General features: G+C 70.5%; 50 protein-coding genes, 1 tRNA gene and 1 pseudogene. 27 read left to right on the top strand and 25 right to left on the bottom strand.

What is annotated here, in order from left to right; all coding sequences use genetic code 11:
• Positions 1 to 248: 248 nt before the first annotated feature.
• Positions 249 to 914: a tyrosine-protein phosphatase gene (locus J2X41_RS22170; RefSeq protein ID WP_310086013.1), complete on the bottom strand. Its 666-nt coding sequence runs from the start codon at positions 912 to 914 to the stop codon at positions 249 to 251.
• Positions 915 to 1,052: 138 nt separating this feature from the next.
• On the opposite strand from J2X41_RS22170, the gene J2X41_RS22175 reads away from it, so the two are divergent.
• From J2X41_RS22175 to lpxK, 5 genes are all read left to right on the top strand, one after another.
• A complete protein-coding gene (locus tag J2X41_RS22175) occupies positions 1,053 to 2,858 on the top strand; it encodes an ABC transporter ATP-binding protein (protein ID WP_310086016.1) in 1,806 nt (601 codons plus the stop codon).
• Positions 2,855 to 3,568, top strand: a complete 714-nt coding sequence (locus J2X41_RS22180; RefSeq protein ID WP_310086020.1) for a lysophospholipid acyltransferase family protein — start codon at positions 2,855 to 2,857, stop codon at positions 3,566 to 3,568. Before J2X41_RS22175 ends, J2X41_RS22180 begins: the two co-directional genes overlap by 4 nt.
• 169 nt (positions 3,569 to 3,737) lie before the next feature.
• Complete coding sequence (locus tag J2X41_RS22185; RefSeq protein ID WP_310086024.1) at positions 3,738 to 4,742, top strand: cation diffusion facilitator family transporter; 1,005 nt, start codon at positions 3,738 to 3,740, stop codon at positions 4,740 to 4,742.
• Positions 4,739 to 6,022, top strand: a complete 1,284-nt coding sequence (locus J2X41_RS22190; protein ID WP_310086026.1) for a 3-deoxy-D-manno-octulosonic acid transferase — start codon at positions 4,739 to 4,741, stop codon at positions 6,020 to 6,022. The genes J2X41_RS22185 and J2X41_RS22190 overlap by 4 nt, the downstream gene beginning before the upstream one ends.
• Complete coding sequence (gene lpxK / locus J2X41_RS22195) at positions 6,019 to 7,026, top strand: tetraacyldisaccharide 4'-kinase (protein WP_310086028.1); 1,008 nt, start codon at positions 6,019 to 6,021, stop codon at positions 7,024 to 7,026. The genes J2X41_RS22190 and lpxK overlap by 4 nt, the downstream gene beginning before the upstream one ends.
• A gap of 143 nt (positions 7,027 to 7,169) precedes the next feature.
• On the opposite strand, the gene J2X41_RS22200 is transcribed toward lpxK, so the two are convergent.
• Complete coding sequence (locus J2X41_RS22200) at positions 7,170 to 8,249, bottom strand: phosphotransferase (RefSeq protein ID WP_310086031.1); 1,080 nt, start codon at positions 8,247 to 8,249, stop codon at positions 7,170 to 7,172.
• A gap of 313 nt (positions 8,250 to 8,562) precedes the next feature.
• Between J2X41_RS22200 and J2X41_RS22205 the strand changes: the two genes are divergently transcribed.
• A complete protein-coding gene (locus tag J2X41_RS22205) occupies positions 8,563 to 8,922 on the top strand; it encodes a VOC family protein (protein WP_310086032.1) in 360 nt (119 codons plus the stop codon).
• A gap of 141 nt (positions 8,923 to 9,063) precedes the next feature.
• Here the strand turns inward: J2X41_RS22205 and purD are convergent, their stop codons facing one another.
• Complete coding sequence (gene purD, locus J2X41_RS22210; protein WP_310086033.1) at positions 9,064 to 10,350, bottom strand: phosphoribosylamine--glycine ligase; 1,287 nt, start codon at positions 10,348 to 10,350, stop codon at positions 9,064 to 9,066.
• A gap of 400 nt (positions 10,351 to 10,750) precedes the next feature.
• On the opposite strand from purD, the gene J2X41_RS22215 reads away from it, so the two are divergent.
• Positions 10,751 to 11,128 carry a hypothetical protein gene (locus J2X41_RS22215; RefSeq protein WP_310086036.1) on the top strand — a complete coding sequence of 126 codons (378 nt, stop codon included), beginning with the start codon at positions 10,751 to 10,753 and terminating at the stop codon, positions 11,126 to 11,128.
• Between the two features lie 39 nt (positions 11,129 to 11,167).
• Here J2X41_RS22215 and J2X41_RS22220 read toward each other — a convergent pair whose 3' ends face one another.
• Together J2X41_RS22220 and J2X41_RS22225 are read right to left on the bottom strand one after the other, a co-directional pair.
• The gene (locus tag J2X41_RS22220; RefSeq protein WP_310086038.1) at positions 11,168 to 11,626 is read right to left on the bottom strand and encodes a GNAT family N-acetyltransferase; all 459 of its coding nucleotides are present in this window, start codon (positions 11,624 to 11,626) and stop codon (positions 11,168 to 11,170) included.
• Between the two features lie 45 nt (positions 11,627 to 11,671).
• Positions 11,672 to 12,424 carry a MauE/DoxX family redox-associated membrane protein gene (locus J2X41_RS22225; protein ID WP_310086041.1) on the bottom strand — a complete coding sequence of 251 codons (753 nt, stop codon included), beginning with the start codon at positions 12,422 to 12,424 and terminating at the stop codon, positions 11,672 to 11,674.
• An 84-nt stretch (positions 12,425 to 12,508) separates the two neighbouring features.
• Between J2X41_RS22225 and J2X41_RS22230 the strand changes: the two genes are divergently transcribed.
• Positions 12,509 to 12,916 (top strand): MerR family transcriptional regulator, encoded by a 408-nt coding sequence (locus tag J2X41_RS22230; protein WP_310086044.1) that lies wholly within the window; start codon positions 12,509 to 12,511, stop codon positions 12,914 to 12,916.
• A 159-nt stretch (positions 12,917 to 13,075) separates the two neighbouring features.
• Here the strand turns inward: J2X41_RS22230 and J2X41_RS22235 are convergent, their stop codons facing one another.
• The 6 genes from J2X41_RS22235 to J2X41_RS22260 all read right to left on the bottom strand — a co-directional run bounded on the left by J2X41_RS22235 (position 13,076) and on the right by J2X41_RS22260 (position 16,008).
• The gene (locus J2X41_RS22235) at positions 13,076 to 13,543 is read right to left on the bottom strand and encodes an SRPBCC domain-containing protein (protein WP_310086046.1); all 468 of its coding nucleotides are present in this window, start codon (positions 13,541 to 13,543) and stop codon (positions 13,076 to 13,078) included.
• A complete protein-coding gene (locus J2X41_RS22240; protein WP_310086048.1) occupies positions 13,533 to 13,886 on the bottom strand; it encodes a metalloregulator ArsR/SmtB family transcription factor in 354 nt (117 codons plus the stop codon). Before J2X41_RS22240 ends, J2X41_RS22235 begins: the two co-directional genes overlap by 11 nt.
• A 206-nt stretch (positions 13,887 to 14,092) precedes the next feature.
• Entirely contained in the window at positions 14,093 to 14,650 is a 558-nt protein-coding gene (gene nusG, locus J2X41_RS22245; protein WP_028038086.1) for a transcription termination/antitermination protein NusG, read from the bottom strand.
• Between the two features lie 8 nt (positions 14,651 to 14,658).
• Positions 14,659 to 14,979, bottom strand: coding sequence for a preprotein translocase subunit SecE (secE, locus tag J2X41_RS22250; RefSeq protein ID WP_310086051.1), 321 nt, complete (start codon positions 14,977 to 14,979; stop codon positions 14,659 to 14,661).
• A 63-nt stretch (positions 14,980 to 15,042) separates the two neighbouring features.
• Positions 15,043 to 15,118, bottom strand: a tRNA-Trp gene (locus tag J2X41_RS22255).
• A 500-nt stretch (positions 15,119 to 15,618) separates the two neighbouring features.
• Positions 15,619 to 16,008, bottom strand: coding sequence for a hypothetical protein (locus tag J2X41_RS22260; protein WP_310086054.1), 390 nt, complete (start codon positions 16,006 to 16,008; stop codon positions 15,619 to 15,621).
• A 283-nt stretch (positions 16,009 to 16,291) separates the two neighbouring features.
• Here J2X41_RS22260 and J2X41_RS22265 point away from each other — a divergent pair, with 283 nt between their 5' ends.
• Entirely contained in the window at positions 16,292 to 17,122 is an 831-nt protein-coding gene (locus J2X41_RS22265; protein ID WP_310086057.1) for a ferredoxin--NADP reductase, read from the top strand.
• A gap of 44 nt (positions 17,123 to 17,166) precedes the next feature.
• On the opposite strand, the gene lepB is transcribed toward J2X41_RS22265, so the two are convergent.
• Positions 17,167 to 17,991 carry a signal peptidase I gene (gene lepB, locus J2X41_RS22270; RefSeq protein ID WP_310086059.1) on the bottom strand — a complete coding sequence of 275 codons (825 nt, stop codon included), beginning with the start codon at positions 17,989 to 17,991 and terminating at the stop codon, positions 17,167 to 17,169.
• 118 nt (positions 17,992 to 18,109) lie between these two features.
• Here lepB and glp point away from each other — a divergent pair, with 118 nt between their 5' ends.
• The 3 genes from glp to J2X41_RS22285 all read left to right on the top strand — a co-directional run bounded on the left by glp (position 18,110) and on the right by J2X41_RS22285 (position 23,320).
• Positions 18,110 to 19,348, top strand: coding sequence for a gephyrin-like molybdotransferase Glp (gene glp / locus J2X41_RS22275; protein ID WP_310086062.1), 1,239 nt, complete (start codon positions 18,110 to 18,112; stop codon positions 19,346 to 19,348).
• 86 nt (positions 19,349 to 19,434) lie between these two features.
• The gene (locus tag J2X41_RS22280; protein WP_310086065.1) at positions 19,435 to 21,369 is read left to right on the top strand and encodes a nucleoside-diphosphate sugar epimerase/dehydratase; all 1,935 of its coding nucleotides are present in this window, start codon (positions 19,435 to 19,437) and stop codon (positions 21,367 to 21,369) included.
• Between the two features lie 136 nt (positions 21,370 to 21,505).
• Positions 21,506 to 23,320 carry a response regulator gene (locus J2X41_RS22285; RefSeq protein WP_310086068.1) on the top strand — a complete coding sequence of 605 codons (1,815 nt, stop codon included), beginning with the start codon at positions 21,506 to 21,508 and terminating at the stop codon, positions 23,318 to 23,320.
• A 108-nt stretch (positions 23,321 to 23,428) separates the two neighbouring features.
• Here J2X41_RS22285 and phoB read toward each other — a convergent pair whose 3' ends face one another.
• The 6 genes from phoB to J2X41_RS22315 all read right to left on the bottom strand — a co-directional run bounded on the left by phoB (position 23,429) and on the right by J2X41_RS22315 (position 30,055).
• A complete protein-coding gene (gene phoB, locus J2X41_RS22290) occupies positions 23,429 to 24,121 on the bottom strand; it encodes a phosphate regulon transcriptional regulator PhoB (RefSeq protein WP_012288542.1) in 693 nt (230 codons plus the stop codon).
• Between the two features lie 18 nt (positions 24,122 to 24,139).
• Complete coding sequence (gene phoU / locus J2X41_RS22295) at positions 24,140 to 24,829, bottom strand: phosphate signaling complex protein PhoU (protein WP_310086070.1); 690 nt, start codon at positions 24,827 to 24,829, stop codon at positions 24,140 to 24,142.
• 18 nt (positions 24,830 to 24,847) lie between these two features.
• Positions 24,848 to 25,711 (bottom strand): phosphate ABC transporter ATP-binding protein PstB, encoded by an 864-nt coding sequence (gene pstB, locus J2X41_RS22300; RefSeq protein ID WP_404979974.1) that lies wholly within the window; start codon positions 25,709 to 25,711, stop codon positions 24,848 to 24,850.
• A gap of 53 nt (positions 25,712 to 25,764) precedes the next feature.
• Entirely contained in the window at positions 25,765 to 27,075 is a 1,311-nt protein-coding gene (gene pstA / locus J2X41_RS22305; RefSeq protein WP_310086077.1) for a phosphate ABC transporter permease PstA, read from the bottom strand.
• Positions 27,068 to 28,510 (bottom strand): phosphate ABC transporter permease subunit PstC, encoded by a 1,443-nt coding sequence (gene pstC, locus J2X41_RS22310; protein WP_310086080.1) that lies wholly within the window; start codon positions 28,508 to 28,510, stop codon positions 27,068 to 27,070. The genes pstA and pstC overlap by 8 nt, the downstream gene beginning before the upstream one ends.
• Positions 28,511 to 28,660: 150 nt before the next feature.
• A complete protein-coding gene (locus J2X41_RS22315) occupies positions 28,661 to 30,055 on the bottom strand; it encodes an ATP-binding protein (protein WP_310086082.1) in 1,395 nt (464 codons plus the stop codon).
• Positions 30,056 to 30,231: 176 nt separating this feature from the next.
• On the opposite strand from J2X41_RS22315, the gene J2X41_RS22320 reads away from it, so the two are divergent.
• The 10 genes from J2X41_RS22320 to J2X41_RS22365 all read left to right on the top strand — a co-directional run bounded on the left by J2X41_RS22320 (position 30,232) and on the right by J2X41_RS22365 (position 42,731).
• Complete coding sequence (locus J2X41_RS22320; protein ID WP_310086085.1) at positions 30,232 to 33,501, top strand: autotransporter outer membrane beta-barrel domain-containing protein; 3,270 nt, start codon at positions 30,232 to 30,234, stop codon at positions 33,499 to 33,501.
• Positions 33,502 to 33,746: 245 nt separating this feature from the next.
• Positions 33,747 to 35,204, top strand: coding sequence for a porin (locus J2X41_RS22325; RefSeq protein ID WP_310086086.1), 1,458 nt, complete (start codon positions 33,747 to 33,749; stop codon positions 35,202 to 35,204).
• 133 nt (positions 35,205 to 35,337) lie between these two features.
• The gene (locus tag J2X41_RS22330) at positions 35,338 to 36,390 is read left to right on the top strand and encodes a sulfate ABC transporter substrate-binding protein (RefSeq protein WP_310086089.1); all 1,053 of its coding nucleotides are present in this window, start codon (positions 35,338 to 35,340) and stop codon (positions 36,388 to 36,390) included.
• Between the two features lie 156 nt (positions 36,391 to 36,546).
• Positions 36,547 to 37,668: a histidine kinase dimerization/phosphoacceptor domain -containing protein gene (locus J2X41_RS22335; RefSeq protein ID WP_310086091.1), complete on the top strand. Its 1,122-nt coding sequence runs from the start codon at positions 36,547 to 36,549 to the stop codon at positions 37,666 to 37,668.
• A 17-nt stretch (positions 37,669 to 37,685) separates the two neighbouring features.
• The gene (locus tag J2X41_RS22340) at positions 37,686 to 38,153 is read left to right on the top strand and encodes a response regulator (RefSeq protein ID WP_310086094.1); all 468 of its coding nucleotides are present in this window, start codon (positions 37,686 to 37,688) and stop codon (positions 38,151 to 38,153) included.
• 2 nt (positions 38,154 to 38,155) lie between these two features.
• Positions 38,156 to 38,440, top strand: a complete 285-nt coding sequence (locus J2X41_RS22345; RefSeq protein WP_310086096.1) for a SemiSWEET transporter — start codon at positions 38,156 to 38,158, stop codon at positions 38,438 to 38,440.
• A 250-nt stretch (positions 38,441 to 38,690) separates the two neighbouring features.
• Positions 38,691 to 39,605: an acetylglutamate kinase gene (gene argB, locus J2X41_RS22350; RefSeq protein ID WP_310086098.1), complete on the top strand. Its 915-nt coding sequence runs from the start codon at positions 38,691 to 38,693 to the stop codon at positions 39,603 to 39,605.
• Positions 39,606 to 39,792: 187 nt separating this feature from the next.
• Positions 39,793 to 40,452, top strand: a complete 660-nt coding sequence (locus J2X41_RS22355; RefSeq protein WP_310086102.1) for a pyrimidine 5'-nucleotidase — start codon at positions 39,793 to 39,795, stop codon at positions 40,450 to 40,452.
• Position 40,453: 1 nt separating this feature from the next.
• Positions 40,454 to 41,299: a 2,3,4,5-tetrahydropyridine-2,6-dicarboxylate N-succinyltransferase gene (gene dapD / locus J2X41_RS22360; protein ID WP_310086106.1), complete on the top strand. Its 846-nt coding sequence runs from the start codon at positions 40,454 to 40,456 to the stop codon at positions 41,297 to 41,299.
• A 130-nt stretch (positions 41,300 to 41,429) separates the two neighbouring features.
• Positions 41,430 to 42,731, top strand: a complete 1,302-nt coding sequence (locus tag J2X41_RS22365) for a leucine-rich repeat-containing protein kinase family protein (RefSeq protein WP_310086110.1) — start codon at positions 41,430 to 41,432, stop codon at positions 42,729 to 42,731.
• Between the two features lie 32 nt (positions 42,732 to 42,763).
• Here J2X41_RS22365 and pseG read toward each other — a convergent pair whose 3' ends face one another.
• The 3 genes from pseG to J2X41_RS22380 form a co-directional block, all read right to left on the bottom strand.
• The gene (gene pseG, locus J2X41_RS22370; RefSeq protein ID WP_404979975.1) at positions 42,764 to 43,750 is read right to left on the bottom strand and encodes a UDP-2,4-diacetamido-2,4,6-trideoxy-beta-L-altropyranose hydrolase; all 987 of its coding nucleotides are present in this window, start codon (positions 43,748 to 43,750) and stop codon (positions 42,764 to 42,766) included.
• Between the two features lie 259 nt (positions 43,751 to 44,009).
• Positions 44,010 to 44,726 (bottom strand): cytidylyltransferase domain-containing protein, encoded by a 717-nt coding sequence (locus tag J2X41_RS22375; RefSeq protein ID WP_310086277.1) that lies wholly within the window; start codon positions 44,724 to 44,726, stop codon positions 44,010 to 44,012.
• Between the two features lie 175 nt (positions 44,727 to 44,901).
• Positions 44,902 to 45,369 carry a cupin domain-containing protein gene (locus J2X41_RS22380; protein ID WP_310086117.1) on the bottom strand — a complete coding sequence of 156 codons (468 nt, stop codon included), beginning with the start codon at positions 45,367 to 45,369 and terminating at the stop codon, positions 44,902 to 44,904.
• Between the two features lie 52 nt (positions 45,370 to 45,421).
• Here J2X41_RS22380 and dapE point away from each other — a divergent pair, with 52 nt between their 5' ends.
• Positions 45,422 to 46,576, top strand: coding sequence for a succinyl-diaminopimelate desuccinylase (gene dapE / locus J2X41_RS22385; RefSeq protein ID WP_310086119.1), 1,155 nt, complete (start codon positions 45,422 to 45,424; stop codon positions 46,574 to 46,576).
• The gene (locus J2X41_RS22390; protein WP_057185516.1) at positions 46,576 to 47,016 is read left to right on the top strand and encodes an EamA family transporter; all 441 of its coding nucleotides are present in this window, start codon (positions 46,576 to 46,578) and stop codon (positions 47,014 to 47,016) included. Before dapE ends, J2X41_RS22390 begins: the two co-directional genes overlap by 1 nt.
• Before the next feature lie 167 nt (positions 47,017 to 47,183).
• Here the strand turns inward: J2X41_RS22390 and J2X41_RS22395 are convergent, their stop codons facing one another.
• The 3 genes from J2X41_RS22395 to ybaL form a co-directional block, all read right to left on the bottom strand.
• Positions 47,184 to 49,310: a M13 family metallopeptidase gene (locus tag J2X41_RS22395; RefSeq protein WP_310086124.1), complete on the bottom strand. Its 2,127-nt coding sequence runs from the start codon at positions 49,308 to 49,310 to the stop codon at positions 47,184 to 47,186.
• A gap of 80 nt (positions 49,311 to 49,390) precedes the next feature.
• A complete protein-coding gene (locus J2X41_RS22400) occupies positions 49,391 to 49,891 on the bottom strand; it encodes a copper chaperone PCu(A)C (protein ID WP_310086127.1) in 501 nt (166 codons plus the stop codon).
• 276 nt (positions 49,892 to 50,167) lie between these two features.
• Positions 50,168 to 51,820, bottom strand: coding sequence for a YbaL family putative K(+) efflux transporter (gene ybaL / locus J2X41_RS22405; RefSeq protein ID WP_310086130.1), 1,653 nt, complete (start codon positions 51,818 to 51,820; stop codon positions 50,168 to 50,170).
• Positions 51,821 to 51,891: 71 nt separating this feature from the next.
• Here ybaL and J2X41_RS22410 point away from each other — a divergent pair, with 71 nt between their 5' ends.
• From J2X41_RS22410 to J2X41_RS25375, 3 genes and pseudogenes are all read left to right on the top strand, one after another.
• Positions 51,892 to 52,155, top strand: a complete 264-nt coding sequence (locus J2X41_RS22410; protein WP_310086133.1) for a helix-turn-helix transcriptional regulator — start codon at positions 51,892 to 51,894, stop codon at positions 52,153 to 52,155.
• A 39-nt stretch (positions 52,156 to 52,194) separates the two neighbouring features.
• Positions 52,195 to 53,967: a cation:proton antiporter gene (locus tag J2X41_RS22415; protein ID WP_404979976.1), complete on the top strand. Its 1,773-nt coding sequence runs from the start codon at positions 52,195 to 52,197 to the stop codon at positions 53,965 to 53,967.
• Positions 53,968 to 53,991: 24 nt separating this feature from the next.
• Positions 53,992 to 54,081, top strand: a pseudogene (locus J2X41_RS25375) (hypothetical protein); the annotation flags it as partial.
• A gap of 11 nt (positions 54,082 to 54,092) precedes the next feature.
• On the opposite strand, the gene J2X41_RS22420 reads toward J2X41_RS25375, so the two are convergent.
• Positions 54,093 to 55,592 carry a serine hydrolase domain-containing protein gene (locus J2X41_RS22420; protein WP_310086139.1) on the bottom strand — a complete coding sequence of 500 codons (1,500 nt, stop codon included), beginning with the start codon at positions 55,590 to 55,592 and terminating at the stop codon, positions 54,093 to 54,095.
• Positions 55,593 to 55,740 lie beyond the last annotated feature (148 nt).

Raw genomic sequence — 55,740 nt, forward strand, 5'->3', positions numbered from 1 at the left:
CTCGCCCTCAACACCCTGCGACAGCATCCCGACAAGGGCTCCATCAAGACCAAGATCAAGCGCGCCGGCTGGGACGAAACCTTCCTCCTCTCACTTCTGAGTCATATGCGATAGCCCTGCCCTGTGGGGGAGGCGGCCGAAGGCCGGTGGGGGGAGTTATAGGATCGTCGATCCCGCGGCCGAGGTCGTATGACTCCCCCCACCGCCGGCTTCGCCGACACCTCCCCCACAGGGGGAGGACCTGAAAACTACTCCCGCCGCAGCAATCCCTCGGTCACGATCCCGCCGATCATCCCGGCCCGGAAGTCGGCCTTGATCTTCACCGGGTCGTAGTCGGGGCTCTCCACCCACTGGGTGAAGGTCAGGCCCTTGGGAGCGGCGTCGGTCAGGTAGCGTTCGAAGGTGTAGTCCAGCACGCCGGTCTTGCCCTGCTTGATGTGCAGGTACTTGAACGACAGCTGCTCCATCGCCGCCTCGATCGGCAGGCCCAGGCGGTAGTGGGCGTAGAGCACGCTCATGATCCCCGCCCGGTCCGCGCCCGACTTGCAGTGCATCAGGGCCGGATATTCGATGGTCTCGAACAGGTCGCGGGCCCCCAGCACCCGCTCCTTGATCGGGACCTCGCGCGAGGTGATCACGAAGTCGACCATCTTCAGGCCCAGCTTGTCGCAGGCGTATTTTTCCAGGGCGTAGAAGCTGCCGTCGAACCCGCCGCGCAGGTTGATGACGGTCTTGATTCCCTGCTTCTTCCACGCCGCCAACTGGTGCGGCCACGGCTGGTTGGTGCGCACCAACTCGGGGCTGATCCAGTGGTCGTTCTTGAAGCCCAGGCGCAGATAGGCGTGATCGTTCCACAGATAGGAAAGATAGGTGCGAAACCGTCCCCAGCGGGTGGTCGTGTCGTGGCCGGGCAAGCAGGCGATCCTTCGTGAACGAGACCTAATTAGGCGCCACAGCCCTGTAATGCAAAAGCCACAGCGCCGCACCCCCGCCGCATTGGCGAGCCATGGTCCAGCTTGACAGTCCCGCCCCGACATCCGACCCCTGCCGCCATGACCGATCCCACCGCGCCGCAAGCCACCAACCGCGCCCTCGCCGCGCGGATCTGGCGCGAGTATCTGAGGCCCCGCCGCAACCGGCTGGCGCTGGCGCTGTTCAGCGCCGCCGTCGTCGCCGGCCTGAGCAGCGGCCTGGCCCTGGTCACCCAACTGGCCGTCGATCGGCTGATCAGCCATCCCGAGCCGGGCGCCCTGATGTGGCTTCCGCCGCTCATCGTCGCGGTCGCCCTGGTCCGCGGCCTGTTCCAGGTGCTGCAGACGACCTCGATCAATCGCATGGGCAACGGCGTGGTCGGCGACATGCAGGTGCGGCTGTTCGGCAAGCTGGTGCGCTCGGACCTGGCCCGGCTGCGCGGCGCCCATTCGGGCTCGTACGTCTCGTCGATGCTCTATGACGCCACCCTGATCCGCGAGGCGGCGACCAACGGCGTGGTCAACTACACCCGTGAATTCCTGACCGTAATCGGCACGCTGGTGGTGATGTTCCGGCTGGACTGGATCCTGGCGACCGGCGTGCTGGTCATCGCCCCCGTCGCCAGCCTGTTCATCCGGCGGTTCTCGAAGAAGACCACCAAGGCCGCCAAGGGGGCCATGGGCGAGACCTCCAACCTGTCGACGGCGATCATGGAGAGCCTGGACGGCGTCAAGATCGTCAAGATGGAGAACCGCGAGGCCTATGAGGAAGGCCGCGTGGCCGCCGTGATCGAGCGCCGCCAGCGCCACCTGATCAAGGGCTCCAACGCCAAGGCCATGGCCGCGCCGGCCACCGAGACCTTCGGCGCCCTGATCATCGCCGGGGTCTTCGCCTATGCCGGCTGGCGGGCCAGCACGGGCGGCATCACCGCCGGCGCCTTCACGGCCTTCCTGTTGGCTCTCGGCATGGCCCTGCAATCCCTGCGGCAGGTCGCCAACCTGCAGACGGTGTTCAGCGAAGGCTTCACCGGCGCCCGCCGCCTGTTCGAGCAGTTGGACGTCGAGCCGGCCATCGTCGACCCCGCCGACGCCAAGCGCCTGCCCCCCGGCGAGGCGACCATCGCCTTCGACCAGGTCAGCTTCGCCTATGGCGACAACGCCCCGGCCCTGCACGACGTGTCGCTCCAGGCCCGGCGCGGCGAGACCGTCGCCCTGGTCGGCCCGTCGGGCGGCGGCAAGAGCTCGCTGCTGAACCTGATCCCGCGCTTCTACGACGTCACCGCCGGCGCGGTGACCATCGACGGCCACGACGTGCGCGGCGTGACCCTGGCCTCCCTGCGCGACCGCATCGCCCTGGTCACCCAGGAGCCGTTCCTGTTCGACGACACCATCCGCGCCAACATCGCCTACGCCCGCCCCGGCGCCGCCGAGGACGAGATCGAGGCCGCGGCCCGCCAGGCGGCGGCCCACGACTTCATCTCGGAGCTGCCGCTGGGCTACGACACCCTGGTCGGCGAGGCCGGGGCGCGGCTGTCGGGCGGCCAGCGCCAGCGCATCGCCATCGCCCGCGCCTTCCTGAAGGACGCCCCGATCCTGCTGCTGGACGAGGCGACCAGCGCGCTGGACACCGAGAGCGAGGCCCAGGTCCAGGCGGCGCTGGAGCGGCTGATGGCCGGCCGCACCACCATCGTCATCGCCCACCGCCTGTCGACCGTGAAGGACGCCGACCGCATCTATGTGATCGACCGCGGCCGGGTGGTCGAGACCGGGACCCACGCGGCCCTGGTGCGCCACAAGGGGCTCTACGCCCGCCTGGCCAAGGCCCAGGACCTGGACCACCTGCTCCCCAATACTCAAGATGGGGCGTCCCCGGAGGTCGGCGCTTGAGACCGCTGCGCTGGCCCTTCGTCGTCTGGCTGCTGTCGTCGGTCTTCGCCGGCTATTCCAGGCTGGTGTTCCGCACCCTGCGCCTGACCCGCGAAGGCCAGGACCACGCCGAGGCGGTCTGGGCCCAGGGTCGCGAAACCGGGGTGGGGGCGATCCTGTGCTTCTGGCACGCGCGCATCCCGATGTCGCCGCTGACCTGGCCGCAGGATCCCGGCCGCCAGGACATGCGGGCCCTGATCTCGCGCTCGGCCGACGGCGAGTTCATCGCCCAGACCGTCGAGAAGCTGGGCTTCCCGGCGATCCGCGGCTCGTCGACCAAGAAGACCGACCCGGCCAAGAACAAGCACGGCGAGCAGGCTTTCCGCGACATGATCAAGTGGGTCAAGGACGGCGGGGGGATCGCCATCACCCCCGACGGCCCGCGCGGCCCGGCCGAGCGCATGGAGAAGGGAACCCCGTCCCTGGCCCGGGTGACCGGCGCGCCGGTGATCTTCGTGGGCCTGGCCGCCAAGCCCTGCATCCGCCTGGGCTCGTGGGACCGCACCGTGATCCCTCTGCCCTTCGCCAAGGCGGCCATGGTCTGGAGCGCACCGACCGCCGCCGGACGCGGGGATGATCCGGATGCGCTGGTCGAAGACTGGGCGGCGCAGCTGTCGGCGGTGACGCGGCGGGCGGAGGCGCTGGTGGGGGCGGAGCCGGACAAGGCTTGAAACGCTCGTCATCCCGGGCCGTGTGCCCGGGACCCCTTTGTCCGCCGCAGGTGCAGCAGAGTGGCGCGCCAGCGCGCCAAGGCGCCGCGCCGTCAGCTGAACCAGGGGTCCCGGGCACAAGGCCCGGGATGACGGTTGAAAGGGGGGTGGCTTGGTGGGATGTAGGCCCATGCCGCACGACCACGCCGACCACGATCACCACGACCACGATCACCACGATCATGGGCCCGGCCATGCGCACGCCCACGACCACGACCACGGCCACCACCATCACGGCCCCGGCGGCCACAGCCACGCGCCCAAGGACTTTGGCCGGGCCTTCGCGGTCGGCGCGACCCTGAACATCGGCTTCGTGGTCGCCGAGACCGTCGCCGGCCTGATGACCCACTCTCTGGCCCTGCTGGCCGACGCCGGCCACAACCTGTCGGACGTGCTGGGCCTGTTCATGGCCTGGGGCGCGGTGGTGCTGGCCAAGAAGGCGCCGGGCGGGCGCCACACCTACGGCCTGCGCAAGGGCACGATCCTGGCCTCGCTGACCAACGCCGTGGTGCTGCTGGTGGCGGTCGGGGCCATCGCCTGGGAGGCCGTGCGCCGCTTCGCCGACCCGCAGCCGATCCAGACCGGTCCGGTGATGATCGTCGCGGCCATCGGCATCGTCATCAACACCGCCACGGCCCTGATGTTCATGCGCGGCTCCAAGGACGACCTGAACATCCGCGGGGCCTTCCTGCACATGGCCGCCGACGCCGCCATCTCGGCCGGGGTGGTGGTGGCCGCCGCCGCCATGTGGGCCACGGGCTGGCTGTGGCTGGACCCGGTGGTCAGCCTGGGCATCGTCGTGGTGATCGTGCTGGGCACCTGGGGCCTGCTGCGCGACAGCCTGGACCTGGCCCTGGACGCCGCCCCGCGCGGCATCGACCCCAAGGCCGTGAGGACCTGGCTGGCTGGCCGTCCCGGCGTGATCGAGGTGCACGACCTGCACATCTGGGCGATGAGCACCACCGAGACGGCCATGACCGCCCACCTGGTGCGCCCCGAGAACCCCGACAACGACCAGTTCCTGCACGAGATCTGCGGCGACATGGCAAGACTCTTCAAGATCGGCCACGTCACCATCCAGGTCGAGAGCGGCGGCGTGGCCACCTGCCACCTGGCCGGCGCGGACGCGGTGTGAGCCTTCCCCTGTCCCTGGCCCTGTACCGGGCGGCCACCACCGCCCTGGAGCCGTTCGCGCCCCTGCTGCTGGACCGCCGCGCCAAGGCCGGCAAGGAGGACCGCGCGCGGCTGCACGAGCGGCTGGGCCGACCCAGGGTTCCCCGGCCAGACGGGCGGCTGGTCTGGCTGCACGGGGCCAGCGTCGGCGAGAGCCTGTCGATCCTGCCCCTGGTCGAGCGGCTGCGCGCCGAGCGTCCGGACGTCGCCGTGCTGGTCAGCTCCGGCACCGTCACCTCGGCCGAGCTGCTGGCCCGGCGCCTGCCGGCCGGGGCGATCCACCAGTTCCTGCCGGTCGACACGCCCGGCGGCGCGCGGCGGTTCCTCGACCACTGGCGGCCCGACCTGGCGGTGTTCGTCGAGAGCGAGCTGTGGCCCAACCTGCTGCTGACCGCCAAGGCGCGCGGCGTGAAGCTGGCCCTGGTCTCGGCCAAGCTGTCGGACAAGAGCTACGCCGGCTGGAAGGCCCGGCCGTTCGCGGCCTTCGAGCTGTTCAGCGGCTTCGACCTGATCCTGGCCCAGGACGGCCGCGCCGCCGAGCGCCTGTCCAGCCTGGGCGGGACCGTGGCCGGCGAGGCCGACCTGAAGTTCGGCGCGGCGCCGCTGCCGGTCGACGCCGCGGCCCTGGCCAGCCTGCGCGTGCGGCTCGGCGACCGACCGCTGCTGCTGGCCGCCAGCACCCATCCGGGCGAGGACGAGCGGGTGCTGGCGGCCTGGCGCGCCCTGCCCGCCCAGGGTGACGACGGGCGCCCCCGCCTGGTGATCGTCCCGCGCCATCCCGAACGCGGCCCCGCCATCGCCGACACGGTCCTGGCCCTTGGCGCCACCACCTGCCTGCGCAGCCGCGAGCCCGACGACCTGGCCGAGGTCATCGTCGCCGACACCCTGGGCGAGCTGGGCCTGTGGTACCGGCTGGCCGACCTGGCCCTGGTGGCCGGCAGCCTGGTGGAGGGGATCGGCGGCCACAATCCGCTGGAGCCGGCGCGGCTGGACTGTCCGATCGTCTCCGGCCCGCATGTCGAGAACTGGCTGACCGCCTATGCCGACCTGCGCGACGCCGAGGGCGTGGCCTTCGCCGACGCCTCGGTGCTGGGCCCGCGCCTGGCCGAGCTGCTGGCCCGGCCCGAGGCCCTGAAGCGGCAGGCGGCCGACGCCCGGGCCTTCGTCGCCCGGCGCGACGCCGAGGCCCGAGCGGGCCTGGACCGCATTCTTGCATTGCTCGACGCGGAGGCGCGGGCATGAAGCTGGCCACCCCGCGCTGGTGGTACCGCCGCGACGGCGCGCCCAGCCCGCTGACCCGGGCCCTGCTGACGCCGCTGTCGTGGCTGTGGGCCGCCCAGACCGCCCGGCGGATCGCCCGCGCCCAGCCGCGCGGCGCCGACTGCACGGTGATCTGCGTGGGCAACTTCACGGTCGGCGGGGTGGGCAAGACGCCGATCGTCCGCGAGCTGCTGCTGACCCTGACCCAGCGCGGCCGCCGCGCGCACGGCCTGTCGCGCGGCTATGGCGGCCGGCTGAAGGGGCCGCTCCAGGTCGATCCGCTGCGCCATACCGCCCGCGATGTGGGCGACGAGCCGCTGATGCTGGCCCAGGACTTCCCGATCTGGGTGTCGCGCGACCGGGTGCTGGGGGCGCGCCGGGCCGCCACGGCCGGCGCCGAGGTGGTGGTCATGGACGACGGCCACCAGAATCCCGACCTGCGCAAGACCCTGTCGCTGGTGGTGGTCGACGGCGAGACTCGCGACGACGAATGGCCGTTCGGCGACGGCAAGGTGTTCCCGGCCGGGCCGATGCGCGAGCCGCTGGCGGCCAGCCTGGCCCGCACCGACGCGGTGATCGTGCTGCTGCCGGACGACCTGCCGGCCGCCGACCCGCAGCTTCTGGCCCTGTTCGGCGACACCCCGGTGCTGATCGCCCGGCTCGAACCCGCCACCCCGCCGCCCCGGGGCCGCCAGGTCGGCTTCGCCGGCATCGGCAAGCCCTGGAAGGTGGAGCGGGCCCTGAAGGCCGCCGGCTGCCACCTGGTGGACTTCGCGCCCTATCCCGACCACGGCGACTATGACGAGGCGACCCTGAAGTTCCTCTGGGACCGGGCGCAGACCTACAGCGCCGGGCTGGTGACCACCGAGAAGGACTGGGTGCGGCTGCCGCCGGCCTGGCGCGACCGGGTGACGGCCTGGCCGGTCCGGGCCCGCTTCGAGGACGAGGCGGCGCTGGGGAAGTTGCTGGAGAGGGCGGGGCTATAGATCCTCCCCCTGTGGGGGAGGTGTCGGCGAAGCCGACGGTGGGGGGAGTAATCGGCAGGTGGCCAGATCCGCGATCTTCGACCCTAAAACTCCCCCAACCGATCGCTTCGCGATCGCCTCCCCCACAGGGGGAGGATCTATTGCTAAGCGCCCGCCTTCTTCGCGAATTTCCAGGCGCCCCGGGCGAGAACCGGCACCCGCGCCTCCATCAGCTCGGCATGGGCGCTGGCCGCCGTGCCGTCGCGCACGCGGCCGACGATGCCCTGGCAGATCCCCGCCAGGCGGAACAGGTTGTAGCTGAAGTACCAGTCCAGGTTCGGCAGGCCGTCGCGGCCGGTCAGCCGGCAGTATTGCGCTACCGCCTCCTCGATGGTCGGCACGCCGTAGGCGGTCAGGTCGGCGATCTCGGCCAGGCCGCCGCGCTGGTCGGACGGCATCACCCAGTTCATCAGGAAGTAGCTGAAGTCGGCCAGCGGGTTGCCCAGCGTCGACAGCTCCCAGTCCAGCACCGCCACCACCTTCGGCTCGGTGGGGTGCAGGATCATGTTGTCCAGGCGGTAGTCGCCATGGACGATCGAGGTGACGTCATCGGCCGGGCAGCTGGTTGGCAGAAACGCGATCAGCCGGTCCATGGCCTCGATCGTCCGGGTCTCCGAGGCCTTGTACTGCTTGGTCCAGCGGTCGATCTGGCGGGCGAAGTAGTTGCCCGGCTTGCCGTAGTCGGCCAAGCCCACGGCGGCGTAGTCGACGGTGTGCAGGGCCGCCAGGGTGGCGATCTCGGCCTCGTAGATCGCCCGGCGCTCGGCCGGCGCGTAGTCGGGCAGGGTCCCGTCCCACAGGATCCGGCCTTCGACATTGTCCATCACGTAGAAGATCGTGCCGATCACGGCCTCGTCCAGGCACAGGGCGTAGGCCTTGGCGACGGGGAAGCTCGCCTTGTTCAGGCCCGAGATCACCTTGAACTCGCGGTCGACGGCGTGGGCGCTGGGCAGCAGCTTGCCCGGCGGCTTGCGGCGCAGGACGTATTTCTTCGACGGCGTGACCAGCTGGTAGGTCGGGTTGGACTGGCCGCCCTTGAACTGGCGCACCTCCAGCGGCCCGGCATAACCCTCGACATGGGTCTCGAGCCAGGCCGCCAGCCGGGCCTCGTCGATGGCGTGGCGCGGGTCGACGGGCTTGGTCCCGGAATTCAGGTCCTGGACGGACGGTTCGGCCACGGCCATGCGCTCAAACTCCCCAACGCTTGTTTGAAAACGACATTAGAGCGTGGGGCCGCCGACGCAACCCTCTCCCGGGTCTCCGAGGCTTGAGTCGCCCCGCGAAAGGCGGCTACAATTGCCGCGTCGAAAAAGGGCCATGGACCGGACAAGGTAAGCCCGGTCGCTTCGAGCTTCGAAGAACCTGTACCCTCGCCTCACGGCTGGGACCCACGCCGAGACGACGGCGCATCGTGCGCCGCCGGCTCGGCGTGCGAGGTCCCGTTGTCGATACCGATCGAGCCCCCGTGCGCCGCGCCTCAAGCCAAGGAGAGCGCCCATGCGCCTGAACCATATCGACCTGCCCGTGCCCGACGTCGCCGCGACGCGGGCCTTCTTCGAGACCTGGCTGGGCTTCACCCACGAGCGGACCCTGGGCCAGGACGGCCTGGCCATCCTGCGCGACGAGGCCGGCCTGGTGCTGGTGCTCAGTCGCCTGCGCCGCCACGGGTCCCAGGCCTGGCCGGTCCCGTTCCACATCGGCTTCCATCTGGAGAGCCCGGCGGCCGTATCAGACCTCCAGGCCCGCATGGCGGCCGGCGGCCTCGCCGTCGACCCGCCGACGATGCAGCACGGCGCGTTCGCCTTCTACCTGACCGCGCCCGGCGACATCCTGGTGGAGGTGGCCCATCGGGGGTAGCCCCGCTCCGTTGTCATCCCGGAAGCCTCGCAGAGGCTGTCCGGGACCCAGGGGACTGGGCGAATGCGGTGCGGTTCACCTGGGTCTCGGACAAACGCTGCGCGCTTTCCGGGATGACAACGGATTGTTGCTCCCCAGTCTTCAGCCGTGCTGGCTCAGCGCCCGCCAGCCGATGTCGGTGCGGTAGAACCCGCCCTCCAGCGACACCGTGCCCAGGGCCGCATAGGCGACGTCGCGGGCCTCGTGCAGGGTCGCGCCCAGGGCGCAGACGTTCAGCACCCGACCGCCCGACGCCACCAGCCGGCCCTCGGCGTCGCGGGCGGTGCCGGCGTGGAAGATCACCGCCTCGCCGCCGAACTCGCTGTCGGCGCCCTGGATCAGGCCGCCGGTCACCGGCGCGTCGGGATAGCCCTCGGCGGCCAGCACCACGCAGATCGCCGCCTCCTCGCGCCAGACCGGCGCGGGGGCTAAGGCCAGCTCGCCCTTGGCGGCGGCCAGCAGCAGCGGGACCAGGTCGCTTTCCAGCCGCAGCATCAGGGTCTGGCACTCGGGGTCGCCGAAGCGGGCGTTGTACTCGACCAGCTTGGGGCCCTGCTCGGTCAGCATCAGCCCGGCATAGAGCACGCCGACATAGGGACAGCCCTCGGCCGCCATGCCGGCCACGGTGGGCAGGACCAGTTCGCGCCAGGCCTGTTCGACCAGGGCCGGGGTCAGCACCGGCGGCGGCGAATAGGTGCCCATGCCGCCGGTGTTGGGGCCCTCATCGCCGTCATAGGCCCGCTTGTGGTCCTGGGCCGCGCCGAACAGCACGGCGGTCTTGCCGTCGCAGATGGCGAACAGCGAGGCCTCCTCGCCGTGCATGAACTCCTCGATCACCACCCGCGCCCCGGCCGAGCCGAAGCGGCCGCCCAGCATGTCGAGCACGGCGGCGTCGGCTTGTGCCCGGTCGGCGGCGATCACCACGCCCTTGCCGGCGGCCAGGCCGTCGGCCTTGATCACGAACGGCGCCGTGAGGGTATCGAGGAAGGCGCCGGCCGAGGCCGCGTCGGTGAACACGCCGTAGGCGGCCGTCGGCAGGCCGTGGCGGGCGCAGAAGTCCTTGGTGAAGGCCTTGCTGGTCTCCAGCCGCGCGGCCTGGGCGCTGCCGCCGAAACAGGAGATGCCGGCCTTGGTCAGTTCGTCGGCCAGGCCGACCTCCAGCGCCGATTCCGGACCCACCACCACCAGGTCGGCGGCGATCTCCCGGGCCAGGGCGACCAGGCCTTCGACGTCGGTGACCTTGACGGGGCGCAGCTCGGCGACGGCGGCGATGCCCGGATTGCCCGGCGCGGCCACCAGGCGGCCGCACAGCGGCGACTGGGCGATCTTCCAGGCCAGGGCGTGCTCGCGCCCGCCCGATCCCACGAGGAGGATGTTCAGCTTTTCCATGAGGCCGGGGTGTCGCGCGGGCGAGCCGTGGGGTCAAGGCGGCTCATGCGACGCGGAAGTTATCCACAGGGTCGCGTTCGCGAAGGGGCGCGGGCTGTCGGACCCAAAGCGGTTGTCATCCCGGCCTTCGGGCCGCGCGAGCGGTCCGCCTGTCGGCGAACCCGGCGCGCAGCGCGAAGATCCGGGACCGGGGCGTGAACTCAGAGCTTGCGGCGGTCCCGGATCGGCGCTCGGCTTCGCCGAGCTTGTCCGGGATGACAGGTCCTTTTTAGCTGGGGCGAAGGGAGGATCGCCGCGTCTATCCCCGCACTTCGCCGGACAGACACAAGCCTTATCAACAACTTATACAAAAACGCACGTTTCCGATCCCCACCCTCCAGGACGGCCGCACACTATCGGCATGACCCAAGCCCAGACCCACACCCCCGCCCCGTCCATCGCCTGGTCCCAGGCGATGCAAGCCAAGCTCATGGCCGCCCTCGACGCGGCCTGGGCGAGCCTCGAACGCAGCCACGACCCGGCCGAGATCCGAAAGATCCGCGACAAGGCCAAGGCGATCGGCGACCTGGCCGCCATGGCCCGCAAGGTGGCGCTGATCGTGCCGATGGCCCGCACCGCGTGGTCTCCTGCTTCGCCGCTGTCCGCCGCGATCGCGCCGACCCTGGCCGAAGCCCTCGCGCCCGTCGCGGCTCCCATGGCCGCCCCCATGGCGGCTCAGGCCGAACACGCCCGCCGCGCGCTCGACAAGCTCAAGGGCGGACGACGCGCACGGCTGTGAGATGCGCGCTCGCCTGCTCGCAAACGGCGCGCGGGCCGCTCAGAGCCCCTTCCGGTACACCAGGAACCCCGACTTCTCGGCCACCTGGTCGTACAACCGCATGGCCGCGAGGTTGGTCTCGTGCGTCTGCCAATAGACCCGCGACGCCCCCGCCGCCCTGGCCGCGCCGTAGACCGCCTCGATCAGCGCCCGGCCCACGCCCTGGCCCCGCGCCTGCTCGGTGGTGAACAGGTCCTGCAGGTAGCAGCTGGGCTCGATCGCCGTGGTGCTGCGGTGGAACAGGTAGTGGGTCAGGCCCAGCAGCCGGCCGTCCTGCTCGGCGACCAGGGCGTGAACCGGCTCATAGGCGTCGAAGAACCGTTCCCAGGTCATGGCGGTGACCGCCGGGTCCAGGGCCGTGTCGCCCGACCGGCCGTAGAAGGCGTTGTAGCCGTCCCACAGCGGCAGCCATTGGTCGCGGTCCGCGCGGGTCACGGGACGGATCACGAGGTCGGCCATGGTCGAGGTCCTTCGGGGAAAGGTCCTCCCCTAGCCCCGCGAGCGCTACATCGCCAGCATCCAGATCGCCATGGCGACCATCATCAGGTTCTCGGTCAGGGAGACGAAGCCCAGCGGCACGTTGCTGTCGCCGCCGACGCAGGCGCATTTCAGCTCGCGCTTGTCCAGATAGACCGCCTTGAACACCGACGTCGCCCCGACCGTCCCGATGAACAGCGCCACCGGCGCCGACAGCCAGGTCAGGGCCCCGGCGATCATCAGCACCCCCGCCCCGACCTCGGCGAACGGATAGATCCGGGCGTAGGGCAGCCAGCGCTGAGCCAGCAGGTCGTAGCCCAGGAACATGGTCGAGAAGGTCTCGACGTCACGCAGCTTGAGGACCCCGAGCACGCACATGGAAAAGGCGATGAACCACTGCAGCGCGTGGGCGGTCAGCACCTGGCCGGTCATGGCGTAGCTGGCGGCCAGGGCCATCAGGGCGGTGACGGCGAACACGGCGATCACCGGCGTGTAGGTCAGGGCCTTGGGGTCGCGCACCTTCAGGCCGAAGTGGCGGCGCAGGTCGTCATAGCCGCCGATCCTGCGGCCGTCGATGAAGGCCTGGGGCGTGGTCGCCACCCCATGGGCGGCCTTGAAGACGTCGATCTCCTCGCGCGTCGTCAGCAGGTGGTCCTCGACCGCGTAGCCCTTGCGACGCAGCAGGTCCTTGGCGCGCAGGCCCCAGGGGCAGGTGTGCTGGTCGGTGACCATCCGGTGCAGGACGGCGGTCCGGGGCGAGGTCTGGGCGGGGGCGGTCATCGCGGGGGCTCCGGCTTGATCGAAAACGGATCCCCGCTCATATGGGTTCCGTACCATGGTACGGAGTCAAGGGGCGGCGAGACGATGAAGACGACGACGATCGCGGGCCTGGCCCAGGCCGGCGGGGTGGGCGTGGAGACGGTGCGCTACTACCAGCGGCGCGGCCTGCTGGCGCAGCCGCCGCGGCCCGAGGGCGGCGGTTCGGGCGGCGGGGTGCGGCGCTATGGCGAGGCCGACGTGCGCCGCCTGCGCTTCATCCGCGCAGCCCAGGCGGCCGGCTTCACCCTGGAGCAGGTGGCCGAGCTCCTGGCCCTGGACGCCGGCGACGACCACGCCCGGGCGCGCGGCCTGGCGCTGGAGCGCATCGCCGCGCTCGACGCCAGGATCGCCGAGCTGGAGGCGGCCCGCGACGCGCTCCAGCGCCTGGCCCACGCCTGCGGCGAGACCACCACGGGCCCCTGCCCGATCCTGTCGGCGTTCGAGGGGGCGTAGGGTCCAAGCCTCTCGCAAATCCCCTTCAGTTGTCATCCCGGAAAGCGCGCAGCGCTTGTCCGGGACCCAGGTGAGCCGCACCGCATCAGCCCAGTCCCCTGGGTCCCGGACAGCCCCTGCGGGGCTTCCGGGATGACAACCTTTAAGCGGCCACCGAACCTACGCCTGCAGCGCCGCCGCGACCTCGGCCAGCTGGTCCAGGCCCGAGTTCGTGCCCGCCTCGAAGCCCATTTCGACATACTGGTCGCGCACGGCCTTGGACTCGAAGGTGGTGACCATGGTCAGGGTCGTCTTGCCGCCGGCCTCCTCGAAGGTGACCTCGACCACGAAGCGCGGCGAGCCGGGCGCCTCGAAGCCGTTGGTGTAGACGATCCGCCGGTTCGGCTCGATCTCCAGGTACTCGCCGCCGAACGGCGGGCCGGGCTGGTCGCCGGGGCCGGTCATGGCGAAGTGGTAGCGGCCGCCCACCCGGAAATCCATCTCGCAGGTCGTCAGGGGCCAGCCCACCGGGCCGAACCACTTCATCACGTGTTCGGGCTTGCTGTGGGCCAGGAACAGGAGCCGGGCCGGGGCGTCGAACTGGCGGGTGATGATGATCTGGCGATCGGTTTCGGGCTCAGTCGTCATGGGAAGCCTCCTCGGCTTGCAGGGTTTTCACATAGGCCTCGAGGCGGTCGTGGCTCTGGGCCCAGAACTGGCGGTAGCCGCCGATCCACTGGTCGACGCCGGCCAGGGGACCAGCCTCCAGCCGCACGGGGCGGAACTGGGCGCTGCGACCACGCGACACCAGGCCGGCCTGCTCAAGCACCTTCAGGTGCTTGGAGATGGTCGGCTGGGCCAGGTCGAACGGCACCACCAGGTCGTTGACCGTGGCCTCGCCCAGGGCCAGCCGCGCCAGGATCGCGCGGCGGGTGGGATCGGCCAGGGCGGCGAAGACACGATCGAGTTGCTGGACCGGTGCGGACGGCATTGATCATCGCCTCATAGCTATATTACCATATGGCTATATTATGAGGACTTCGTCAACGCTTCGGCGGGTTCCAGGGACGGGGACAGGCGCATGCGCCTGTCCCCAGCCGCCAGCCGCGCCCCGTCCCCCAGCCGCGCTCCAGACAGCAAAAACCCCGCGCCGTTTCCGACGCGGGGTTTTCGAAAGCTTCGGCTGTGAAGCCGCCCTTAGGCGATCTTCTCGACCTGGCTGTATTCCAGTTCCACCGGGGTGGCGCGGCCGAAGATCGAGACGGTGACGCGCAGGCGGGCCCGCTCCTCGTCGACCTGCTCGACCGAGCCGTTGAAGCTGGCGAACGGGCCGTCGGTGACGCGGACGTTCTCGCCGACCTCGAACAGCACCACGGTCTTGGGACGCTCGACGCCCTCCTCGATCGTGCCGATGATCCGCTGGACCTCCTTTTCGGAGACCGGCTGCGGCTTGGACGCGCTGCCCAGGAAGCCGGTGACCTTCGGGGTGTTCTTGATCAGGTGGTAGGCTTCGTCCGAGAGGTTCATCTTCACCAGCACGTAGCCGGGGAAGAACTTGCGCTCGGCGTTGACCTTGCGGCCGCGACGGATCTCGACGACGTCCTCGGTCGGGACCAGGATCTCGGAGAAGCTGTCTTCCAGGCCGTGGCTCTTGGCCTGTTCGCGGATGCTCTCGGCCACCTTCTTCTCGAAGTTCGAGTAGGCGTGGACGATGTACCACTTGTGGTTCGGATTGGACGCGGTGTCGGTGCTCATGATGTTTCTTATCCCGCGGCGATCTTGAGGAGCAGGTTGGCGCCCAACCCCAGGATCCAGTCGGCGAAGGTGAAGAACAGCGAGGCCAGCACCACCATGATGAAGACCATCACCGAGGTGATCCAGGTCTCCTTGCGGGTGGTCCAGGTGATCTTGCGGGTTTCGGCGCGGACTTCCTGCGCGAAGCGGACCGGGTTGATCGGCTTCTTCGGCGGGGCCGGAGCCTTGGCGGCGGCGGTCGCCGCCTGAGCGGAAGGCGCGAGCGCCGCGGCCGTCTTCGCGGCGCGGTTCTTGATCGCAGACGGGCTAGAACCCGGTTTCCTGGCCATGACTTAAGAGGCTCGCGACTTTCGATAGGTCAGCCCGAAAACCGGGTGACCGATGACATATAGTGGCAGGAGTGGAGGGACTCGAACCCACGACCCTCGGTTTTGGAGACCGATGCTCTACCAGCTGAGCTACACTCCTGCGGAACCGCGATCCCCTTAGCGGAGATTCCGGCTTTCCGGCAATGAACATCGCGCCGGTAGGCTCTTTGAAGCCCGCCAGCGCGTTGGTCTCATCGCCAGAGCCGCGTCGTTTAGCAGGGTCGTTCGAGCCCGGCAAGCGGCCGGCGCACGATCCGCGCATTCGGTCGCTCCGGCCTGGGCGCTCCCCCGGGCGCTCCAGGGTCAGGGCGCCTGCAAGGATCAGCCACCGGCGCGGCGCGTTAGGCCTCTGCGCGCGTCGAAACCCGGAGGAATCGCCCATGCCGACAATCACCAGCCACGACCAGGGCCGGCCGTCCAACCGCGAGGTGGAGAACGAGAACCAGCGCCCCGCCCCAGAAGCGAACAACGGGGACGCGAACAACCGAAGCGCCGATCAAGGCAAGGCTCCGCGTCCCGCGACGGAGCCCCGCGGCGCGGAGGGCAGTTCGGACTCGCCGAAGACCCGGACGGATCCGGGCTCCGGCGAAGCCTGAGTCGTCAGCCGACCTTTTCCGCCGCCGGCGCGGCGGCCGGGGTGAGGGCGGCGCATTGGATGTTCAGGTACGACCACTTCACGTCCGCGAGCTTGCGGCCGCACTGGGTGTTTTCCCCCAGGTCGCGCCCTTGAAGGGAGATCGCCACGCCCTTGGTGGGATCCGGCGCCGGGCTGGCGCTGGAGACGTCGTAGTAGCCGCCGCCGGGGCCGCGAACCACCAGGCAGGACGTCGATTCCACCGGCCGCACGCAGCCGGAGGCGGTGACCGCCTTGCCCTCGAGGGAAACCTGTTGTGTCGTCTGACCGGTGTTGCCGGTTTCCTGCCCGCAGGCAGCTACGCTTAACGCTAACAGACTGGCCGCCGCGGCGGCCTTTACGAACCTTACCCGCATACGTTCCTCCGTATCATTGGCCGCCGCGCCGTTGTCTGACGTGGAAGCAAGCGGAAGAGTGCGCCCCGTTTGGGGAGGCGGCAATCACAATTTTGACACGGTTCAAAAAACAGGCGCCCGCCATTTTGACGCTTTTGGGGAAGATTTTCTCAAAGCCCTTTCAGACCAGCAAAGTTGACATCGGGCCGGGTGTGCTCACATGAGACGCAGTCGCTTCAGGGCCGTTGCGGCGCCATCTCAGAATTCCGCGGTTCGCCGCGCGTCCAGGACTTGAAACGATACTATGACGGCCATCGAAACCACCGCGCCCGCGCCCGTAAAGGAAGCCGCCTGGCACACCGAGACCGTGCTGTGGGTCAAGCACTGGACGGACCGCCTGTTCAGCTTCGCCATCACCCGTCCGGCCAGCTTCCGCTTCCGCTCGGGCGAGTTCGTGATGATCGGCCTGCCGCCCCGCGAGGAGCTGGGCGAGAAGAAGCCGATCCTGCGCGCCTATTCGATCGGCTCGCCCCACTTCGCCGAGGAGCTGGAGTTCTTCTCGATCAAGGTCCCGGACGGCCCCCTGACCTCGCGCCTGCAGCAGATCCAGCAGGGCGACCAGGTGCTGCTGGGCAAGAAGCCGACCGGCACCCTGGTGCTGGACGCCGTCCGCCCGGGCAAGCGCCTGTTCCTGTTCGGCACCGGCACGGGCCTGGCGCCCTGGCTGTCGGTGGCCCGCGACCCCGACGCCTACAGCCGCTTCGAGCAGGTGATCGTCGCCCACGGCGTGCGCGAGGTGCAGGAACTGGCCTATCGTGACCTGTTCACCGCCGAGATCCACGACGACCCGCTGGTCGGCGACGAGGCCAAGGCCCAGCTGGTCTACTATCCCACCGTCACCCGCGAGCCGTTCGAGCGCCAGGGCCGGTTCACCGACCTGATCACCTCGGGCCGGCTGTTCGCCGACCTCGGCCTGGAGCAGGTGAAGTTCGACCCCGAGCACGACCGCGCCATGCTCTGCGGCTCGATGGCGATGATCAAGGACACCGCCGCCCTGCTGGAGGCCCACGGCCTGACCGAGGGCTCCAACGCCGAGCCGGGCGACTTCGTCATCGAGCGGGCGTTCGTGGGCTGACCCACCGACGGGGACAGGCGCCTGCGCCTGTCCCCAATTGAGTCCTAGACCCCCAGCCGCTTGAACGTGCGCTCCCAGCGCATGTGGCTGACCAGGGTCCAGGGCTTGAGCACGCTGGCGCCGGGGCTCATCGAGCCCACCACCAGCTCGGCGCGGCCCACCAGGTCGTCGGCCGGCACGTAGCCCATGCCCAGTTCCGGCGGCAGATAGGCGTCCAGCGCGGTGTCCCAGCCGCAGGCCGACTGGCCCACGGGGATCGGGCCGGCGTCGAAGCGGCTGTCCAGGCTGTTGTCGCGATTGTCGCCCATCACGAAGAAGCAGCCCCGCGGCACCGTATAGACCCCGGTATTGGCCCCCGGCGTGCCCGAGCCCCAGCCGTGGGTCTGGTAGGTCCGGCCGCCGGGCAGGGTCTCCTGGAACCGGCCGACCGGGATCGGTTCGCCGAACGGGGCCTCGACCTCGGTCGACAGCCATTGCCGGCCCACCGGCCGGTCGTTGATGCGCAACACGCCCTCGACCACCTGGACCTTGTCGCCCGGCAAGCCGATCAGCCGCTTGATGATGTCGGTGCGGCCGTCGTTGGGCTTCTTGAACACCACGATGTCGCCGCGCGCGGGCGCCTGGCCCAGCAGGCGGCCCTGCGGCAGCGGCGGGCTGAACGGCATCGAATGCCGGCTCCAGCCGTACGGGTATTTGCTGACCAGGATGTAGTCGCCGACCTGCAGGGTGGGCTCCATCGAGGCGGACGGAATGGTGAAGGGCTGGCACAGCACCACCCGCGGCACCAGCACGATGGCCAGGGTCAGGAGGATGGTCCTCAGCCAGCCGCGAAGGCCGGTGTCGCTGTCGGAATCGCGTCGGGTCGTCACGAAAACCTCCTCGGGACCGGCCCAGGCCGGCTATCGGAAAAACCATAACAGCGCGGCCGCGCGACGCGCGTTACAAATGGCTCATGGTCGGGAGCGGCATCTTGGGAGTCTTGCGGGCGTGAGCGGCGACGAACTTCAACGGAAGAACCTGACGGTCGCCGAGGCGCGCGCCCGGATGCTGGCCGGCGCCGGGCGGCTGGGGGTCGAGGAGGTGGTCCTGGCCAAGGCCCTGGGCCGGGTGCTGGCCGCTCCTGTCGTCGCCGACCGCCACCAGCCGCCGTTCGACGCCTCGGCCATGGACGGCTGGGCGATCCGCCGCGCCGACCTCGCCCCCGGGGCGCGCTTCTGGGTCGCCGGCGAGAGCGCCGCGGGCCAGGCCTACGCCCGTCCCGTCGAGGCCGGCCAGGCGGTGCGGATCTTCACCGGCGCCCCCGTGCCGCCGGGCGCCGACCTGGTGGTGATCCAGGAGAACGCCGCGCGCGACGGCGACACCGTGGCCTTCACGATCGACCGCGACCCGCCGCCCGGCAACATCCGCCCGGCCGGCGGCGACTTTCGGTCCGGCGACACGCTGCTGGCGGAGGGCGCGCGCCTGGACGCCTGGCGGCTGGCCCTGGCCGCCGCGGCGGGCTGGCCCAGCCTCGACGTCGCGGTCCGGCCGCGCGTCGCCATCCTGGCCACCGGCGACGAGCTGGTGCCGCCCGGCTATGTACCCGCCCCCGACCAGATCTTCGAGTCCGGCTCGTTCGCCCTGGCGGCCCTGGTCGAGGCCTGGGGCGGCCAGGCGACGCGGCTGAAGGCCCAGGCCGACGACCGGGACGCCATCGCCGCCGCCGTCGCCGACGCCCCGTTCGACCTGCTGGTCACGGTCGGCGGAGCCTCGGTCGGCGACCACGACCTGGTCAAGCCCGCGCTGGAGACCCTGGGCCTGGACCTGCGCGTCCAGACCGTCGCGGTGCGCCCCGGCAAGCCGACCTGGTTCGGGACCCTGGACGTCAACGGCGCGGGCGACCGCCGCGTGCTGGGCCTGCCCGGCAACCCGGCCTCGGCCCTGGTCTGCGCCGAGCTGTTCCTGCGCCCGCTGCTGGCGGCCCTGACCGGCGCGGATCCCGCCCTGCCGATCACCGCCGGCGTCCTGGCCCAGCCCCTGCCCGCCAACGGTCCGCGCGAACACTGGATGCGCGCCGCCTGCGCCGTCGACGCCGAGGGTCGGGTCCAGGTCACGCCCTTTCCCGACCAGGATTCCTCGCTGATCGGCGTGTTCTCCCGCGCCGACTGCCTGGTGATGCGCCCGGCCGGCGCGCCGGCGGCGGGCGCGGGCGAGGTAGTCCAGCTGCTGCCGCTGGCGCGCGGCTGATCGGCCTCGCCACGCGACGACGCACGCGCAGCGTGCTAAGTCCCGCGCGAAGCGGCCTGCGGCGGCCGCGGCGGGAGTTTGCGTTCATGGGTCGTATGGGCAAGATCGCGGCGCACATGGTGCTGGCCGTCATGGCCATGCTGCTGGCCCAGGCGCTGACGTCCGGCGCCGCGCCCTTCACCCTGTCGGGCCTGGCCCTCGCCGCCCTGTTCGCGGGCGCGGCCCTGGCGGTCGAGATCCTGTTCCAGGTCGAGCGCTCGCCCTGGCGGTTCTTCGCGGCCAGCGACGGCCTGCGCCTGGCGCGTTCGGCCCTGCTGTCGGTCCTGACCTTCGCCCTGATCGCCCGCCTGGCCGACGTGCGCCAGCCGGGCGGCCTGCGCACCCTGGCCGTCGCCTTCCTGCTGCAGACCGCCCTGCTGGCCGGCCTGCGGATCGTGCGCCGCGCTGTGCACGAGAAGGCGCTGGTCGACGCCCTGACCCGCCTGCGTCCCGCCCCCGCCTCGCCCGCCCTGCCCCGCCTGCTGATCGTCGGCTCGGCCAACCAGGCCGAGGCCTTCTTGCGCGCCCCCGCCGCCCTGGGCGAGCGCTACGCCCCGGTCGGCGTCCTGACCCCCGAGGCCCGCGAGACCGGCGACGAGCTGGGCGGCGTCTGCATCCTGGGGGCCATCGACGACTTCGACGCGGTCATGGCCCAGTTGCGTGACGGCGGCCTGCAGCCCTCGGCCCTGCTGTTCCTGACCGATGGCCCGCTCAGCGCGTTCGGGGCCGAGCGCCTGGGCCGGCTGAAGACCGAGGGCGTGCGCCTGCTGCGCCGCCAGGGCCTGGTCGACATGGGCTCGCAGGGCGCCGCGGCCCTGCGCGAGATCAGCCTGGAGGAGCTGCTGAGCCGCGCCCCGGTGCGGCTGGATCCCGAGCCGGTCCGTGCCCTGGTGGCCGGCAAGCGGGTGCTGGTCACCGGGGCCGGCGGCAGCATCGGCTCCGAACTGGCCCGCCAGATCGCCGCCAGCGGTCCCGCCCAACTGGTTCTACTCGACGCCGCCGAGGCCAACCTGTTCCACATCGACCGCGAGCTGGGCGAGGCCTGGCCCCGGCTGCCGCGCCGCGACGTGCTGTGCGACGTGCGCGACGCCGCCCGGCTGGACCTGGTGTTCGCCGCCGAGAAGCCCGAGCTGGTCTTCCACGCCGCCGCCCTCAAGCACGTGACCCTGGTCGAGAACCACCCCTGCGAGGGCGTGCGCACCAACGTGCTGGGCAGCCGCAACGTCGCCGCCGCCGCCCGGGCCTGCGGCGCGGCCCACCTGGCGCTGATCTCCACCGACAAGGCCGTGGCCCCGGCCAGCGTGATGGGCGCGACCAAGCGCCTCGCCGAGGCCGTGGTCCGCCAGTTCGCCAAGGCTCCCGACGGCGGCGGGGCCGAGACCCGGGTCAGCGTCGTGCGGTTCGGCAACGTGCTGGGCTCGGCCGGCTCGGTGGTGCCGATCTTCCAGCACCAGATCGCCCGCGGCGGCCCGGTCACCCTGACCGACGCCGAGGTCGAGCGCTACTTCATGACCATCCCCGAGGCCGTGCAGCTGGTGCTGCGGGCGGTGGCCCTGTCGGCCGGCGACGTGGAGCCCCCCAACGGCGTCCTGACGCTAGAGATGGGCGAGCCGGTCAAGATCATCGACCTGGCCCGGCGGATGATCGAGCTGCAGGGCCTGGTCCCCGAGCGTGACATCGAGATCAAGATCACCGGCCTGCGCCCCGGCGAGAAGCTGACCGAGGCCCTGGTCGACGTCAACGAAGTCGCCCGCCCCAAGGCCGACGGGATCACCGAGGCCGCGCCGCTGGCCCCGCTGCCGCCGATCGCGCCCGAAGCCCTGGCCGCCCTGGAAGCCGCAGCCCTGGCCGGCGACGAATTCGCCGTGCGCGCCCAGCTGTTCGCCCTGGTCGAGACCTTGCGAACCGTCCCGGCTGTCGAGAAGCCCGCCGCCGGCAAGACCGGCGGGGTCAAGGCCGCCGCGGCCCGGACACAGGCCTGACCCGAAACCGCCGCCGTCGTCGCCTATGAGGCGAGCGGGGAAGCCAGAATCAGCCTCCCATGCTCTGTCTGCCACGCTTGGAAATGGCGGGCCGTCTCACCTTTTGGGACGTCAGTGGGCGTCGGCGGGAACCTGGATGTTCGAACAGACGGTGGACGTCACCCGCCTGGATGGATTCGTTCGTTACACGCGCGGGATCGTCCGCGCCCGCCTGGTCCTGGTCGCGCTGTTCGTGGGTCTGCTGGCGATCTACACGCCGATGCGCATGACCCTGTTCGGCCTGGTCGAGCTGGGCGTCTACGCCGCCCTGCTGCTAGCCACCGAGGCGGCCGTGCGCCATCCCGACCCGGTCGCGGCCTTCCGCCGGCTGCGCTGGCAATCGATCGGCCTGGTCTTCCTGCTGTCGGTCAACGCCTGCGCCCTGGCCGTGAAGATCCGGCTGATCGGTCAGCCGCTCACGCGGGTGGAGGCCGCCCTGCTGGCCATCTGCGTGCTGCTGTTCGCCGCCCTGCGCGTGCACACCGGCAAGATCAGCTACCTCACCGCCGTCGCGCCGCCGGTGGCCACCCTGCTGTGGATCGCCTTTGACCCAGGCACGCCGTTGGCCGCCAACCACTTCGAGGCCGCCATGGCGCTGTTCGTCGTCGCCGTCCTGAGCGCCACCTGGCGCCAGCAGACCACCGACCGCGCCCTGGCCCAGGCCCTGCGCGACCTGGCCCGCAAGAACGCCGACCTCACCGAGGCCGTGGCCGAGGCCAAGGCCGCCAGCCGCGCCAAGTCCGACCTGCTGGCCGTCGCCAGCCACGAGATCCGCACCCCGCTGAACGCCGTGCTCGGCTTCGCCCACGCCCTGCGCCGCGACACCTTCCTGACCCCGATCCAGGCCGACCTGGCCCAGGGCGTGATCGAGGGCGGCGCCCAGCTGACCCGCCTGCTCGATACGGTGCTGGACCTGACCAAGGTCCAGGCCGGCCAGGCGGCCCTGACCCTGACGCCAGTGGACCTGCGCCGCCTGGTCCGCACGGTGGTGCGGGTGTGGAGCGCCCACGCCCAGGCCGTCGGCGTGCTGCTGAGCTTCGAGGACGCCGATCCCGACCTGGCCTATGGCGTGCTGGCCGACGAGGCCAAGCTGGAACAGACCCTGGTCAACCTGGTCTCCAACGGGCTGAAGGCCTCGCCGTCGGGCGGGACGGTGGTGGTGCGGCTGGCCGGCATGGTCAGCGACCAGACCCTGACCGCCCTGGTCGAGGTCCACGACAGCGGGGCGCTGGTGCCGCCGGCAGACCGCGCGCGGATGTTCGAGGCCTTCGACCAGACCGGGCGCGGCAAGAGCCTGGGCGGCAGCGGGCTGGGCCTGTCGATCTGCGCCGCCAACCTGGCCCTGATGGGCGGCGAGGTCGGGGTGGAGGACCTTCCCAAGGACGACGGCCCGCCCGGCAAGGCCCCCCGGCGCGGCGCGGTGTTCTGGTTCGCCTTCGAGGCGCCGGCGCTGGCCGCCCCGGCGGTGGACGCCGCGGCCGAAGCGTTGGTGGCCGCCCCGATCCGGGTGCTGGCGGCCGAGGACAACCCCGCCAACCGCCGGGTCCTGGCCGCCCTGCTGGCCGCCTCGCCGATCGAGCTGGTGTTCGCCGAGGACGGCGCCCAGGCGATCGACGCCTGGCGGGCCGAGGCCTTCGACCTGGTGCTGATGGACGTCAACATGCCGGTGCTGGACGGGGTGGCGGCCGTGGCGCGGATCCGCCAACTGGAGACCGCCGCGACCACCGAGCCCCGTCCCCGCACCCCGATCTGGATGCTGACCGCCAACGTCTTCGACGACGACGTGGCCCGCTATCGAGCCGACGGGGCCGACGGCGTGCTGCGCAAGCCGATCGACACCGTGGCCCTGTTCGCCCTGCTGGCGCGGGTGGCGGAGGCCAAGGCGGGGACCGAACGGCGCGTGACCGCTTAGGACCGCTTAGGACGGATGGCGGGCGTGGGGGGCAGTAACAGGGCCCAAGACGCCGACAGCCCCGGCCTTTCGGCCCGAGGCTGTCGCGCCGTTCAATGCTGAGCAGCTTTACGCCGCGTCCAGGTCCAGCGAATACCCCGCCGACCGCACCGTGCGGATCGGGTCGCCGTCCACGTCGCCGTTCAGCGCCTTGCGCAGGCGGCCGATGTGGACGTCCACCGTCCGCGCCTCGACATAGACGTCCGAGCCCCAGACCGCGTCCAGCAGCTGTTCGCGGCTGAACACCCGGCCCGGGTGCTGCATCAGGTAGTCGAGCAGGCGGAACTCGGTGGGGCCCAGGTGGACCTCCTTGCCCTGGCGCTTCACGCGGTGGGCGACGCGGTCGATGACGATGTCGCCGACCGTGATGCGGTCGTCGGCCAGGCCCGGGCGGATGCGGCGCAGGACGGCGCGGACCCGAGCGGTCAGCTCGATCATCGAGAACGGCTTGACCACATAGTCGTCGGCCCCGGTGTCGAGGCCGCGGATGCGGTCGCTCTCCTCGCCGCGCGCCGTCAGCATGATGATCGGCACGTTGCGAGTCTCGGAGCGGCCGCGCAGGCGGCGGCAGACCTCGATGCCGGAGACCTTGGGCAGCATCCAGTCGAGGATCACCAGGTCGGGGGCGCGCTCGGAGGCCATGGTCAGGGCCTCTTCGCCGTCGCCGGCCACGCCGACCACATAGCCTTCCTTGTCGAGGTTGTAGTGCAGCAGGGTGGCCAGGGCGTCTTCGTCTTCGACCACCAGAACGTACGGAGTCACTTTGCGCTGGCCTCTTGCTTAGTTCGACAGCTCGAGCTTGGGCCGTTGGGAGATGATCTCCTCGCCGGTCAGCTCGAAATGGATGATCTCGGCGATGTTGGTGGCGTGGTCGCCAATGCGCTCGAGGTTCTTGGCCACGAACAGCAGGTGGGCGCACGGATTGATCGTCCGGGGGTCGCCCATCATGTAGGTCAGCAGTTCGCGGAAGATGGCGTTGTAGTGCTCGTCGACCTCCTCGTCGCGGCCCCACACGCCGATGGCGCGCGGCAGGTCCGAGGCGGTGTAGGCGTCCAGCACGTCCTTCAGCCGGCCCTGGACCAGGCGGCCCATCCGCTCGATCGAGCGGGTCAGGGCGCTCATCGGGTCGGCCTCGGTCAGGATCAGGGCGCGCTTGCCGATGTTCTTGGCCATGTCGCCGCAGCGTTCCAGGCTCATCGAGATCTTAAGGGCGGCCACGGCGTGGCGCAGGTCCACGGCCATCGGCTGGCGCAGGGCGATCAGCCGGAAGGCCTTGCGCTCGATCTCGGCCTGCAGGATGTCGAGCCGCTCGTCGCGGGCCACCACCTGCTGGGCCAGGGGCGCGTCGCGGCGGGCGATGCAGTCGATGGCGTCGGCGACCTGGGCCTCGGCCAGGCCGCCCATGCGGGTGACCTCGGCCGTGAGGTGGTTCAGCTCTTCGCCGTAGGATTTGACGGTATGTTCGGTCATCGCTTCTGATCCTGCCGGCTAGCCGAAGCGGCCGGTGATGTAATCTTGCGTGCGGGTGTCGCGAGGATTGGTGAACATCTCCTCGGTCGGACCGCTCTCGACCAGCTTGCCCAGGTGGAAGAAGGCGGTCTTCTGCGAGACGCGGGCGGCCTGGGCCATCGAGTGGGTGACGATGACGATGCAGAACTGGCTGCGCAGCTCGTCGATCAGTTCCTCGATCTTGGCGGTGGCGATCGGGTCGAGGGCCGAGCAGGGCTCGTCCATCAGGATCACTTCCGGCGAGACGGCGATGGCGCGGGCGATGACCAGGCGCTGCTGCTGGCCGCCGGACAGGCCGGTGCCGGCCTGGTGCAGGCGGTCGGCGACCTCGTTCCACAGGCCGGCCTTCTTCAGGCTGGCCTCGACGATGGCCTCCAGCTCGGCCTTGCCGGTGGCCAGGCCGTGGATCTTGGGCCCGTAGGCGACGTTCTCGAAGATGGTCTTGGGGAACGGGTTGGGCTTCTGGAACACCATGCCGACCCGCGCGCGCAGCACCACCGGGTCGACGCTCTTGGCGTTGACGTCGTCGCCGTCGATCTCGATCGAGCCCTGGACCTTGGCCGAGGGGATGGTGTCGTTCATCCGGTTGATGCAGCGCAGGAAGGTCGACTTGCCGCAGCCCGACGGGCCGATGAAGGCGGTGACCGACTTGGCCGGCACGTCCAGGCTGACGTCGAACAGGGCCTGCTTCTCGCCGTAGAAGACGTTGACGTCGCGGGCCCGGATCTTGAACTCGCTGGTCGTCACCTGGCCGTGGCCGGCGGGGATGGCGGCGGCGAGGGCCGGAGCCCCACCTTGATGATGGGAGGCGGCGATCGTGTCGTCGCGGTTTTCGGTCGGCATGGCGTGGCCCTTGAAAAGGGGAAAGGCGAGAGGGTTCAGGGTCATATGGGGGCCTACCAGCGGCGTTCGAAGCGGCGGCGCAGGATCACCGCGGCGGCGTTCATGACGATCATGAACACCAGCAGCACGATGATGGCGGCGGCGGTGCGTTCGTGGAAGGCGCGCTCCGAGGCGTTCTCCCAGATGAACACCTGGACCGGCAGCACGGTGGCCGAGCTGGTGAAGCTTTCCGGCGCGCCGGGCACGAAGGCGACCATGCCGATCATCAAGAGCGGCGCGGTCTCGCCCAGGGCGTGGGCCAGCGACAGGATGGCGCCGGTCATCACCCCGGGCATGGCCAGCGGCAGCACATGGTGGAAGACGGTCTGGGCCTTGGAGGCGCCGACGCCCAGGGCGGCTTCGCGGATCGACGGCGGCACCGCCTTCAGCGAGCTGCGGGTGGCGATGATCACGGTCGGCAGGGCCATCAGGGCCAGGACCAGCCCGCCGACCAGCGGCGAGCCGCGCGGCACGTGCAGCCAGTTGATGAACAGGGCCAGGCCCAGCAGGCCGTAGACAATCGACGGCACGGCGGCCAGGTTGTTGATGTTGACCTCGATGACGTCGGTCCAGCGGTTCTTCGGGGCGAATTCCTCGAGATAGACCGCGGCCATCACCCCCACCGGGATGGCGATCAGGGCGGTGATGACCAGCATCATGGTCGAGCCGATCACCGCGCCCCAGACGCCGGCCTGCTCGGGCTCGGTCGAGTCGGAATTGGTGAAGAACTTGGTGTTGAAGCCGGTCTTGACCGTGCCGTCCATCTTCAGGCGGTCCAGCCAGTCCAGTTGCTGGTTGTCGAGCTTGCGGTCGCCCTCGGCGGTCGCGCGCTTGATCTCGCCCTTGTAGTAGAGGTCGGCGTCGGCCTTGACCGAGCCGGTGACATCGACGGTCTTGCCGATCAGCGAATGGTCCTTCTTGACCATCTGCAGCAGCTGGTTGCCGAAGTCGCGCGAGACCAGGTCCTGGACCTTGCTGGACACCGTGCCCAGGTCGTCGTCCTGCACGCCCAGCTTCTTCATCAGGGCCTCGGCGACGATGTAGTCGTAATTGACCCCTTCCAGGGCGCTGGTGTCGATGCGTTCGGGGTTCAGATAGACCGGCACGGTCAGGGTGTGGGTCTCGAAGGTCGAGTAGCCCTGGGCGACGATGCGGCCGACCAGCACGACCAGGAAGATCATGGCGACGACGATCGCCGCGACGCCCTGGGCCCGGAACAGCTTTTCGGAGCGGTGGCGCTTCTTCAGCAGGGCGTCGCGGGCCGACAGGCTCGGACGGGCCGGCGCGCCGGGGGCCTTGCCCGTGGGGAGGGACGCGTCAGTCATATTGTTCCCGGTACTTCTGGACGATGCGCAGAGCGATGATGTTGAGGCAGAGGGTGACCACGAACAGGGTCAGGCCCAGACCGAAGGCCGACAGGGTCTTGGGGCTGTCGAACTCCTGGTCGCCGGTCAGCAGGGTGACGATCTGGACGGTCACGGTGGTGACGGTGTCCAGCGGGTTGGCGGTCAGCTTGGCCTGCAGGCCGGCGGCCATGGTGACGATCATGGTCTCGCCCACCGCGCGGGACACGGCCAGCAGCATGGCGGCCATGATGCCCGGCAGGGCGGCGGGCAGGACCACCTTCTTGACGGTCTCGGACTTGGTCGCGCCCATGGCGTAGCTGCCGTCGCGCAGGCTCTGGGGCACGGCGTTGATGATGTCGTCCGACAGCGAGGACACGAAGGGGATCAGCATGATGCCCATCACCACCCCGGCCACCAGGGCCATCTGGTTCTGGACCTGCATCAGGTACTGGGCGAGGTTGTCCAGCGGACCGCCCGCCAGCTGCTCGCCGATGCCGTTGAAGAAGGCGCGGAAGATCGGGCCGACGGTCAGGGCGGCGAAGAAGCCGTAGACCACGGTCGGCACGCCGGCCAGGATCTCCAGCAGCGGCTTGATCGTCGAGCGCAGGCCGCGATTGGCGTATTCCGACAGGTAGATCGCCGAGTAGAGGCCGACCGGGGCCGCCACCAGCATGGCGATCATCATGACCAGGAAGGTGCCGGCGAACAGCGGCACCGCGCCGAACGCCCCCGACGAGGCCACCTGGTCGGCGCGCATGGCGATCTGCGGGGCCCACTCGGTGCCGAACAGGAAGCTGAGCGGCGAGACGCTCTCGAAGAACCGCCAGCTTTCGTAGATCAGCGACATGACGATGCCGAGCGTCGTCAGGACGGCGGCGACCGAGCAGGCGACCAGCACGCCGGCGATCCAGCCCTCGACCCGGTTGCGGGCGCGGAATTCGGTGTTGATGCGCGGGGTGGCCAGCAGGAACCCGGCCAGGGCCAGCAGGCCGGCCAGGCCCAGGACCGAATAGCTGACGATGCCGTCGATGCGCTTGGCCTCGACCACCTTGGCGTCGAAGGCCGCCTTCAGCGGGCCCTCATAGGCCACCTCGCTGGGAGCCTGGCCGACGGCGACGGCGCTGACGTCGCTGAAGAACACGTCTTGTCGATCAGGGGTCAGGGCTTGGACAACGGCCGGGCGCTGGGCCTGCAGCATGGCGTCCTCGACCCGGCCGCCGAAGGCCGCGCCCAGCAGCAGCAGCAGCGCCGCCGGGGCGCCGGCCCACAGGGCGGCGTAAAGGCCGTAATAGTTCGGCAGCGAGTGGAGCTTGGCCGTGGAGCCGCCGGACGACTTCAACGCCCGGCTTCGGCCGGCCATGAACGCCGCGCCGGAGAACAGGGCGAGGAAAAGGAGCGAGAGCCAGGTCAGCATGCGTGCGGCGGGGTCTTGCGCGAAGGATGCGATGCCGGCGCCCAACGCGCCGTACCGCCCGCGCCGATCTATGCCGTGCGGGCGCCGACCTTATGCGACGGTTTGGCGACAGTTTTACGACAGCGGCCAGAGCCTTGAAATAACTAGGCTTTAGAGCGCGGTGGATTCCGTCCGCGCCATCGGGAAGTAGACCCCGAACGCCGCGCCCTCGCCCTGCACGCTCTCCACCGTCATGCCGCCGCGGTGGCGGTTCATGATGTGCTTGACGATGGCCAGGCCCAGGCCCGTGCCCGAGCGCTCGCCGCTCTTCTGGCCCTCGACCCGGTAGAAGCGCTCGGTCAGGCGCGGCAGGTGCTCGCGGGCCAGGCCCGGCCCCCGGTCGCTGACCCGCAGCGAGGCGTAGCGTTCGTCGAGGGCGTGGTCGGGGGTCAGCAGCGACATCCGCGCCGCGCCGGGGTCGCGCGGGGCGGCGGCCATGTCGGCGGTCAGGCCCGAGAAGATCTCCACCCGCACCACGCCGTCGCGCGGCGTGTACTTGATGGCGTTGTCGACCAGGTTCTGGATCACCTGGACGATCTGGTCGCGGTCGCCCTCGACCACCGCCGCGCCGCGCGGCGGCAGGACGGGGTCGAAGGCCACGGCCTTCTCCTTGGCCTGGGGGGCCAGGGCGTCCAGAACGTCGATCGTGGCCATGGCCAGGTCGACCTGGCCCAGCGGGGCGATGTGCTCGTTGAGCTCGATCCGCGACAGGCTCATCAGGTCGTCGATCAGCCGCGCCATGCGCTCGGCCTGGGCCTGCATGATGCCCAGGAACTTGTCGCGCGCCCCGACATCGTCCTTGGCGTGGCCGCGCAGGGTCTCGATGAAGCCCGACAGCGAGGCCAGGGGCGTGCGCAGCTCGTGGCTGGCGTTGGCCAGGAAGTCGGCCCGGGTCCGCTCGCTGCGGCGGGCGTCGGTCTCGTCGCTGAGCACCAGCAGCGCCAGGCGCGAGCCGCGCTCGTCGAGGCCCAGCGGCGCGCAGTGCGCCGCCCATTCGCGTCCCTGGGCCCCGCCGCCCACATAGTCCACCGAGCGCCGCACGCCGCCGAACAGGCTTTCGTCCACCGCCTCCAGCACCTGCGGGCTGCGCAGGGCCGAGACCAGCAGTCCGCCGCGCGGCTGCAGCTTGAACAGCTCGCGGGCCGCGGCGTTGGCGAACACGAATCGCCGGCCGGTCAGGTCGTCAGCCTCCTCGGCGGCGATGACCATCAGCGGGTCGGGCAGGGTCTCGAGAATCAGGCCGAACGGCGGCGTCTGGTCCAGCGCGGCCGCGACCGCGACCGGGGCGGCCGGGCCGGCCGGGCGGTTCAGCGTCCGGCGGACTAGAGCGTAGCCGACGCCGCCGCTGACCAGGGCCAGGGGAATCGCCGCCGCGGCGTTCGCCCCGCCCGTCGCCGCCAGGCCCAGCAGGGCCGCGGGCCCGGCCAGCACCGCGCCCCAGACGGCCAGGGGCGTGCTGGCGGCTCCGTCGGAACGGGCAGACGAAGACGGCGAGGCCATCGGCATGCGGCAGTCTCGGTTCTGGCGAAGGGAGGGATTCGGCGAACCAGATATGGCGCCCTGGGAAGGCTTGCGATAGACCGTCAAACGCCTCGTGGCGCGACGTTGTCGGAAAGCACCGCAATTTCGCCGCAACGTGCCGCAATCTGGGGTCTGGGATTATCTCTAAGGTGTCGTTCGGAATGCAGCGCAAGGTCCTGGTCGCGACGGTCGCAACCGCTCCTCTCCTGGCCATGGCGTTCGGCGCTTATGCTGAGACGGTCATCAACACGGCGCGTACGACGCCGATCGCCACGGCGACGGCGACGTCCGCCGGCGCGGCCGACGACGTGAAGGTCGACACGGGCGGGGGCATCACGCTGACCACGGCGGGCCCGCTGGTCACCCTCAACAGCAACAACAAGGTCACCCTGGGCGGCAACGGCCTGACCACGGTGGGCGTCGACAATTCGACCGGCGTGCTGATCCAGGGCGGCACGACCGGCTCGGTGACCAACAACGCCGCCATCAGCCTGACCGAGGACTACACCCCGACCGACACCGACAGCGACGGCGACGTGGATGGCCCGTTCGCCAAGGGCTCCAACCGCTACGGCGTCCGCCTGACCGGCCCCGGCGTGTTCACCGGCGACATCGTCCAGGGCTCGACCGGCTCGATCGCCATCGAAGGCAACAATTCGGCCGGCATTTCGCTGGAGAGCGGCCTGGTCGGCAACCTGACCACCGCCGGTTCGATCAGCGTGCTCGGCGACAACACCTACGGCGTCCATGTCGCCGGCCCGGTGACCGGCAAGGTGACGATCAACGGCGCCACGACCGTGACCGGCCTGAACGCCACCGGCGTGGCGGTCGACGGCAATGTCAGCGGCGCCTTCGCCCTCCAGGGCGCCGTCACCACCACCGGCTATCGCTACACCACCCGTCCCGTCCAGACCGCGGTCGACAAGCTGGACGCCGACGACCTGCTGCAGGGCGGGCCGGCCGTGCGCATCGGCGGCAACGTCGCCGGCGGCGTGCTGCTGAACGGCCCGACCTATTCGACCGTCGTCAACGGCACGACCACCACGACCACCACCATCAGCTCCTCGACCACCTCGACGGCGTCGATCACCACCTACGGGGCCGCGCCCGCCCTGCTGATCGGCTCCGACACCCAGGCCGTCTCGATCGGCGCGGTCGGCGCGGCCGACAACGCCTTCGGCCTCGTCGCCAAGGGCGCCATCTCGTCGAACGGGGTCTATGACAAGGTCACCTCGACCGCCGTGCAGATCGGCGGCGCGACGGGCCAGGCCACCACCCTGGCCGGCGGCGCGCGATTCGACAGCACCATCTCGGCCAGCGCCCGCGAGGCCAACGCCACGGGCGTCAACCTGACGGCCGGCGCCAACGTCCCCTCGATCTGGAACCGTGGACAGATCTCCTCGACCAGCGCCTCCTACGCCGGCTCCGGCCTGACGGGCGACGCGCGCGGCGTCGTCATCAACGCCGGCGCCAGCGCGACCAGCCTGAACAACAGCGGCGTCATCCAGGTGGTCCGCAGCGGCGAACTGGGCAACGCCGTCGGCGTGCTGGATTCGGCCGGAACCCTGACCAACATCACCAACAGCGGCCGGATCACCGCCCAGGTCGCCGCCCCAACGAGCAAGTCGGACGGAACCGCGCCCTCCCCGGCCGCCGTCGCCACCGGTTCGGCCATCGCCCTGGACCTGCGCGCCTCGACCGCCGGCGTCACGGTCAACCAGGTCGCCCCGACCTCGACCACCACCACGACCACCTTCCCCAGCACCGACACGGTGACCTCGGCGACCAGCACGGCGACCACCGGCACGCCGGTCATCATCGGCAACATCCTGTTCGGCTCGGGGGCCGACACCCTCAACCTCCAGAGCGGCTCGGTGGTGGGCGACGTCGCCTTCGGCGCGGGCGCCGACACCCTGACCATCGGCGGCGGCGCCGTCATGCTGGGCGCCCTGCGCGACTCGGACGGCCAGCTGGCGATCAATGTCGGCAACGGCTCGCTGGGCCTGACCAACGCCGAAAACATCAACGCCTCCAGCCTGACCCTGGGCGCGGACAGCAAGCTGGTGTTCACCGCCGACCCGAGCGCCAACAACGGCGCGGGGGCCAACAGCCACCTGGTGGTCTCGGGCTCGGCCAACATCGCGTCCGGGGCCCAGATCGGCCTGCGCCTGACCAGCCTGCTGAGCGCGCCGACCAGCTATACGGTGATCACCGCCGGCTCGCTGACGGCCGGGACGATCAACCAGGACCTGCTGGGCGGCACGCCCTATCTCTACGTGGCCTCCAGCCGCACCGACGCCAACAACGTCTATCTGGACGTCCGCCGCCGCACGGCCGGCGAGATCGGCATGAACTCGGCCCAGTCCTCGGCCTATGACGCCACCTTCGCGGCCCTGGGCAAGGACAAGGACATCTCCACCGCCTTCCTGAGCCAGACCACCAAGGACGGCCTGCTGGGCCTCTACGACCAGATGATGCCCGACCAGGGCGAAGGCTTCTTCGCGGCCCTGCAGAACGTCAACCACGCGATCTCGACCGCCACCGCCTTCCGTCCCGACCCGGGCGACCGCTATGGGCCCGACAGCCTGTGGATCCAGGAGATCAACACCCTGGTGCGGCGCGACACCGACGACACCATGGGGTCGGACACCCAGGCCTTCGGCTTCGTCGGCGGCTACGAGGCCATGGGCGACGCCGGCGGCGCCCTGGGCCTGACCCTGGCCTATGCCAGCGTCGAGGAACACGACATCGCCGCCAAGGTGGGCGAGCAGACCACCGGCAACTTCGTCCAGCTGGGCGCCTACTGGCGCCGGTCGATCGGCGGCTGGCGCATGAACATCGGCGGCGGCGGCGGCTACGGCTGGTACGACGGCGACCGGACGTTCAACTCCGGCGACCTGAACGGCGACGGCGTGGCCGACGTCCAGCGCAAGAACAGCGCCAAGTGGAACGGCTACACTTTCAACGCCTACGCCGGCACGGCCTATGAGACCAAGTTCGCCGGCCGCTACTTCGTTCGCCCCGAGGCCTCTGTCGACTACCTCTATCTCAGCGAGGGCCAGCGCAAGGAAAAGGGCGGCGGCGACGGCTTCGACCAGATCGTCCACAAGCGCAAGTCCGACAGCCTGACCGGCGACGTCGGGGTGGTGCTGGGCGCCGACTACGGCCGCGACCTGTGGTGGCGTCCGGAAGTGCGGGTCGGCTATCGCCAGCTGCTGGCCGGCGAGATCGGCGACACCGTGGCCCAGTTCACCGGCGGCGGCACGCCCTTCACCCTGGCGGCGGCCAACGACAAGGACGGCGCGGTGACCCTGGGCCTGGCCCTGCGGGCCGGCACGCCGATGTCCTACCTGGCGATCGAGGCCAACGCCGAGGCCGCCAAGAAGCAGAAGCGCTACAACCTCAAGCTCACCGGCCGGGCGATGTTCTAGATCTGGCCTCGTCCCTGGACTTCAGGGACGAATATGACGAACACTGACGAACAGGGCCCGCGCTTCGGCGCGGGCCCTTTTTCGTTTTGGATTCCAACAGCTTGACCACACCTGCCGCGAGGGCCCGCCGGGAGCCTGAAGGAAAACTCAAAGCCCCGCGCTCTTATCTCTATTTAACACGTAGGAATAATCGTCTTTTGTTCCAGTCAACGGCGGCGCCGACAAGGCGTCGAGAGGGGAAAGCCATGATCAACACACAGAAAACCGCTCGGAGCGTCCTGCGAACGGCGCTGATCGCCGGAGCCTCGCTCCTGGCCATGACCGGCGCGGCCCACGCCCAGACGGCGCAGACGCCCGAGCAGCAGCAGGCCCGCATCGAGGCGCTGGAAGCCCAGCTCCAGGCCCTGTCCAGCCAGATCGCCGACCTGAAGGCCGCGACCGCCGCCAGCCTCAAGGACGTGCGCACCGCCCAGGCCCAGACCACCGTCAGCATCGCCGGCGGCAAGCCCACCATCGCCTCGGGCGACGGGGCCTTCAGCGCCAACATCCACGCGGTGATGCAGCTGGACGCCACCTGGTACAACCAGGACAGCGGCCTGCCCGCGACGACCACCGGCCGCGACCTCAACAGCGGCACCAACTTCCGCCGCGCACGCCTGGGCGTCGACGGCCGGGCCTTCAAGAACTTCGACTACGGCGTGTTGCTGGACTTCGGCGGCGCGGGCACCGACGGCGCGGGCCAGCTGCAGGAGCTGTACCTGCAGTACAACTACGCGCCGTTCAAGGTGAAGGTCGGGGCGTTCGCGCCGAACCTGGGCCTGGAGGACGCGGCCTCGACCAACGGCTCGCTGTTCCCCGAACGCCCGTCCGGTTCCGAGGCCACCCGCGGCCTGGCCGGCGCCGACCGCCGCATCTCGCTGCAGGCCCAGGCCGTGGGCGAGCGCTGGCTGATCTCGGGCGCGGTGACCGGGGCCAAGGCCGGCGACGGCGCCACCTTCGACGAGCAGCTGGGTTATGTGGGCCGCGTCGCCTTCGTTCCGTTCAAGGGCTATGACTGGCTGACCCATGTCGGCGTCAACGCCAGCCGGATCGCCCAGCCCGCCCAGATCGCCGTGGCCGGCGCCTATCCGATCACCGTGGAGGACCGTCCCGAGCTGCGCACCGACGGCACGCGCCTGGTCAGCTCGGGCGCCATCGACTCGTCGGGGGCCCGCCACTACGGCTTCGAACTGGCCGCCCAGAAGAAGAACTTCCTGATCCAGGGCGAATATTTCGACATCGCGCTGGACCGCCGCAACCGCGCCGCCAACGTCACCGACCCGAAGTTCTCGGGCTGGTACGTCGAAGGCGGCTGGGTGCTGACCGGCGAGCAGCGCAAGTACAACCCCGCCAACTTCGCCTTCGACGCCCCGGCCATCGAGAACCCGTTCGACCCCAAGGCCGGCAAGTGGGGCGCCTGGGAGCTGGCGGCCCGCTATTCGGTGCTGGACCTCAACCACCACGAATATGCGACCGTGGCGGCCGACCGGGTGCGCGGCGGCGTGCAGGAGATCGCCACCGTCGGCCTCAACTGGTTCCCCAATTCGGTGACCAAGTTCTCGCTGGACTATCTGGACGTCGACGTCGACCGTCGCGACGCCGCCGGGGTCCAGATCGGCCAGAGCTACAAGGCCGTCAACCTGCGCAGCCAGTACGCGTTCTAGAACTGGGCGGAGCCACGTCCCTCTCCCTTCGCGAGGGAGGGACGTGGACCGACGCCCGGCGCGGCGTCGCCAGCCAGGGCCAGGCTGGTCGCGATTTTTCAAGATCCATCTTCTCAAGCGAGGCGACATCGCCATGACCCAAGATCTCAAGACCCCCACGCGACGCGGCCTGCTGGGCTCGGGCGCCGCCGGCGCCGCGGCCCTGGCCGTTCCCGCCGCCCTGGCCGGATCGGCCCACGCCCAGGGCGTCAAGCCGCTGACCCTGCTGAACGTCAGCTACGACCCGACGCGCGAGCTCTACAAGGACATCAACGCCGCCTACGCCAAGTACTGGAAGGACAAGGTCGGCCAGACCCTGACCATCAACCAGAGCCACGGCGGCTCGGGCAAGCAGGCGCGCTCGGTGATCGACGGCCTGCAGGCCGACGTCGTCACCCTGGCCCTGGCCTATGACATCGACGAGATCGCCGCCAAGGCCAAGCTGCTGCCGGCCAACTGGCAGTCGCGCCTGCCGCAGAACTCCACCCCCTACACCTCGACGATCGTGTTCCTGGTCCGCAAGGGCAATCCCTGGAAGATCAAGGACTGGGGCGACCTGATCAAGCCGGGCATCGACGTGATCACCCCCAACCCCAAGACCTCGGGCGGGGCCCGCTGGAACTACCTGGCCGCCTGGGCCTGGGCCCTGAAGCAGCCGGGCGGCAACCCGGCCAAGGCCGAGGCCTTCGTCGGCGAGCTGTTCCGGCACGTGCCGGTGCTGGACACCGGGGCGCGCGGCGCGACCACCAGCTTCACCCAGCGCGGCCTGGGCGACGTGCTGCTGTCATGGGAGAACGAGGCCTACCTGGCGCAGGAGGAACTGCCGGGCAAGTTCGACATCGTCTATCCGTCGCTGTCGATCCTGGCCGAGCCGCCGGTCGCCCTGGTCGACAAGAACGTCGACCGCCACAAGACCCGCCTGGCGGCCGAGGGCTATCTGAACTTCCTCTACAGCCCCATCGCCCAGGACCTGATCGGCAAGAACTACTACCGCCCGCGCAACGCGGCCGCGGCGGCCAAGTACGCCTCGCGGTTCAAGGCCATCCCCCTGGTGACCATCGACGACACCTTCGGCGGCTGGAAGAAGGCCCAGGCCGCCCACTTCGCCGACGGCGGCGTCTTCGACCGGATCTACAAGCCGAAATAGGGCCGAAAGCCTTTTACCAACGACCCAGACGACCATGGCGGCGGAAACACTTGGTGTTTCCGCCGTTGTGCGTTCTGCTGGCGTGTCTGGAACCCGACTTGCCAGCCGGCGTTCTCGGAAACCACGGGGCAGGTCAAAAGGTCGGGCTTCTCACGAATGACGGATATCTTGCGGTCGGAGCGCGCGGCGGAGGAACTGGCCGCCGAGCATGGCGTCGGGGATCCGTTCGCCGCGGCGATCCGCGCCGCCCGCACGGCGATGATCGTCACCGACGCCCATCAGCCGGACAATCCGATCATCTTCGCCAACGACGCGTTCCTGGGCCTGACCGGCTATCACCGCGACGAGGTCATCGGCCGCAACTGCCGTTTCCTGCAGGGCCCCGACACCGATCCCGCCGCCATTGGCGCCCTGCGGCGCGCCATCGCCCACGGCGAGGAGGTCACGATCGACATCCTCAACTACCGCAAGGACGGCACGACCTTCTGGAACGCCCTCAGCCTGTCGCCCGTGCACGGCAAGAGCGGCCAGATCGACTACTTCTTCGGCTCGCAGCTGAACATCAGCGACAAGAAGCGGGTCGAGTTCGAGTTGGGCGACGCCCGCGACCGGCTGGAGGCGGCCGTCGAGGCCCGCACCGCCGACCTGACCCAGGCCCTGCAGCAGAAGACCGCCCTGCTCCACGAGGTGGACCACCGAGTCAAGAACAACCTCCAGCTTATCTCGTCCCTGCTGCTGCTGCAGAACCGCCGCGTCACCGACCCGGCGGTCAAGAGCAGCCTGCGGGGCATGCTGGAACGGGTCAGCGCCATCGCCACCGTCCATCGCCGCCTGTTCCAGAGCGACGACGTCGAGCGCTTCGACGTCTCGGCCTTCGTCCGCGACCTGGTCGGCGACATGGTCGGGTCGGCGCGGCGCGACGACATCAAGGTCCGGCTGGACCTGGAACGCGTCGATATCGCCGCCTCCAAGGCCGCGCCCCTGGCCCTGGTGATCAGCGAGCTGTTCTCCAACGCCCTGCGCCATGCCTTCCCGCCCGAAGTCCTGAACGGCCGCCAGGGCGAGATCTTCGTCGGCATCGCGCGTCAGGACGGGGACTTCCGGATCGAAATCACCGACGACGGCGTTGGACTAGAGAGTTCCGCATCGTCGGGCGGATTCGGTCTGACCATCGTCCAGCTGCTGTGCCAGCAGCTCAAGGCCCGGACCGAGACCACGCCCGCCGACCCCGGGACGCGGGTCGTGGTGCACCTGCCGGTCAACGGCGTTCATCACTGAAGAAGGCTGATCTGGTGATGACCGAGCGCCCGCTCGACGTTCTGATCGTGGAAGACGAGGTCCTGCTGGCCACCGAACTGGAATATTTGGCCGAGGAGGTCGGGTTCCACTCGGTGGGCTTGGCCATGAGCTCGGACGAGGCGGTGGCCCTGGCCTGCGACCTGCACCCGGACCTGGCCCTGGTCGACGTCCACCTGCGCGACGGTCCCACGGGCGTGGAGGTGGCGCGCACCATCCACGACGACTGCGGCGGGGTGGCCCTGTTCATGACGGCCAACGTCAAGCGCCTGCCCGACGACTTCGCCGGCGCCTGCGGGGTGATCGGCAAGCCCTATTCCGAATATGGCGTGAAGACCGCCCTGACCTATCTGACGATCTGCCTGCGCGAGGGCCAGGCCCCCGGCCCGCCGCCGCTGGGGCTGGAGCTGTCGCCGGCCTATGCCGAGCGCTGGGGCCTGACGACCACCCTGCCCCAAGCCGTCTAGGCATGGGCGCCACGCTCGCGGCCCCCTTGGTCGTTTCAGCCATAGGCACGGCCGCCGCCCTGCTGTCGATCACCAGCTTCGCCCCGCAGATCGTCAAGATCTGGCGCGAGAAGGACGCCTCGTCGGTGTCGCTGCGGACCTATGTGGTCACCGTCGCCGGCTTTTCCTGCTGGATCACCTATGGCGTGCTGATCAAGGCCTGGCCGGTGATCGCCTCCAACACCGCCTGCCTGCTGATGTCGGGCGCGGTGCTGGTCCTGAAGTGGCGGTTCGATCGGAGGGGCTGAACCCGACCCCATCAAGGTTGTCATCTCGGAAAGCGCGCAGCGCTTGTCCGGGACCCAGGGGAACCGCAACGCATCAGCCCAGTCTCCTGGAACCCGGACAGCCTCTACAAGGCTTCCGGGATGACAACGGTGAGGGGCGACCGGAAATCTCAGGCGCCGGCGCGGTCCCCTTCAAAACTTCAGGCGACGCGTGACACGTGTCCCCACGTCCGCTATCGAGGCGCGCCTTTCGCCTTACAGGACCGCCGCCTTGACCGACGTCGCCGAGGAAGCGGGCTGGGCCACCGCCAAGACCCTGGCCGAAGCCCTGCCCTACATCCAGATCTACGACCGCGAGACGGTGGTGATCAAATACGGCGGCCACGCCATGGGCCAGGAGCAGGTGGCCAAGCTGTTCGCGGCCGACGCCGTGCTGCTCAAGCTGCTGGGCGTCCATCCCGTGGTGGTGCACGGCGGCGGTCCGCAGATCAGCCGCATGCTCGACAAGGCCGGCGTCAAGTCGACCTTCGTCGACGGCCTGCGCGTCACCGACGAGGCGACGATGGAAGTGGCCGAGATGGTGCTGTCGGGGGCCATCAACAAGGAAATCGCCAACTGGATCACACTCGCGGGCGCTGAAGCCGACGTGCGCGGCGTGGGCCTGTCGGGCAAGGACGCCCGGATGATCACCGCCGAGAAGGTGACCCGCACCCGCAAGGATCCGGACAGCAACATCGAGCAGGCCGTCGACCTGGGCTTCGTGGGCGAGCCGACCAAGATCGACCCGCACATCATCCAGGCCCTGCTGACCTCCGAGACCGACTACATCCCGGTGATCGCCCCGATCGGGGTGTCCGAACAGGGCCAGACCTTCAACATCAACGCCGACACCGTGGCCGGCGCCCTGGCCGGGGCGCTGAAGGCCAAGCGCATGCTGATGCTGACCGACATCGCCGGGGTGCTGGACGGCGAGGGCCAGCTGATCCGCCAGATGACGATCGTCGAAGCCCGCGGCCTGATCGAGAGCGGCGTGGCCAGCGGCGGCATGATCCCCAAGCTGGAGAACGCCATCCATGCGGTGGAATCCGGCGTCGAGGCCGTGGTCATCCTGGACGGCCGCCGTCCCCACGCCATGCTGGTCGAACTGTTCAGCGAGCACGGCGCGGGCACGCTGATCTCGAAATGAGGATGGGCGGAAAAGCACCCTCTCCCATGGGGAGAGGGAGGGGCCCGCGCGCAGCGTGGGAGGGTGAGGGGGTAAACCCTCGCCGCCTTCGCACGGCGCCCTGCCGGCACGCCGTCGCACGCCTTAACCCCTCACCCTCCCACGCCTGCGGCGCGGGCCCCTCCCTCTCCCTCTGGGAGAGGGCGCTTTGACCGCCGACCTGACTCATGTCGAGACCTGGCTGTTCGACCTCGACAACACCCTCTATCCGGCCGAATGCGAGTTCATGGCCCTGATCGAGGGCAAGATGACCGACTTCATGGAGAAGGCCACCGGCCTGCCCCGTGACGAGGCCCGGGCGATCCAGAAGCGCTACTACACCGAGCACGGCACCACCCTGGCCGGGCTGATGGCCCACCATGGCATTGAGCCCAAGGAATTCCTCGATGAGGTGCACGACGTCTCGATGGACTGCCTGACGCCGGATCCGGCGCTGCGAGCGGCGATCGAGGCCCTGCCGGGGCGCCGGCTGGTGTTCACCAACGGCTCGCTGGGCCACGCCGACCGGGTGCTGAACCACCTGGGCCTGGCGCACCTGATGGAGGACGTCTTCGCCATCGAGACGGCCGACTACCTGCCCAAGCCCGCCATGGCCACCTTCGAGAAGGTGGTCGCCCGCCACGCCCTGGCCCCGCCGGCCACCGCCTTCTTCGAGGACAGCGAGAAGAACCTCGCCCCCGCCGCCCTGCTGGGCATGACCACCGTCCTGGTCGGCGCCCACGCGGCCGCCTCGACCGCGCCCTTCGTCCATCACCGCACGCACGACCTCGCCGGGTTCCTGACCTCGGCGCGCCTGAAGGAAGCCTGAGATGACCTCTCTCCCCCTCGCCGACCTGCAAACCGAAGTCGAAGCCGCCTGGGAGGCCCGCGACGGCGTCTCCACCGCCACCACCGGCCCGGTGCGCACGGCGGTCGAGGAGACCCTGCTGATGATCGACGCCGGCAAGGTGCGGGTGTCGGAAAAGATCGACGGCGAATGGACCACCCACCAGTGGCTGAAGAAGGCCGTGCTGCTGTCGTTCCGCCTCAACCCCAACAAGGTCATGCACGCCGGCACCCTGGGCGGGGCGGTGGGTCCGTGGTGGGACAAGGTTCCCAACAAGTTCGACGGCTGGGACGCCCCGCAGTTCGAGGCCGCCGGCTTCCGCGCCGTGCCCGGCTCGATCGTCCGCCGCGGCGCCTATGTCGGCAAGAACGTCATCTTGATGCCGTCGTTCGTCAACATCGGCGCTTACGTGGACGACTCCACCATGGTCGACACCTGGGTGACGGTCGGCTCGTGCGCTCAGATCGGCAAGCGCGTCCACCTGTCGGGCGGCGTCGGCATCGGCGGCGTGCTGGAGCCCCTGCAGGCCAACCCGACCATCATCGAGGACGACTGCTTCATCGGCGCCCGCTCCGAAGTGGTCGAGGGCGTGGTGGTCGGCGAGGGCAGCGTGCTGTCGATGGGCGTGTTCATCTCGGCCTCGACCAAGATCGTCGACCGCGCCACCGGCCAGGTCCACATGGGCAAGGTGCCGCCCTACAGCGTCGTGGTGCCCGGCAGCCTGCCCGACAAGAACGGCGGCCCCAGCCTGTCCTGCGCGGTGATCGTCAAGACCGTCGACGCCAAGACGCGGTCCAAGACCAGCATCAACGACCTGCTGCGCGACTAGGCCCCAGGCCCCCTCCGGCCCTTCGGGCCACCTCCCCCAGAGGGGGAGGAGCTGGTCCGCGCTAGATGCTCCCCCTCTGGGGGAGCTGTCGCGAAGCGACTGAGGGGGCGCCGCCGTCCATGGAGAGCTGATGCCGACCGCCACCCTGGCCGAATTGCGAGCCGGCGACCTGGCCGGCGCTCGCGAACTGCGGCTCCGCGAGGGGCTGACCGCGTTCCCGCGCGAGATCTTCGCCCTGGCCGACACCCTGGAGGTGCTGGACCTCAGCGGCGGCGCCCTGACCAGCCTGCCCGACGACCTGGGCCGGCTGACCAAGCTGCGGGTGCTGTTCTGCTCGGGCAACCGGTTCGAGCGGCTGCCGCCCAGCCTGGGCGACTGCCCGGCGCTGAGCCAGGTCGGCTTTCGCGGTTGCGCCCTGCGCGAGGTCCCGGCCGAATCCCTGCCGCCCGCCCTGCGCTGGCTGACCCTGACCGACAACGCCATCGAAACCCTGCCGGCCGCGCTGGGCGAGCGGCCCTTGCTGCAGAAGCTGATGCTGTCGGGCAATCGGCTGCAGGCCCTGCCGGACAGCCTGGCCGGCCATTCGCGGCTGGAACTGCTGCGCCTGGCGGCCAACCGCTTGGAGGCCCTGCCCGGCTGGCTGGCCGAGGCCCCGAGCCTGGCCTGGCTGGCCTGGGCCGGCAATCCGTTCGACCACGGCGCGCCGCCGCCCGGGCGAACCGTCGCCTGGGCGGCCCTGCGGCCGGGACGTCCGTTGGGCGAGGGCGCCTCGGGCCTGGTCCAGGCGGCCGACTGGATCGACGGCGCCCAAACCCGTCCCGTCGCCCTGAAGCTGTTCAAGGGGGCGATGACCAGCGACGGCCTGCCCGAGCGCGAGATGGCCGCCTGCCTGGCCGCCGGCGAGCATCCGACCCTGACCGGCGCCCTGGGCCAACTGGTCGACCATCCCGACGGCGCCCAGGGCCTGCTGATGGCCCTGCTGCCGGCGGACTGGCGGGTGCTGGCCGGACCGCCCAGCCTGGAAAGCTGCTCGCGCGACGTCTATGACCCCGCCCTGCGCCTGGACCTGGACGTCGCCCTGCGCATCGCCCGCGACGTGGCGACCGGCGCGGCCCACCTGCACGCCAGGGGCCTGTCGCACGGCGACCTCTACGCCCACAACGTCCTATGGGACGGGGGGGGCGGCCGGGCCGTGCTCAGCGACCTGGGCGGCGCCGCGTTCCTGCCGGGCGGTCCCGGCGATCCTCTGGACCGCCTGGATGTCCTGGCCTGGGGACGGCTGCTGGGCGAATTGCTGGAACGCTGCGAGGACGAGAGTCCGGCCGCGATCCGCGCCCTGCGGGCCGATTGCACGCGACCCGAGGTCGCCGGCCGTCCCTCGATGGCGCAGGTCGTGGACGTCCTGGCCCGGAACCTGCCCGGTCTGGGCTGAAAGTCTCGAGCGACCTTCGGGTTTTCCCGCCGCTATCCAGCCCCGCGTCGCGCGATCAGGTCCAGGAAATGCGCCGCGACCCGCGCCGCCCCTCGCCCGTCGCAGACCGCGGCCGACGCCGCCGACAGGCGGTCGCGCAGCGAGGGGTCGGCGAGCAGGCGGGAAAGCTGGGTCGCGAAGGTCGTGTCGAAGTCCGGATCGGCGACGTCCAGGGCCAGGACGGCGTCGGCCTCGGCCAGGGCCTGGCTGGCCTCGCGCTGGTTGGCGGCCAGCACCAGCAGCAGGGTGGGCAGGGCCAGGACACAGCGCTCCCAGGTGCTCGAGCCGCCGGCCCCGACGGCCAGGTCGGCCTGCAGGGTGAGCCGCGGCATGTCCTGGCTGTCGACATGCAGCGCCAGGCGAGGCTCGCGCCCGGCCAGCGCCCGCAGCCCGGGCAGGCTGGGCGCGCCCGAGCCGAGCACGACGTCCAGGACCGCGTCGCCGACCCGGGGCAGCATCAGGCCGACGACCCGGCCGGTGATCGCGCCCACGTCGGTCAGGCCCAGAGACACCAGGATACGCCGCACGGACGGGGCGCCGGCGCGGCGGGCCAGGGCGTCTCGGCGCAGGGCGGCGAAGGCGGGTCGGACCGGGGCGTGGTTGGGCCCCAGCAGCCGTTCGGCGGCGGCCGGGACCAGGCCGTCATAGTCGGCCGCGTCGCGGGTCGGGCCGGAGTCCAGAACCAGGTCGGCGGCCAGCGGGCGGTCGGCCAGGTCGTCGATGACCAGGGTCGGGCGGCCGGCGGCGATGGCGCGGTGGTCGGGGGCGGACAGTCCGTAGTGGTCGATGACCACGGCGTCGTGGTCTCGTGCCGCGCTGGCCGCGCGTTCGATCAGTTCGGCCTGGGTGAGGTCGCTGGTGGCGATGGACGAGATCCCGCCGCCGAACGCGTCGAACACCGTCTTGCCGGCCGGGGTGACCAGGAACCGGCAGGTCGCGCCGGCGTCCTCCAGCGCCCGGGCCAGGGTCAGGCTACGCATGACGTGGCCGCCGCCCACGCGGGGACCGGCGTCGGCGATGAAGAGGATGGCGGGTTGGGAGGCTGCGCTCACAGCCGCCTCGCCCCCTTCCACGCCGTCATCCCGGGCCTTGTGCCCGGGACCCCTCTGTCCGCCGCAGGTGCGGAGGGGTGGCGCGCCAGCGCGCCATGGCGCTTCACCGTCAGCTGAACCAGGGGTCCCGGGCACAAGGCCCGGGATGACGGTGGGGGTTGCGGGTGAAGATCGTAAACCACCGCCCTCACAGCCGCCTCGCCCCGCCGAACGTCGCCAGGTTCGGCCGCCGTTCCAGCAGCGCCCGGACGTCGGCCGAGGTGAAGGCGCGGTCGACCGGGTATAGGGCGTCATAGACCGCCGCCACGAAGGCGTAGTCCGCCGGGCTCTCGACCGCCCAGCGCACCTCGCCCTGGTCGGGTTGGGCCAGCAGGGCCAGGGACGACCAGCGGACCGGCGTCGGCGGCGCCTCGGGCCCGTCTGCGGCCCGCAGCCGCAGCGCCACGCTTTCGGCGGCCAGGCGGCGAAGGCCCTCGGCGGTGATCACCTCCACCCCCTGGCCGGCCGGGAAGGCCGCGCCGGGCGAGCGGTTGGTGGTGTGGTCGGCGCCCTCGGACAGGTGCAGGGCGATCGTCGCGTCGATCAGGTCCGGGTCGATCAGCGGGCTGTCGTCGCCGACCCGCACGACATGGTCGGCCGGGTGGGCGTCCAGGGCCCCGGCCAGCCGGGCCAGCTCGTCCTGGGGCGGACCGCGATGGACGGCGACAGCCTCGCGCCGGACCACCGCCTCCAGCACGTCGTCGGCGGGATCGGTGGTGGTCGAGACCACGATCCGGTCCAGGCGCCGGGCGCGCGCCATCCGCTCGATCTGGCGCACGACCAGCGGCGCCCGGGCCAGCGGCATCGACGGCCGGCCCGGCAGGCGTTCGGAACCCATGCGGGCCTGGAGGACGGCGAGGATCAGCGGCGGCCGACCCGCCGGGCGGCCGGCAGCGCCAACTGCGCCATGGGCGTCGAACCGAGAAGAGCTTGAACGAACGGACCCATCCAGTCCTCCACACGCCTCGGGACCATAGCGCGCCCGGCCATGGCGGACAAGAAAACCGGTCGCGGCCAACCCCCGCGTGCCAGGTCGCCCGCTACGCTTTGGACGGATAGGGCGTGCCGTCCTTGTGTCGATAGAAGTCCTCCCCAGCCCGCGCGACCATGTCGATGTCGGCATAGGTGCAGGTGTCCTGGCCGGGCCGGCGCGAGCCCATCTCCAGCAGGACCGCCTCGCGGTCCGAGCGGTTTTCCAGGTGGTGGCCGTTGGCGACGCCGGCCTTGAAGCCCGCGCAGTCGCCGGCCCGCAGGACGGTCTCGCCTGCGTCGTCGACCAGCACCACCTCGCCCTCGACCACGAAGACGAACTCGTCCTCGGCCGAATGCCAGTGGCGCTGGCTGCTCCACTGGCCGGGCGGCAGGCGCAACAGGTTGACGCCGAACTGGTCGAGTCCCGCCAGGTCGCCGAGGGTCCAGCGCCGTCGTCCCTGGCACTTGGCGTCATGGGGCGGCGGATAGTCGGTTCCCACCCGTGTGGGCGCGGCGGGGATGTCGATCTTGGGCATGGCGATGTTCTCGGGTTTGCGTCGGGCGTCGGGGGAGCCTAAAGCCAGCACGATGACCGACGCCAGCCTCTCTCTCGACCCCGTCGCCCTCGCCCAGGCGCTGATCCGCCGTCCTTCGGTGACCCCGGCCGACGAAGGCGCGATGGACGTGCTGCAACGCCAGCTGGAGGCCCTGGGGTTCGCCTGCCGCCGCATGAGGTTCGGGGAGATCGAGAACCTCTACGCCCGGCGCGGGACCGCGCGGCCCAACCTCTGCTTCGCCGGCCATACCGACGTGGTGCCGGTCGGCGACACCGCCGCCTGGACCGCAGGGCCGTTCGAGGCCGAGATCAAGGACGGCGTGCTCTACGGCCGCGGCGCGGTCGACATGAAGAGCGCCATCGCCGCCTTCGTCGCCGCCGTTTCCCGCCTGCCGCGGGACCTGCCCGGCTCGCTGAGCTTCCTGATCACCGGCGACGAGGAGGGCGTGGCCGAGGACGGCACGGTCCGCGTCGTCCAGGCCCTGGCCGCCGAGGGCGAGGTCATCGACCACTGCATCGTCGGCGAGCCGACCAGCGCCAACCTGCTGGGCGACATGGTCAAGATCGGCCGGCGCGGCAGCATCAACGCCTGGATCGCCGTCGACGGCAAGCAGGGCCACGTGGCCTATCCGCACCGCGCCGCCAACCCGATCCCGGTGATGGTCGACATCCTCTCGCGCCTGCAGAGCCGGGTGCTGGACGAGGGCTATACGGGCTTCCAGCCCTCGAACCTGGAAGTCACCACGGTCGATGTCGGCAACGCCGCCACCAACGTCATCCCCGCCAGCGCCAAGGCGCGGATCAACATCCGCTTCAACCCGGCCCACAAGGGCAAGGACCTGCAGGCCTGGATCGAGCACGAGTGCCGCGAGGCGGCCGAGGGCTTCTCGGGCCGGGTGGAGGCGCTGTGCAAGATCAGCGGCGAGGCCTTCCTGACCGAGCCGGGGGCCTTCACCGACGTGATCGTCCAGGCCGTGGGCGACGCCACCGGCCGCGTGCCCGAGCTGTCGACCACCGGCGGCACCAGCGACGCGCGCTTCATCCGCAGCCTGTGTCCCGTGGTCGAGTTCGGCCTGGTCGGCGCGACCATGCACGCGGTCGACGAGCGCGTACCGGTCCAGGAGATCCAGGACCTGGCCAACATCTACCAGGCCCTGATCGGGCGCTATTTCGCGGCCTTCGCCTGATGGGCCGGGCCGCCCTGGCGAGCTGGCCCTTCTGGGCGCTGGCCTCGGCGGTGTTCGCGGCCCTGACCGCCATCCTGGCCAAGGTCGGAATCGACGGCGTCGGCTCCAACCTGGCCACGTTCATCCGCACCGTGGTGATCCTGGGCTTCGCGGGCCTGATCCTCACCGTGGCCGGCGAGTGGCGCGCGCCAGGCTCGATCGCCCCGCGCTCGTGGCTGTTCCTGGTGCTGTCGGGCCTGGCCACGGGCGCTTCGTGGCTATGCTACTTCCGGGCCCTGAAGCTGGGCGAGGCGGCCAAGGTCGCGCCGGTCGACAAGCTGTCGGTGGTGTTCGTGGCGATCATCGCCGCCGTGTTCCTGGGCGAGAAGCTGTCGCCGCTGAACTGGCTGGGGGTGGCCCTGATCGCCGCCGGCGCGGTGCTGGTGGCGGTGCGGGTCTAGGACCACGGACGCGGTTTCGATCGCCGAGACGGCGGCGACCTCGGAACCAGCCGACGCCTGGCGGACTCGGGGAGCACCCGACCTGACGCGTCAGGCCGGATGCTCCGTCGGACGTTTTACGCCCTCACCCTCCCATGGGAGAGGGTTCAAGACGCTCCTGACGCCAACTACCAGATCCGCACCCGGTCCTCCGGCGCGACGTACAGCTTGTCGCCCGGCTTGACGTCGAAGGCGCTGTACCAGCCGTCCTGGTTCCGGATCGTGCCGTTGACGCGATAATAGGCCGGCGAGTGCGGGTCGCTGACCACTTGCTGGCGCAGCGCGTCGTCGCGGATCTTCGAGCGCCAGACCTGGGCCCAGCCGAGATAGACGCGCTGGTCGCCGGTGAAGCCGTCGAGCACCGGGGCCGGCTTGCCCGCCAGCGAGGCGTGGTAGGCCTGAAGCGCGAAGGCCAGGCCGCCCATGTCGCCGATGTTCTCACCCATGGTCAGGGCGCCATTGACCTTGGCGCCGGGCAGGGGCTCGAAGGCGCCGTACTGGGCGCCCAGCTTGTCGGCCTGGGCCTTGAACTTGGCGGCGTCCTCGGCCGTCCACCAGTCGCGCAGCACGCCCTTGCCGTCCGACTTGCGGCCCTGGTCGTCGAAGCCGTGGCTGATCTCGTGGCCGATCACCCCGCCGATGCCGCCGTAGTTGACGGCCGGGTCGGCGTCCGGATGGAAGAACGGGGCCTGCAGGATGGCGGCCGGGAAGACGATCTCGTTGTTGACCGAGTTGTAGTAGGCATTGACCGTCTGCGGGGTCATGCCCCACTCGGTCTTGTCGACGGGCTGGTTCAGGCGCTCGACGTCGTGGCGCCATTCGAAGGCGCCCGAGCGCAGGGCGTTGCCGTAGACGTCGTCGGCCTTGATCACCAGCTTGGAATAGTCGCGCCACTTGTCGGGATAGCCGATCTTGACGGTGAACTGGGCCAGCTTGTCCTCGGCCTGGGCCTTGGTTTCCGGCGACATCCAGTCCAGCGTCTCCAGGCGGGCCTTCAGCACGCCGCGGATGTTGCCGACCAGGTCGATCATCTTGGCCTTGGACTCCGGCGGGAAGTAGCGCGCCACGTAGACGCGGCCGACCGCCTCGCCCAGCTGGTCGTTGACCGAGGCGACGGCGCGCTTCCAGCGCGGCTTCTGCTCGGGCTGGCCGGCCAGGGTCTTGTTGCGGAACGCGAAGCTGGCGTCGACGAAGCGCTTGGACAGCAGCGGCGCGGCGCCGTCGGCGACCTTGAACGCCTGCCAGGCCTTCAGGGTGTCCAGCGGGGTGTCGGCGTAGATCTTGGCGAACTTGGGGAAGGCGGTGTTGGTGGTCACCACCACGCGGTCGATCGCCGGCAGCTCGGTCCCGACCAGGTAGCGGTTCCAGGCGAAGCCGGGGGTCAGCGTCTGGAGTTCGGCCAGGGTCATGGGGTTGTAGGTCTTGTCGCGGTCGCGGCGCTCGGCGCGGGTCCAGGAGGCCTCGGCCAGCTGGGTCTCGAAGGCGACGACGGCCTTGGCGTTCTCGGCCGGCTTGTCCCAGCCGATCATCGTCAGCATCTGGGCGACATAGGCCTCGTAGGCGGCCTTCTTCTCGGCGAACTTGACGTCGAGATAGTAGTCGCGGTCGGGCAGGCTGAGGCCGCCGGTCGTGGCGTAGACCGCGTAGCGCGTCGGGGCCTTGGCGTCGGGGCTGATCCCCAGGCCCAGGATCGCCGAGAAGCCGGTGGTCGGGTTGCGGCCCATCAGGGCGGTGAAGTCGTCCTTGGTCCCGACCTTGCGGATGTCGGCCAGTTCCGGGGCGATCGGCTTGGCGTCCAGCTTTTCGGCCAGGGCCTCGTCCATGAACGCCTTGTAGGCGGCGCCGATCTTGACCGTGTCGGCGTCGGGGGCCTTGCTGCCGGCGGCCTCGGTGATGATCGCCTTGGTGCGGGCCTCGGACAGCTCGGCCAGCTTGTCGAAATTGCCGTAGCGGGTGCGGTCGCTGGGGATGGCGGTGTTGGCGTCCCAGGTCCCGCTGGCGAACTTGTAGAAGTCGTCGCCCGGCCGGGCCGAGCGGTCCATGCCGGCGACGTCGAAGCCCCAGGCGCCGTAGCGCGGCGACTCCAGCGACATGGTCGCCGGACCGGCCGCCGGCGTGTCGGCGGCGACGAACAGCGACTGCAGGGTGCAAGCCTCGTTCAGGCAGGCGTGGTCGTGATCCTCGCGCGCCTGCGCGCCGAAGGCCGAGAGGGACAGCGCGGCCATGGCGGCGGCGGCGAACCAGATTCGTTTCATGAAGCAGCGATCCGTTGAAAAACCGAACCGCGACTTGGCCATCAACCGGGGCGTTTCGTCCCTTACTTTTTTGTCATGTTTCAGTGGTCGTGATGCATGCCCGCCATTGGATCGGCCATCGGATCGGTCGCGCCGGCTTTCGCGGCGCCCGATTCCACCGCCAGGTCGACGCGGATCCGCCGGCCACCGTCGAACACCAGGGTCAGCGGGACCTTGCCGCCCACGGCCTGGGCGCGGGTCAGGCCCATCAGCATCAGGTGATAGCCGCCGGGCGCGAAGGCGACCTTGGCGCCGGGCGCGATCGTCAGGCCGTCGGTCACCGGCCGCATCGACGAGACCCCGCCCGCCTGGCTGGTCTGGTGCACGGTCACGGAGCGAGCGGCGGAGCTCTGGACCATCAGCAGCCTGACCGGCTTGGCCCCGACATTGGCCAGGGTCAGGTAGCCGACGCCGTTCATGCCGGCCTGGGCTGGCCGCGTCCACGGGTGGCGGATCTCGATCCCGCCGACCCGATAGTCGCCGGCGAAGGCGGGCGCCGCGGCGGCCAGGGCGACGGCGAAGGCGAGGGCGAGGCGGTTCATGACGGTTCTCTGCATCGAAGCTTCATGCCCGGTTCGGCGGGCGTTGGTAAGGCGACCTGTTGAAACGATGACGATGTCGAACTCGACGTCGTCGAACTCGCCTCCGATGTTGTCATCCCGCCGCGGCGAAGCGGAGGTCGACAGCCGAGGCCGTGCGTGGTCCTCGTCCTTCGACAAGCTCAGGATGAGGACCATTTATAGACCTCGCCAGTAGAAAGCCTCATCCTGAGCTTGTCGAAGGACGAGGTTTTCGGTCCCCGGACGTGAAGGTCTTCCCTAATGCACGGGGGCCGCCGGCGCCGCGCGCTTCGGGGCCAGGGCCAGCATGCCGCGGGCGATCTCCTGCTCGCCGATCAGGGCGTGGTCGGCGCCCATGCCGGTCAGCAGGTCGACGTCGTTGTCGGTATAGGCGCGGGCGATGATCTTGACCCTGGCGTTGGCGGCGCGGGCCTGTTCGATGATCCGGGCGGCCTCGAACGGGCTGGGCACGGCGACGAACAGGTGGGTGGCCTCGGCCAAGCCGGCCCGCAGCAGCACCTCGGGCCGGACCGCGTTGCCCTGGACCGCCTCGAAGCCGCCGGCCCGCAGCGCGTCGGCCCGCTCGCCCTCGTCCTCGATCACCACCAGCGGCATGCGGCCCTTCAGCCCCTCGGCCACGGCCTTGCCGACCCGGCCGTAACCGACCAGCACGCCGTGCGGCTGGGCCGCCAGCGCCGGCGCCGCCGGCTCGCCCGTCCGCCCGACCAGCCGGGGCAGCACCTTGTCCAGCACCGCGAACAGCAGCGGGTTGAGCAGGATCGACAGGATGGCCCCGGCCAGGATCAGGTCCTGGCCGTCCTTGGGGAGCAGCTTCAGCGACACGCCCAGGCTGGCCAGGATGAACGAGAACTCGCCGATCTGGGCCAGGCTGGCCGAGATGGTCAGGGCCACGCTCTGCGGGCGCTTGAAGGCGACGACGATCAACCAGGCGGCCAGCGACTTGCCGACCACGATGATCGCCAGGGTGGCCAGCACGGCCAGGGGCTCGCGCAGGATCACCGACCAGTTGAACAGCATGCCGATCGAGACGAAGAACAGCACCGCGAAGGCGTCGCGCAGCGGCAGGGTCTCGTTGGCGGCCTGCTGGGAAAGCTCGCTCTCGGCCATGATCATGCCGGCGAAGAAGGCCCCCAGGGCGAACGAGACCCCGAACAGCGCCGCCGAGCCGAACGCCACCCCGAGCGCGATGGCCAGCACCGCCAGCCGGAACAGCTCGCGCGAGCCGGTGTGGGCGATGCGGTGCAGGATCCACGGGATCAGCCGGCGGCCGACGATCAGCATCAGGGCCACGAAGGCCGCGACCTTGCCGATGGTCATGGCGAAGGCGCCGAACAGGCCCCCGGGGCCGGGCGGCGGGGCCTCGCCGCCCAGGATCCCCGACAGGGCCGGCAGCAGCACCAGGGCCAGCACCATGGCCAGGTCCTCGACGATCAGCCATCCGACGGCGATGCGCCCGCGGTCGGTCTCGATCAGCCGCCGCTCCTGCAGGGCGCGCAGCAGCACCACGGTCGAGGCCACCGACAGGGCCAGGCCGAACACGATGCCGGCCCCGAGCGTCCAGCCCAGCAGGTGAGCCAGGCCGATCCCCATGGCGGTGGCGGCCAGGATCTGGACCACGGCGCCGGGGATGGCGATCTTGCGCACCGCCATCAGGTCCTTGACCGAGAAGTGCAGCCCCACGCCGAACATCAGCAGGATCACGCCGATCTCGGCCAGTTGCGGGGCCAACTCCTGGTCGGCCACGTAGCCGGGGGTGAACGGGCCGACGACCACGCCGGCCACCAGGTAGCCGACCAGGACCGGCAGCTTCAGGCGGTTGGCGATGGCGCCGAACACGAAGGCCAGGCCCAGGCCCGCGACGATGGTGGCGATCAGCGAGGTGTGGTGCAAAGGCGCTCCTTGACGGTCAACATTTTCGGTCGTATTCAACCAATATGGGTGACGATACCCAGGAGCACCAGATGCCCCACGCCAAAATTCTCCTGCCGGCCCAGTGCCGGGGCGCCCGCGGCCTGCTCAGCTGGTCGCAGGGCGAGCTGGCCGACCGGGCGGGCGTTTCGCGCAGCACGGTCAAGGACTTCGAGACCGAGCGCCACGCCCTGCACCATAGCACCGAACGCCTGCTGATCGACGCGCTGGAAGCCGGCGGCGTCGCGCTGATCCCGCCCGGCGGCGACCTCGGGGCCGAGGCCGGGGCGGGCGTAAGACTGAAGCTAGCCAGCTAGGAACGCGCCAAGAGGGGGCAAGACCACGTGAACCACGCGATGTCGCCGGCGGACTACAAGGACCTGGTGCTGTTCCTGGCCACGGCGGGCATCGTCGCGCCGCTGTTCAAGCGGCTGAAGCTGAACCCGATCCTGGGCTTCCTGATCGCCGGGGTGGTCCTGGGGCCGTTCGGCCTGGGCGCCCTGAGCCGCAGCTTTCCGTGGCTGGACTACGTCACCGTCGACAACCCGCAGGAAATCGCCCAGCTGGCCGAGTTCGGGGTGGTGTTCCTGCTGTTCATGATCGGGCTGGAGCTGTCGTGGGAGCGGCTGCGGCTGATGCGCAAGCTGGTCTTCGGCCTGGGCGCCCTGCAGATGATCGGCTGTTCGCTGGCCCTGGGGGCGATCGCCATGGCCCTGGGCCAGCCGCCGGTGGCCGCCCTGGCGATCGGCGCGGCCCTGACCCTGTCGTCCACCGCCATCGCCGTGCCGGTGCTGGTCGAGCGCAAGCGGCTGCACGCCGAGGGCGGCCGGGCCACCTTCTCGGTGCTGCTGTTCCAGGACCTGGCCGTGGCCCCGATCCTGATCACCCTGGCCATCCTGGGCCGGGGCGACGGCACGTTCGGCCTGGGCGACCTGCTGGCCCTGGGCCCGGCGGCGGTCGGGCTGGGAGCGATCGTGCTGTTCGGCCGCCTGGCCCTGCGGCCGATGATGCGCTCGGTGGCGAAAGCCAAGAGCGAAGAGATGTTCATGGCCGCCTGCCTGCTGGTGATCATCGGCGCGGGGCTGGTGGCGTCGCTGTCGGGCCTGTCGATGGCCCTGGGCGCCTTCGTGGCCGGCATCCTGCTGGCCGAGACCGAGTACCGCCACGAGGTCGAGGTCAAGATCGAGCCGTTCAAGGGCCTGCTGCTCAGCCTGTTCTTCGTGTCGCTGGGCATCCGCCTCGACTTGTCGCTGCTGGTCGCCTCGCCGGCCCTGGTGCTGGGCGTCGCCGTCGGCCTGCTGGTGGTCAAGGGCGTGATGATCCTGGGGCTGGGCCGGCTGTTCGGCCTATCGAACCGGGCGTCCATCGAGGCGGCCCTGACCCTGGCGGCCGGCGGCGAGTTCGCCTTCGTGATCCTGGACAACGCCATGGCGGCCAGCGTGGTCTCCGACCAGGTCGGCCAGGCCGTGCTGGTGGCCGCGACCCTGACCATGTTCCTGATCCCGGTCCTGTCGGGCCTCGGCGGGCGACTGGCCAAGAAGGCGGCGGCGCCGGTCAGCGAGGCGCCCGACCTGGTGGGCCTGCACAGCGAGGAGCCGGCCGGCCGGGTGCTGGTGGTCGGCTACGGCCGGGTCGGCCGGCTGGTCGGCGACATGCTGGACCGCCACGACCTGCCGTGGATCGCCATCGACCGCGACCCCAGCTTCGTCCAGCAGGGCCGCCGCGCCGGCCACCGGGTCTATTTCGGCGACGCCTCGCGGGTCGAGCTGCTGGAGCGCTGCGGCCTGGACCACGCCCGGGCCGTGGTGGTGACCATGGACTCGCCGGAAGCGGCCGAGGCGGTGGTGGCCACCGCGCGCGGCCATCGCCCCGACCTGACCATCGTCGCCCGGGCCCGCGACGCCCGCCACGCCGCCCGGCTCTACGAGCTGGGCGCCACCGACGCCGTGCCCGAGACCATCGAGGCCAGCCTGCAGCTGTCGGAAGCCGTGCTGGTCGACATCGGCGTGCCCATGGGCCTGGTCATCGCCTCGATCCACGAGCGCCGCGACGAATACCGCAAGGTCCTGAACCGGCCGGACGCGCTGGGCGGGAAGAGGAAGCGGCTTAGGGACGCGGGGCGGGTTTAGGGCGTCTCGCGCGGTGCCTGGTCCTCGTCCTTCGACAAGCTCAGGATGAGGACCGTTGTGTAGGCGGTGGCAGTCGAAAACCTCATCCTGAGCTTGTCGAAGGACGAGGTTTTCGGACCAAGCCGCTACTGTCCCGCCGAGATCTTCGCGATCATCTTCTCGGCGTTGTCGTTGGCCGGGTTCAGCGCCAGCGAGCGGCGGTACTCGGCGATGGCCCCGGCCTTGTCGCCGGTCGCCGCCAGCGCCTCGGCGTAGCTGTCGTGGGCGTTCCAACTGTCGGGGTGCTGGGCGACATTGTAGCCGAACAGCGCCTTGGCGTCGGCCGGGCGCGGCGCGAACAGCAGGCGGTAGCCCCAGCCGTTGACGCGCTCCTCGGTGAGGTGAAGCTCCGGAAAGCGGCGGCGCGCGTCGGCGACCGAGGCGGCGACGTCGGCGTAGCGGCTCTGCTCGAGCGCGGCCTCCAGCGCCGCCAATCCGCGGGGGCGGCCGAACAGCGCCTCGTGCGCGGCGTCGGCGGCCGACTGCAGCGCGCCCTCCAGCCCCGCGCGGTTGGCCAGCAGGACGATGCCGTAGCCCTTGTCCGGATAGAAATCGCAATAGCTCGAGAAGCCGAAGGTGCCGCCGCCGTGGCGCAGGTAGACCTGGCTGTCGGCGGTCTTGGCGATCATCCAGTGGAAGCCGATCGCGCCGGTGTCGGGCGAGCCCCAGGCCGGCTGGTGGGTCAGGGCGATGGCGGGATCGCGCGCGGCCAGTTGGGCGGCGAGGTAGCGGGCCATGTCCGCCGCCGAATAGCGCAGTCCGCCGGCCGCGCGGACCACGAGCGCGGTGAGCGCCGGCGTCGCGGGGCCGCTGGGGTCATAGCCCTGTGCGACCAGGGCGGACGACGGCGCGGCGACGCCCGAGGCCATGCCCAGCGGCCGCTCGACATACTGGGCCAGCAAGGCCTCATACGGGCGGCCGTAGAGCCGTTCCAGCACGATCCCGACCAGTTGCGAGGCGACGTTGGAGTGGCGCGGCGCCGCGCCGGGGGTGTCGACCAGGCTGGCCGTGCGCAGGTCGGCCATCAGCTTCTCGGACGTATAGCCCTCAAGGAGCTTGGCGGCGATGAACGGGATCTGCTCGGGCTTGGCGTCGCCGATCGCCTGGCGCCAGTCGGGCAGGTTGTCCGGCAGGGCCGAGGTGGTGTCGACCAGGTCGATCAGCCGCACGGGGCGGTCGCCACGCGCGAGGTTGCCGTAGCCCGGGGGCAGGTATTTTCGCACGTCGTCCGAGGCGGCCGCGCGGCCCTCGAGGATCGCGTGGGCCAGCAGCAGGCCGGTGAAGGTCTTGGAGATCGAACCGATCTCGTAGACGCTGCGCTCGGTCGCTGGCGTGGAGCCGCCGCGCGTGATCAGGCCGGCGTTGTGAAAGCGGGTGCGTCCGCCGTGCACGACGGCGGCCGAGATACCGTCGACGCGGCCCGTGCGCACGAACTCCGCGACGATCGTTCCGACCGGATCCGCCGCCCCGGCCGCGTTCGCCGCGTCGGACAGCGCCAGCGGAATCGCCGGCGCCAGGGCGAGCAGCTCGCGCCGCGCCATGCCCCTTGCGCGCGGGGTCGAGGAAGTCCGGGCGATGGTGGTCATCAAGGAGGTCCGCTGCCGAGGTTCGCGAGGCAACCTAGGGGCGATGCGGCCTTCGACATAGTGACATCGGGTTCACCTGCGGGGCCTGGGCTTCGCCGAAGCTTGCGATCGTCGCGATTTCGTATATAACTGACGAGTCAGTTATATA

This window comes from Caulobacter sp. BE254, from assembly GCF_031457295.1.
GTDB lineage: Bacteria > Pseudomonadota > Alphaproteobacteria > Caulobacterales > Caulobacteraceae > Caulobacter.

Excerpts from the sequence above, each read along its gene's own strand:
- J2X41_RS22335 (WP_310086091.1), top strand. The coding sequence starts at position 36,547 with ATGACGGATATCTTGCGGTCGGAGCGCGCGGCGGAGGAACTGGCCGCC.
- J2X41_RS22365 (WP_310086110.1), top strand. The coding sequence starts at position 41,430 with ATGCCGACCGCCACCCTGGCCGAATTGCGAGCCGGCGACCTGGCCGGC.
- dapE (WP_310086119.1), top strand. The coding sequence starts at position 45,422 with ATGACCGACGCCAGCCTCTCTCTCGACCCCGTCGCCCTCGCCCAGGCG.
- J2X41_RS22320 (WP_310086085.1), top strand. The coding sequence starts at position 30,232 with ATGCAGCGCAAGGTCCTGGTCGCGACGGTCGCAACCGCTCCTCTCCTG.
- dapD (WP_310086106.1), top strand. The coding sequence starts at position 40,454 with ATGACCTCTCTCCCCCTCGCCGACCTGCAAACCGAAGTCGAAGCCGCC.
- J2X41_RS22395 (WP_310086124.1), bottom strand. The coding sequence starts at position 49,310 with ATGAAACGAATCTGGTTCGCCGCCGCCGCCATGGCCGCGCTGTCCCTC.
- pstB (WP_404979974.1), bottom strand. The coding sequence starts at position 25,711 with ATGCCGACCGAAAACCGCGACGACACGATCGCCGCCTCCCATCATCAA.
- secE (WP_310086051.1), bottom strand. The coding sequence starts at position 14,979 with ATGGCCAGGAAACCGGGTTCTAGCCCGTCTGCGATCAAGAACCGCGCC.
- J2X41_RS22315 (WP_310086082.1), bottom strand. The coding sequence starts at position 30,055 with ATGCCGATGGCCTCGCCGTCTTCGTCTGCCCGTTCCGACGGAGCCGCC.
- J2X41_RS22215 (WP_310086036.1), top strand. The coding sequence starts at position 10,751 with ATGACCCAAGCCCAGACCCACACCCCCGCCCCGTCCATCGCCTGGTCC.
- J2X41_RS22265 (WP_310086057.1), top strand. The coding sequence starts at position 16,292 with ATGACGGCCATCGAAACCACCGCGCCCGCGCCCGTAAAGGAAGCCGCC.
- J2X41_RS22330 (WP_310086089.1), top strand. The coding sequence starts at position 35,338 with ATGACCCAAGATCTCAAGACCCCCACGCGACGCGGCCTGCTGGGCTCG.
- J2X41_RS22410 (WP_310086133.1), top strand. The coding sequence starts at position 51,892 with ATGCCCCACGCCAAAATTCTCCTGCCGGCCCAGTGCCGGGGCGCCCGC.
- phoU (WP_310086070.1), bottom strand. The coding sequence starts at position 24,829 with ATGACCGAACATACCGTCAAATCCTACGGCGAAGAGCTGAACCACCTC.
- J2X41_RS22260 (WP_310086054.1), bottom strand. The coding sequence starts at position 16,008 with ATGCGGGTAAGGTTCGTAAAGGCCGCCGCGGCGGCCAGTCTGTTAGCG.
- J2X41_RS22285 (WP_310086068.1), top strand. The coding sequence starts at position 21,506 with ATGTTCGAACAGACGGTGGACGTCACCCGCCTGGATGGATTCGTTCGT.
- J2X41_RS22220 (WP_310086038.1), bottom strand. The coding sequence starts at position 11,626 with ATGGCCGACCTCGTGATCCGTCCCGTGACCCGCGCGGACCGCGACCAA.
- J2X41_RS22420 (WP_310086139.1), bottom strand. The coding sequence starts at position 55,592 with ATGACCACCATCGCCCGGACTTCCTCGACCCCGCGCGCAAGGGGCATG.
- J2X41_RS22340 (WP_310086094.1), top strand. The coding sequence starts at position 37,686 with ATGACCGAGCGCCCGCTCGACGTTCTGATCGTGGAAGACGAGGTCCTG.
- lpxK (WP_310086028.1), top strand. The coding sequence starts at position 6,019 with ATGAAGCTGGCCACCCCGCGCTGGTGGTACCGCCGCGACGGCGCGCCC.
- J2X41_RS22325 (WP_310086086.1), top strand. The coding sequence starts at position 33,747 with ATGATCAACACACAGAAAACCGCTCGGAGCGTCCTGCGAACGGCGCTG.
- J2X41_RS22400 (WP_310086127.1), bottom strand. The coding sequence starts at position 49,891 with ATGAACCGCCTCGCCCTCGCCTTCGCCGTCGCCCTGGCCGCCGCGGCG.
- J2X41_RS22415 (WP_404979976.1), top strand. The coding sequence starts at position 52,195 with ATGTCGCCGGCGGACTACAAGGACCTGGTGCTGTTCCTGGCCACGGCG.
- pstA (WP_310086077.1), bottom strand. The coding sequence starts at position 27,075 with ATGACTGACGCGTCCCTCCCCACGGGCAAGGCCCCCGGCGCGCCGGCC.
- J2X41_RS22280 (WP_310086065.1), top strand. The coding sequence starts at position 19,435 with ATGGGTCGTATGGGCAAGATCGCGGCGCACATGGTGCTGGCCGTCATG.
- nusG (WP_028038086.1), bottom strand. The coding sequence starts at position 14,650 with ATGAGCACCGACACCGCGTCCAATCCGAACCACAAGTGGTACATCGTC.
- J2X41_RS22390 (WP_057185516.1), top strand. The coding sequence starts at position 46,576 with ATGGGCCGGGCCGCCCTGGCGAGCTGGCCCTTCTGGGCGCTGGCCTCG.
- J2X41_RS22175 (WP_310086016.1), top strand. The coding sequence starts at position 1,053 with ATGACCGATCCCACCGCGCCGCAAGCCACCAACCGCGCCCTCGCCGCG.
- J2X41_RS22240 (WP_310086048.1), bottom strand. The coding sequence starts at position 13,886 with ATGCCGTCCGCACCGGTCCAGCAACTCGATCGTGTCTTCGCCGCCCTG.
- J2X41_RS22345 (WP_310086096.1), top strand. The coding sequence starts at position 38,156 with ATGGGCGCCACGCTCGCGGCCCCCTTGGTCGTTTCAGCCATAGGCACG.
- J2X41_RS22230 (WP_310086044.1), top strand. The coding sequence starts at position 12,509 with ATGAAGACGACGACGATCGCGGGCCTGGCCCAGGCCGGCGGGGTGGGC.
- J2X41_RS22200 (WP_310086031.1), bottom strand. The coding sequence starts at position 8,249 with ATGGCCGTGGCCGAACCGTCCGTCCAGGACCTGAATTCCGGGACCAAG.
- J2X41_RS22380 (WP_310086117.1), bottom strand. The coding sequence starts at position 45,369 with ATGCCCAAGATCGACATCCCCGCCGCGCCCACACGGGTGGGAACCGAC.
- J2X41_RS22205 (WP_310086032.1), top strand. The coding sequence starts at position 8,563 with ATGCGCCTGAACCATATCGACCTGCCCGTGCCCGACGTCGCCGCGACG.
- pseG (WP_404979975.1), bottom strand. The coding sequence starts at position 43,750 with ATGCGTAGCCTGACCCTGGCCCGGGCGCTGGAGGACGCCGGCGCGACC.
- purD (WP_310086033.1), bottom strand. The coding sequence starts at position 10,350 with ATGGAAAAGCTGAACATCCTCCTCGTGGGATCGGGCGGGCGCGAGCAC.
- J2X41_RS22185 (WP_310086024.1), top strand. The coding sequence starts at position 3,738 with ATGCCGCACGACCACGCCGACCACGATCACCACGACCACGATCACCAC.
- J2X41_RS22235 (WP_310086046.1), bottom strand. The coding sequence starts at position 13,543 with ATGACGACTGAGCCCGAAACCGATCGCCAGATCATCATCACCCGCCAG.
- pstC (WP_310086080.1), bottom strand. The coding sequence starts at position 28,510 with ATGCTGACCTGGCTCTCGCTCCTTTTCCTCGCCCTGTTCTCCGGCGCG.
- J2X41_RS22225 (WP_310086041.1), bottom strand. The coding sequence starts at position 12,424 with ATGACCGCCCCCGCCCAGACCTCGCCCCGGACCGCCGTCCTGCACCGG.